General features: G+C 75.0%; 49 protein-coding genes and 1 tRNA gene. 36 read left to right on the plus strand and 14 right to left on the minus strand.

Features of this window, described 5'->3' with window-relative positions; translation table 11 throughout:
- From DQ238_RS22935 to DQ238_RS20315, 5 genes are all read left to right on the plus strand, one after another.
- Window positions 1–305 (plus strand): HNH endonuclease signature motif containing protein (locus DQ238_RS22935; RefSeq protein WP_199506481.1); only part of this gene is annotated, 305 nt, incomplete at its 5' end.
- 253 nt (window positions 306–558) lie between these two features.
- Window positions 559–1,839: a phosphopyruvate hydratase gene (eno, locus tag DQ238_RS20300; RefSeq protein WP_113783066.1), complete on the plus strand. Its 1,281-nt coding sequence runs from the start codon at window positions 559–561 to the stop codon at window positions 1,837–1,839.
- Window positions 1,840–1,852: 13 nt separating this feature from the next.
- On the plus strand, window positions 1,853–2,431 hold the full coding sequence (locus tag DQ238_RS20305) for a septum formation initiator family protein (protein WP_113783067.1): 579 nt from the start codon (window positions 1,853–1,855) through the stop codon (window positions 2,429–2,431).
- Complete coding sequence (locus tag DQ238_RS20310; RefSeq protein ID WP_199506482.1) at window positions 2,428–2,961, plus strand: DUF501 domain-containing protein; 534 nt, start codon at window positions 2,428–2,430, stop codon at window positions 2,959–2,961. The genes DQ238_RS20305 and DQ238_RS20310 overlap by 4 nt, the downstream gene beginning before the upstream one ends.
- Window positions 2,958–3,929: a Ppx/GppA phosphatase family protein gene (locus tag DQ238_RS20315; protein ID WP_113783068.1), complete on the plus strand. Its 972-nt coding sequence runs from the start codon at window positions 2,958–2,960 to the stop codon at window positions 3,927–3,929. The genes DQ238_RS20310 and DQ238_RS20315 overlap by 4 nt, the downstream gene beginning before the upstream one ends.
- Before the next feature lie 17 nt (window positions 3,930–3,946).
- On the opposite strand, the gene DQ238_RS20320 is transcribed toward DQ238_RS20315, so the two are convergent.
- Window positions 3,947–4,171 (minus strand): DUF4235 domain-containing protein, encoded by a 225-nt coding sequence (locus DQ238_RS20320; RefSeq protein ID WP_113783069.1) that lies wholly within the window; start codon window positions 4,169–4,171, stop codon window positions 3,947–3,949.
- A 143-nt stretch (window positions 4,172–4,314) separates the two neighbouring features.
- Between DQ238_RS20320 and DQ238_RS20325 the strand changes: the two genes are divergently transcribed.
- The 5 genes from DQ238_RS20325 (at window position 4,315) to DQ238_RS20345 (ending at window position 9,278) form a co-directional block, all read left to right on the plus strand.
- Window positions 4,315–5,073 (plus strand): uracil-DNA glycosylase, encoded by a 759-nt coding sequence (locus DQ238_RS20325; RefSeq protein WP_113783105.1) that lies wholly within the window; start codon window positions 4,315–4,317, stop codon window positions 5,071–5,073.
- A 9-nt stretch (window positions 5,074–5,082) separates the two neighbouring features.
- Entirely contained in the window at window positions 5,083–6,465 is a 1,383-nt protein-coding gene (locus tag DQ238_RS20330) for an NAD(P)/FAD-dependent oxidoreductase (RefSeq protein WP_113783070.1), read from the plus strand.
- 25 nt (window positions 6,466–6,490) lie between these two features.
- A tRNA-Leu gene (locus DQ238_RS20335) sits at window positions 6,491–6,564 on the plus strand.
- Window positions 6,565–6,681: 117 nt separating this feature from the next.
- On the plus strand, window positions 6,682–8,184 hold the full coding sequence (locus DQ238_RS20340; protein WP_113783071.1) for a M20/M25/M40 family metallo-hydrolase: 1,503 nt from the start codon (window positions 6,682–6,684) through the stop codon (window positions 8,182–8,184).
- A gap of 227 nt (window positions 8,185–8,411) precedes the next feature.
- Entirely contained in the window at window positions 8,412–9,278 is an 867-nt protein-coding gene (locus DQ238_RS20345) for a Bax inhibitor-1/YccA family protein (RefSeq protein WP_233496136.1), read from the plus strand.
- A gap of 79 nt (window positions 9,279–9,357) precedes the next feature.
- Here DQ238_RS20345 and DQ238_RS20350 read toward each other — a convergent pair whose 3' ends face one another.
- From DQ238_RS20350 to DQ238_RS20375, 6 genes are all read right to left on the minus strand, one after another.
- Entirely contained in the window at window positions 9,358–10,578 is a 1,221-nt protein-coding gene (locus DQ238_RS20350) for an acetyl-CoA C-acetyltransferase (protein ID WP_113783072.1), read from the minus strand.
- 103 nt (window positions 10,579–10,681) lie between these two features.
- Entirely contained in the window at window positions 10,682–11,713 is a 1,032-nt protein-coding gene (locus tag DQ238_RS20355; protein ID WP_113783073.1) for an SGNH/GDSL hydrolase family protein, read from the minus strand.
- Between the two features lie 107 nt (window positions 11,714–11,820).
- On the minus strand, window positions 11,821–12,639 hold the full coding sequence (locus tag DQ238_RS20360) for an alpha/beta fold hydrolase (protein WP_113783074.1): 819 nt from the start codon (window positions 12,637–12,639) through the stop codon (window positions 11,821–11,823).
- A gap of 30 nt (window positions 12,640–12,669) precedes the next feature.
- Window positions 12,670–13,122 carry a GNAT family N-acetyltransferase gene (locus tag DQ238_RS20365; RefSeq protein ID WP_233496137.1) on the minus strand — a complete coding sequence of 151 codons (453 nt, stop codon included), beginning with the start codon at window positions 13,120–13,122 and terminating at the stop codon, window positions 12,670–12,672.
- Window positions 13,123–13,247: 125 nt separating this feature from the next.
- A complete protein-coding gene (locus tag DQ238_RS20370; RefSeq protein WP_113783075.1) occupies window positions 13,248–15,260 on the minus strand; it encodes a VWA domain-containing protein in 2,013 nt (670 codons plus the stop codon).
- A 2-nt stretch (window positions 15,261–15,262) separates the two neighbouring features.
- The gene (locus DQ238_RS20375; protein ID WP_233496138.1) at window positions 15,263–16,717 is read right to left on the minus strand and encodes a sigma 54-interacting transcriptional regulator; all 1,455 of its coding nucleotides are present in this window, start codon (window positions 16,715–16,717) and stop codon (window positions 15,263–15,265) included.
- 72 nt (window positions 16,718–16,789) lie between these two features.
- Here DQ238_RS20375 and ilvA point away from each other — a divergent pair, with 72 nt between their 5' ends.
- The 4 genes from ilvA to DQ238_RS20395 all read left to right on the plus strand — a co-directional run bounded on the left by ilvA (window position 16,790) and on the right by DQ238_RS20395 (window position 22,174).
- Window positions 16,790–18,013 (plus strand): threonine ammonia-lyase, encoded by a 1,224-nt coding sequence (gene ilvA / locus DQ238_RS20380; protein ID WP_233496139.1) that lies wholly within the window; start codon window positions 16,790–16,792, stop codon window positions 18,011–18,013.
- A gap of 142 nt (window positions 18,014–18,155) precedes the next feature.
- On the plus strand, window positions 18,156–19,250 hold the full coding sequence (locus DQ238_RS20385; RefSeq protein WP_113783078.1) for an ATP-binding cassette domain-containing protein: 1,095 nt from the start codon (window positions 18,156–18,158) through the stop codon (window positions 19,248–19,250).
- A complete protein-coding gene (locus DQ238_RS20390) occupies window positions 19,247–20,053 on the plus strand; it encodes an ABC transporter permease (RefSeq protein ID WP_113783079.1) in 807 nt (268 codons plus the stop codon). Before DQ238_RS20385 ends, DQ238_RS20390 begins: the two co-directional genes overlap by 4 nt.
- Before the next feature lie 54 nt (window positions 20,054–20,107).
- Window positions 20,108–22,174 carry a M3 family metallopeptidase gene (locus DQ238_RS20395; RefSeq protein WP_113783080.1) on the plus strand — a complete coding sequence of 689 codons (2,067 nt, stop codon included), beginning with the start codon at window positions 20,108–20,110 and terminating at the stop codon, window positions 22,172–22,174.
- 77 nt (window positions 22,175–22,251) lie between these two features.
- Here DQ238_RS20395 and DQ238_RS20400 read toward each other — a convergent pair whose 3' ends face one another.
- A complete protein-coding gene (locus DQ238_RS20400) occupies window positions 22,252–22,578 on the minus strand; it encodes an RNHCP domain-containing protein (RefSeq protein WP_199506483.1) in 327 nt (108 codons plus the stop codon).
- A 13-nt stretch (window positions 22,579–22,591) separates the two neighbouring features.
- Window positions 22,592–23,095: a transcription elongation factor GreA gene (gene greA / locus DQ238_RS20405; protein WP_113783081.1), complete on the minus strand. Its 504-nt coding sequence runs from the start codon at window positions 23,093–23,095 to the stop codon at window positions 22,592–22,594.
- Between the two features lie 216 nt (window positions 23,096–23,311).
- Here greA and mca point away from each other — a divergent pair, with 216 nt between their 5' ends.
- From mca to DQ238_RS20435, 6 genes are all read left to right on the plus strand, one after another.
- The gene (gene mca / locus DQ238_RS20410) at window positions 23,312–24,199 is read left to right on the plus strand and encodes a mycothiol conjugate amidase Mca (RefSeq protein WP_113783082.1); all 888 of its coding nucleotides are present in this window, start codon (window positions 23,312–23,314) and stop codon (window positions 24,197–24,199) included.
- Complete coding sequence (locus DQ238_RS20415) at window positions 24,196–24,546, plus strand: hypothetical protein (protein ID WP_113783083.1); 351 nt, start codon at window positions 24,196–24,198, stop codon at window positions 24,544–24,546. Before mca ends, DQ238_RS20415 begins: the two co-directional genes overlap by 4 nt.
- A gap of 144 nt (window positions 24,547–24,690) precedes the next feature.
- Window positions 24,691–24,957 (plus strand): hypothetical protein, encoded by a 267-nt coding sequence (locus DQ238_RS20420; protein ID WP_199506484.1) that lies wholly within the window; start codon window positions 24,691–24,693, stop codon window positions 24,955–24,957.
- Window positions 24,958–24,966: 9 nt separating this feature from the next.
- A complete protein-coding gene (locus DQ238_RS20425; protein WP_113783084.1) occupies window positions 24,967–26,976 on the plus strand; it encodes a thioredoxin domain-containing protein in 2,010 nt (669 codons plus the stop codon).
- A gap of 58 nt (window positions 26,977–27,034) precedes the next feature.
- The gene (locus DQ238_RS20430) at window positions 27,035–27,649 is read left to right on the plus strand and encodes a hypothetical protein (protein ID WP_113783085.1); all 615 of its coding nucleotides are present in this window, start codon (window positions 27,035–27,037) and stop codon (window positions 27,647–27,649) included.
- A gap of 80 nt (window positions 27,650–27,729) precedes the next feature.
- Entirely contained in the window at window positions 27,730–28,980 is a 1,251-nt protein-coding gene (locus DQ238_RS20435; protein WP_113783086.1) for a geranylgeranyl reductase family protein, read from the plus strand.
- Window positions 28,981–29,079: 99 nt separating this feature from the next.
- On the opposite strand, the gene DQ238_RS20440 is transcribed toward DQ238_RS20435, so the two are convergent.
- The gene (locus tag DQ238_RS20440) at window positions 29,080–29,895 is read right to left on the minus strand and encodes a hemolysin III family protein (RefSeq protein ID WP_199506485.1); all 816 of its coding nucleotides are present in this window, start codon (window positions 29,893–29,895) and stop codon (window positions 29,080–29,082) included.
- A gap of 142 nt (window positions 29,896–30,037) precedes the next feature.
- Between DQ238_RS20440 and DQ238_RS20445 the strand changes: the two genes are divergently transcribed.
- The 4 genes from DQ238_RS20445 to DQ238_RS20460 all read left to right on the plus strand — a co-directional run bounded on the left by DQ238_RS20445 (window position 30,038) and on the right by DQ238_RS20460 (window position 33,767).
- Complete coding sequence (locus DQ238_RS20445; protein ID WP_113783110.1) at window positions 30,038–30,817, plus strand: isoprenyl transferase; 780 nt, start codon at window positions 30,038–30,040, stop codon at window positions 30,815–30,817.
- A gap of 13 nt (window positions 30,818–30,830) precedes the next feature.
- Complete coding sequence (locus tag DQ238_RS20450) at window positions 30,831–32,045, plus strand: DUF885 domain-containing protein (protein WP_113783111.1); 1,215 nt, start codon at window positions 30,831–30,833, stop codon at window positions 32,043–32,045.
- Window positions 32,046–32,225, plus strand: coding sequence for a hypothetical protein (locus DQ238_RS20455; protein WP_113783087.1), 180 nt, complete (start codon window positions 32,046–32,048; stop codon window positions 32,223–32,225).
- Window positions 32,226–32,471: 246 nt separating this feature from the next.
- Window positions 32,472–33,767 carry a PhoH family protein gene (locus DQ238_RS20460; RefSeq protein WP_113783088.1) on the plus strand — a complete coding sequence of 432 codons (1,296 nt, stop codon included), beginning with the start codon at window positions 32,472–32,474 and terminating at the stop codon, window positions 33,765–33,767.
- 82 nt (window positions 33,768–33,849) lie between these two features.
- Here the strand turns inward: DQ238_RS20460 and DQ238_RS20465 are convergent, their stop codons facing one another.
- Both DQ238_RS20465 and DQ238_RS20470 read right to left on the minus strand, forming a co-directional pair.
- On the minus strand, window positions 33,850–34,683 hold the full coding sequence (locus DQ238_RS20465; RefSeq protein WP_113783089.1) for a response regulator transcription factor: 834 nt from the start codon (window positions 34,681–34,683) through the stop codon (window positions 33,850–33,852).
- 153 nt (window positions 34,684–34,836) lie between these two features.
- Window positions 34,837–35,496, minus strand: coding sequence for a response regulator transcription factor (locus DQ238_RS20470; protein WP_233496140.1), 660 nt, complete (start codon window positions 35,494–35,496; stop codon window positions 34,837–34,839).
- Between the two features lie 576 nt (window positions 35,497–36,072).
- Here DQ238_RS20470 and DQ238_RS20475 point away from each other — a divergent pair.
- The 12 genes from DQ238_RS20475 to DQ238_RS20530 all read left to right on the plus strand — a co-directional run bounded on the left by DQ238_RS20475 (window position 36,073) and on the right by DQ238_RS20530 (window position 49,993).
- Window positions 36,073–36,399: a TcmI family type II polyketide cyclase gene (locus DQ238_RS20475; RefSeq protein ID WP_113783091.1), complete on the plus strand. Its 327-nt coding sequence runs from the start codon at window positions 36,073–36,075 to the stop codon at window positions 36,397–36,399.
- A 46-nt stretch (window positions 36,400–36,445) separates the two neighbouring features.
- Window positions 36,446–38,245 (plus strand): acetyl-CoA carboxylase carboxyltransferase subunit alpha, encoded by a 1,800-nt coding sequence (locus tag DQ238_RS20480; protein ID WP_233496141.1) that lies wholly within the window; start codon window positions 36,446–36,448, stop codon window positions 38,243–38,245.
- A gap of 3 nt (window positions 38,246–38,248) precedes the next feature.
- A complete protein-coding gene (locus DQ238_RS20485) occupies window positions 38,249–38,767 on the plus strand; it encodes a biotin/lipoyl-containing protein (protein WP_113783093.1) in 519 nt (172 codons plus the stop codon).
- Window positions 38,764–40,548: an acetyl-CoA carboxylase biotin carboxylase subunit gene (locus DQ238_RS20490; protein ID WP_113783094.1), complete on the plus strand. Its 1,785-nt coding sequence runs from the start codon at window positions 38,764–38,766 to the stop codon at window positions 40,546–40,548. The genes DQ238_RS20485 and DQ238_RS20490 overlap by 4 nt, the downstream gene beginning before the upstream one ends.
- 61 nt (window positions 40,549–40,609) lie before the next feature.
- Window positions 40,610–41,101 carry an SRPBCC family protein gene (locus DQ238_RS20495; RefSeq protein ID WP_113783095.1) on the plus strand — a complete coding sequence of 164 codons (492 nt, stop codon included), beginning with the start codon at window positions 40,610–40,612 and terminating at the stop codon, window positions 41,099–41,101.
- Window positions 41,098–42,060, plus strand: coding sequence for an ACP S-malonyltransferase (locus tag DQ238_RS20500; protein WP_113783096.1), 963 nt, complete (start codon window positions 41,098–41,100; stop codon window positions 42,058–42,060). The genes DQ238_RS20495 and DQ238_RS20500 overlap by 4 nt, the downstream gene beginning before the upstream one ends.
- 8 nt (window positions 42,061–42,068) lie before the next feature.
- Complete coding sequence (locus DQ238_RS20505; RefSeq protein ID WP_113783097.1) at window positions 42,069–42,503, plus strand: cupin domain-containing protein; 435 nt, start codon at window positions 42,069–42,071, stop codon at window positions 42,501–42,503.
- Window positions 42,504–42,582: 79 nt separating this feature from the next.
- Window positions 42,583–43,878: a beta-ketoacyl synthase gene (locus DQ238_RS20510; RefSeq protein WP_113783098.1), complete on the plus strand. Its 1,296-nt coding sequence runs from the start codon at window positions 42,583–42,585 to the stop codon at window positions 43,876–43,878.
- Window positions 43,875–45,317, plus strand: a complete 1,443-nt coding sequence (locus DQ238_RS20515) for a beta-ketoacyl synthase N-terminal-like domain-containing protein (RefSeq protein WP_233496142.1) — start codon at window positions 43,875–43,877, stop codon at window positions 45,315–45,317. The genes DQ238_RS20510 and DQ238_RS20515 overlap by 4 nt, the downstream gene beginning before the upstream one ends.
- Window positions 45,314–45,673, plus strand: a complete 360-nt coding sequence (locus tag DQ238_RS20520) for an antibiotic biosynthesis monooxygenase (protein WP_113783099.1) — start codon at window positions 45,314–45,316, stop codon at window positions 45,671–45,673. The genes DQ238_RS20515 and DQ238_RS20520 overlap by 4 nt, the downstream gene beginning before the upstream one ends.
- Window positions 45,670–48,588, plus strand: coding sequence for an FAD-dependent monooxygenase (locus tag DQ238_RS24290; RefSeq protein ID WP_113783100.1), 2,919 nt, complete (start codon window positions 45,670–45,672; stop codon window positions 48,586–48,588). The genes DQ238_RS20520 and DQ238_RS24290 overlap by 4 nt, the downstream gene beginning before the upstream one ends.
- A gap of 130 nt (window positions 48,589–48,718) precedes the next feature.
- Window positions 48,719–49,993, plus strand: coding sequence for a cytochrome P450 (locus DQ238_RS20530; protein WP_113783101.1), 1,275 nt, complete (start codon window positions 48,719–48,721; stop codon window positions 49,991–49,993).
- Between the two features lie 86 nt (window positions 49,994–50,079).
- Here the strand turns inward: DQ238_RS20530 and DQ238_RS20535 are convergent, their stop codons facing one another.
- Complete coding sequence (locus tag DQ238_RS20535) at window positions 50,080–50,298, minus strand: hypothetical protein (RefSeq protein WP_113783102.1); 219 nt, start codon at window positions 50,296–50,298, stop codon at window positions 50,080–50,082.
- On the minus strand, window positions 50,295–51,594 hold a 1,300-nt coding region (locus tag DQ238_RS20540; protein ID WP_233496143.1), incomplete at its 5' end, for a hypothetical protein. The genes DQ238_RS20535 and DQ238_RS20540, both read right to left, overlap by 4 nt.

Genomic DNA, 51,594 nt, shown 5'->3' on the forward strand with positions numbered 1-51,594 from the left:
ACGATGCCGAGGCCGAGCTGGACCGGTTCGTGCGGTTGCGCGACAAGCGCTGCCGATTCCCGGGCTGCCGAGCCCGTGCCCGCACCTGCGATCTGGACCACCGCCGCAGATGGCCCGAGGGCCCGACCTCGCACGACAACCTGTGCGCCCTGTGTGAGCACCATCACCGGCTCAAGCACCAGGCACCGGGCTGGCGGTTCGACGCGGCCGACGACGGCGGCCTGGCGGTCACCCTGCCCAACGGCCAGGTGTTGGTCAGCCACCCGCCCCGGTTCGGCACCGACCTCGACCTCCCGCCGTATTGATGTCGGTGGGACGACGCCGTGTGCCCGAGCGGCCGACCCGGGGACGTCCGCCGGGATGACAGGCGGCTTGGCGCGCCACGACGCCGTACGGCTCCAGTGGACGTGCTGGGCGAGTCGACCAGCTCTGGGAGGGCCACGTGGACGTGTGGTCGGTCGTGGTCGGTGCCGTGCCCCGGCGGTGGCCCTCGGCCTCACCGGCGCTGTGAGGCGGCGGGTGCCCGCTGATCGACCGGTTGCTGGCTAGGCTCCTCGCGTGCCCAGCATCGACGCCGTAGGCGCGCGGGAGATCCTCGACTCGCGCGGAAACCCCACCGTGGAGGTCGAGGTCGCCCTCGACGACGGGACGCTGGCCCGGGCCGCGGTGCCCAGTGGCGCATCCACCGGTGCCTTCGAGGCCGTGGAGCTGCGCGACGGAGGTGAGCGCTACGGCGGCAAGGGGGTGAGACAGGCCGTCGACAACGTCCTCGACGTCATCGGCCCCGAGCTGGTCGGCTATGACGCCACCGAGCAGCGGATGGTCGACCAGCGGCTGCTCGACCTCGACGGGACGCCGAACAAGGCGCGCCTCGGCGCGAACGCCATCCTCGGCGTGAGCCTCGCCGTGGCCAAGGCCGCCGCGGAGTCGACCGGGCTGCCGCTGTTCCGCTACGTCGGCGGCCCCTCAGCCCACCTGCTGCCGGTGCCGATGATGAACATCCTCAACGGTGGCGCCCACGCCGACAGCAACGTCGACGTGCAGGAGTTCATGATCGCCCCGATCGGGGGTGCCACCTATGCCGAGGCGCTGGCCATGGGCGCGCAGACCTACCACGCGCTCAGGTCGGTGCTCAAGGGCCGCGGCCTGGCCACCGGCCTCGGCGACGAGGGCGGCTTCGCCCCCGACCTGCCCAGCAACCGTGACGCGCTCGACCTGATCGTCGAGGCCGTGGAGAAGGCCGGCTTCACCCCCGGGAGCGACATCGGGCTGGCGCTGGACGTCGCGGCCACCGAGTTCCACTCCGACGGCGGCTACGACTTCGAGGGCCAGACCCGGTCGGCCGAGTACCTCATCGACTACTACCGCGAGCTGGTCGACGCCTATCCGATCGTCTCGATCGAGGACCCGCTGTCCGAGGAGGACTGGGACAGCTGGGTCGCGCTGACCGCCGCCCTCGGCGACCGGGTGCAGATCGTGGGGGACGACCTGTTCGTCACCAACCCGGCCCGGCTGGCCGACGGCATCGCCCGCGGGGCGGCCAACGCGCTGTTGGTCAAGGTCAACCAGATCGGCACGCTCACCGAGACCCTCGACGCGGTGAGCCTGGCGCACCGCAACGCCTACCGCTGCATGATGAGCCACCGCTCCGGCGAGACCGAGGACACCACGATCGCCGACCTCGCCGTCGCGACCGACTGCGGGCAGATCAAGACCGGCGCCCCCGCGCGCAGCGAGCGGGTCGCGAAGTACAACCAGCTGCTGCGCATCGAGGAGGAGCTGGACGACGCCGCCCGCTACGCCGGTGCGGCCGCCTTCCCGCGGTTGAGCAGCCGATGAGGTCCTCCCGCCGATGAGCGGTGCGCCTGGCCGCCGGGGCGGGGCGGGAGCCGCGGCTCCGGGACGACGACGTCCCACCGGGCGGCCGCTGTCGCACGCGGCGTCCCGTCCGGTACCGGCCGGCTCCCGGGCGGGTGCGGGCAGCCGGCCGGAGCCGCGTCGCGGCGTCCGCCGCTCGGCCCGGACGTCGGCGTCCGCGGGCTCGCCGCGCCGGTCGCTGGCCACCGGCCGCGGAGTGCTGCTGGTCGGGCTGGTGCTGTTGCTGGCGTTGACCCTCGCCGGGCCGGTCCGCCAGTTCCTCGCCGGCCGGGCCGAGCTCACCCGGCTGGCCGCCGAGGGGACGGCGCTCGACCAGCGGATCGCGGACCTGCAGACGCAGCTGGAACGCCAGGCCGACCCGGCGTACACCACGCGGCAGGCCCGGGAGCGGCTGACCTACGTGCTGCCCGGCGACCGGCTGGTCGTCGTGGTGGACGGCGAGGCGGTCGAGGGGGACGCCGGCACGGTGCCCGAGCCGGCGCCGGCCCAGCTGCCCTGGTACGAGGCCCTGCTGCACTCGGTCGCGGTGGCCGACGGGGAGCCCGGCCGGTGACCGAGCTCGCCAGCGCACCCGGGGAGCGCAGCAGGGACCCGGTCACACCCGAGGAGCGCGACGTCGTGGCCCGCCAGCTCGCCCGCTCCCCGCGTGCCCTGCGCGCCGTGGCGCACCGCTGTCCCTGCGGGCAGCCGGACGTGGTCCAGACCTCGCCGCGGTTGGAGGACGGCACCCCGTTCCCCACGCTGTACTACCTGACCTGCCCCCGGGCGTCGGCCGCGGCCAGCCGGCTGGAGTCGGCCGGCCGGATGCGGGAGTGGCAGGCGCAGCTGGGCACCGACCCGGAGCTCGCCGCGCGCCACCGCGCCGCGCACGAGGCCTACCTGGCCGAGCGCGACGCCCTCGGGGTGCTGCCCACGTGCACCACCGCCGGCGGCATGCCCGACCGGGTCAAGTGCCTGCACGCGCTGGCCGCCCATGCGCTGGCCGCGGGCCCGGGGGTCAACCCGATCGGCGACCGCGCGGTCGCCGAGATGGGGCAGTGGTGGGCGAACGGCCCGTGCGCCCTGCCGGAGGAGACCGCATGACCCGCGTCGCGGCGATCGACTGCGGCACCAACTCCCTCCGCCTGCTCGTCGCCGACGTGCCCCCCGAGGGGCCGCACCACGACCTGCTGCGCCGGATGGAGGTCGTCCGGCTCGGCCAGGGCGTCGACGCCACCGGCCGGCTGGCGCCGGAAGCCGTCGAGCGCACCCGGGTGGTGCTGGCCCAGTACGCCGCGCAGGCCCGCGAGCTCGGCGCGACCGCGGTGCGGATGGTCGCCACCAGCGCCAGCCGGGACGCGGCCAACCGCACCGACTTCGAGGACGTGGTGCTGACCACCCTCGGCCAGCTGCCCGACGTCGTCCCCGGCGACGAGGAGGCGCAGCTGTCCTTCCTCGGGGCCACCGCCTCGCTGGACGCCGCGGTCGCCGCCCACGGCCGGCCCGCTCCGCGGCCGCCGTACCTGGTCGTCGACATCGGCGGCGGGTCGACCGAGTTCGTCCTCGGCGACGCCGGCGGGGTGCAGGCCGCGCGGTCGGTCGACGTCGGCTGCGTCCGGCTCACCGAGCGGCACCTGCACGGCGACCCGCCGACCCCCGACGAGATCGGCCGGGCCGAGGCCGACATCCGGGCGGCGCTGGCCGACGTGGTCGCCACCGTCCCGGTCGGCGAGGCGGCCACGCTGGTCGGGCTGGCCGGCTCGGTGACCACGGTCGCCGCGCTCGCCCTGGACCTGCCCGCCTACGACCCGGTCGCCATCCACGGCTCGCGCATCCCGGTCTCCGCCGTCCGCGCGGTGACGGCGGGCCTGCTCACCGCCACCCGGCAGCGGCGCGCGGCATACCCTGTGATGCACCCGGGGCGGGTCGACGTCATCGGCGCCGGCTCGCTCCTGCTGCGGGTGGTCATGGACGCCTTCGCCGTCGACGACGTCGTGGTCAGCGAGCACGACATCCTCGACGGCATCGCGCTGCGGCTGGCCCGCGGCCCGGTCCGGGAGGGCCCTCGGTGAGCTCCGGCGGCGGCCGGTCAGCGAGCGGTGGGCGGCCGCCGCGCCCGGGCGGCGACCAGCCGGCCGGCCGCGACGACGACCCCGGACACCGCGGCCCAGGCCAGGGCCGCACCCCAGCCGACACCCGGCGCGGCGGAGTCCTCCGGCGGCGGGGTGCCGCGGACGGCGAACCCGGTGGGGACGGCGGACCCGGTGCCCGGCCGCCTCCGGGCGGACGACCGCCGCCCGTCCCTCCTGGTCACTCCGCGATCATGCCGCCCCGCGCCGCACCTGCGCGCGGCCGGGTGGTCTGCTGGTGCCCGTGAAGGACCCCGCTGCCCCCGACCACCCGCAGGCTCGCGGTGGGCCCCCGCAGCGGGGCCGCCCCGGCGATGCGGCCGGCCCGGTGACCCGCAGCCCCGCCGGCGTCGTCCGCTCGGCCCGGGGCGCCCGCGACCTGGCCGTCCTCGACACCCGGATCTCCGGCTGTCGCGCCTGCCCGCGCCTGGTGGCCTGGCGCGAGCAGGTGGCCCGGGTGAAGCGGGCCTCCTTCCGCGACGAGGACTACTGGGGCCGGCCGGTGCCCGGGCTGGGACCGGCCGACGCCCGGATCGCCGTCGTCGGGCTGGCCCCGGCGGCGCACGGCGGCAACCGGACCGGGCGGGTGTTCACCGGCGACCGCAGCGGCGACTGGATCTTCGCGGCGCTGTGGCGGGCGGGGCTGGCCAACCAGCCGACGTCCACCTGCGTCGGCGACGGGCTGGAGCTCACCGACGTGCGGATCGCCGCGGCCGTGCGCTGCGCCCCGCCGGCCAACGCACCCACCCCGGAGGAGCGCGACACCTGCTCGCCCTGGCTGGCCCGGGAGCTGGCCCTGCTGCCGCGGCTGCGGGTCGCCGTGGTGCTCGGCGGGTTCGGCTGGACGGCGCTCCTGCCCGTGCTGGCCGAGGCCGGGTACGCGCTGCCCCGTCCCCGGCCGGCGTTCGGGCACGGGGTGGAGGTCACCCTCGAGGGCCCGCGGGGACCGCTGACCCTGCTGGGCAGCTACCACGTCAGCCAGCAGAACACCTTCACCGGCAGGCTGACCGAACCGATGCTGGACGCCGTGCTGTCCCGGGCCACCGAGCTGGCCGAGAGCGTGCCGCAACCGGCCTCCCGCCTCTAGGCTCCCCCCATGGCGCAGCGACCCGTGGTCCTGGTCGTCGGTGGCGGCTACGTCGGCCTCTACACCGCCCTGCGGTTGCAGAAGCGGCTCTCCCGCGGCAAGGCGGAAGTCGTCGTCGTCGACCCGCAGCCGCACATGACCTACCAGCCGTTCCTCCCCGAGGCGGCGGCCGGCTCGGTGGAGCCGCGGCACGTGGTGGTGCCGCTGCGCCGCACGCTGCGGCACTGCCGGGTCATCACCGGCGCGGTGACCTCGCTCGACCACGCCGAGCGGCGGGCCAGCATCACCCCGATCGAGGGCACGCCCTTCGAGCTCGTCTACGACGTGCTGGTGATGGCGGCCGGCTCGGTGGCCCGCACCCTGCCCATCCCGGGGCTGGCCGAGCACGGCGTCGGGTTCAAGAGCGTCGGCGAGGCCATCTACCTGCGCAACCACGTGCTCGGCCGGCTCGACGCGGCCAGCTCCACCGACGACCCGCGGGTGCGCCGCCGGGCGCTGACGTTCACCTTCGTCGGTGGCGGCTACGCCGGGGTCGAGGCGTTCGCCGAGCTCGAGGACATGGCCCGCTACGCGATCACCCGCTACTACCCGCGGCTGTCACCGGCCGACATGCGCTGGGTGCTGGTCGAGGCGATGGGGCGGATCCTCCCGGAGGTCGACCTCGACATGGCCGCGTGGACGGTCAGGGAGCTCACCGCGCGGGGCATGGACGTCCGGCTCAACACCCGGCTGGAGTCGGTGACCGACGGCTGCGTGGTGCGCCTGTCCGACGGCGAGGAGTTCGCCAGCGACACCCTCGTCTGGACGGCCGGCACCAAGCCCAACCCGGTGCTCGCGCAGACCGACCTGCCGCTGGACGAGCGCGGCCGGGTGGTCTGCGAGACGACCCTGCAGGTGCGGGGGGTGCCCGACGCCTGGTCGGCCGGCGACCTGGCCGCCGTCCCCGACCTCACCAAGGACAGCCCCGGCGCCACCACCGCGCCCAACGCGCAGCACGCCGTCCGCCAGGCCAAGCGGCTGGCCGACAACATCGTGCTGGCGCTCGACGGCGGGGAGCCGGAGCCCTACCACCACGCGTACGCCGGGTCGGTCGCCAGCCTCGGCCTGCACAAGGGCGTCGCCCAGGTCTACGGCGTCAAGCTCAAGGGCTGGCCGGCCTGGTTCATGCACCGCACCTACCACGTCAGCCGGGTGCCGACCTTCAACCGCAAGGCGCGCGTGGTCGCCGACTGGACGCTGGCCGCGGTGTTCCGCCGGGAGGTCATCTCGCTCGGTCAGCTGCAGGACCCGCGCCGCGAGTTCGTCCAGGCGGCGAACACCGGGCGGGCCGGTCAGCTGCCGCCGCCGGTCCGCGAGGACCGGGTCCGGTCGGGGTCAGCGCAGGCGAGCTGACCGGAGGGGTCAGCGTCCCGCGAGCGCCCCCGTAGCCCAACCGGCAGAGGCAGGCCCCTTAAAAGGGTCCGAGTGTGGGTTCGAACCCCACCGGGGGCACCGGACCCCTAGTGCTCTCGACCGTGCGAAGTCAAGAGTTGACCTCGGGTGGGTCTCTCGTGAGGGTCGGGGCGGTGTCCCGCCCCGGAGCACCCCGGATCCCGAAGGGGGAGTTGCATGACCGCAGGAAAGCCGTCCCGCCGACCCCGGCTCCTCGCCGCCTCGGCCGCCGGCGCCATGGCGCTGGCGGGCACCGTGGTCACGGCCCTGCCGGCGGCGGCCGCGCCGCCCGGCTGCGACCACCGCACGAACGACACCGTCACCAAGCTCCTGCGCTGCGTGGACGCCGACGGCGTCACCGAGCACCTCAAGGCCCTCCAGCAGATCGCCGACGCCAACGGCGGCACCCGCGCCTCGGGCACCCCGGGCTTCGACGCCTCGGCCGACTACGTGCAGCAGCGGCTGGAGGCGGCCGGGTACACGGTCACCCGGCAGTCGTTCGACTTCCCCTTCTTCCAGCTCACCAGCGACTCCTTCGGGATCACCGCGCCCACCGCGCGGCAGCTGACCAGCGGCACGGACTACGCGACCATGTCCTACTCCGGCTCGGGCACGGTGACCGAGGCCCCGGTCGTGCCGGTCGACGTGGTCCTGCCCCCGCCGGCCGACCCCGCCGCGATCACCAGCGGGTGCGAGACGTCGGACTTCGCCGGCTTCCCGGCCGGAGCGGTGGCGCTCGTGCAGCGCGGCACCTGCTCCTTCGCGGTCAAGGTGGCCAATGCCCAGGCCGCCGGCGCAGTGGCGGCGGTCGTCTTCAACAGCGGCCAGACCGACGTCGCCGGGGAGGACCGCACCGTGCTGCTGCAGGGCACCCTCGGCGAGCCCGGCGCCACCATCCCGGCCGTCGGGACCACGTTCGCCCTGGGCCAGGAGCTCAGCGCGCCCGGCACCCGGGTGAGCCTGTCGGTCGACGCGCTCAGCGAGGTGCGGCAGACCGCGAACGTGCTCGCCGAGCTGCCCGGCCGCACCGCCGAGGTCGTCCAGGTCGGGGCGCACCTCGACTCGGTGCCCGAGGGGCCGGGCATCAACGACAACGGCAGCGGCAGCGCGGCCGTCCTGGAGGTCGCCGAGGCCTTGGAGAAGGCGCAGCTGGAGCGCACCGTCCGCTTCTCCTGGTGGGGTGCGGAGGAGTCGGGGCTGCTCGGGTCCACCCACTACGTGGAGTCGCTGACGCCCGAGGAGGTCGGCCGGATCACGGCCTACCTGAACTTCGACATGGTCGCCTCGCCGAACTACGCCCGGTTCATCTACGACGGCGACGGCTCCACGTTCCCGGCCCCCGAGGGCTACGTGACCGACCGGTCCGCGGCGATCGAGACCCTGTTCGAGGAGTTCTACGACTCCCAGGGCCTGACCTACGAGGACACCGCCTTCGACGGCCGCAGCGACTACCAGGCGTTCTCCGGCGCCGGCGTCCCCTCGGGCGGGCTGTTCACCGGGGCCGAGGACGTCAAGACCCCCGAGCAGGCCGCCCGCTACGGCGGGACGGCGGGGGAGGCGTTCGACCCCTGCTACCACCAGGCGTGCGACGACATCGGCAACGTCGACAGCGAGGTGCTCGACCAGAACGTCGACGCCATCGGCTACGCCACGCTGACCCTGGCCGCCGCCGGGCAGTGAGCAGCCGGGACGGCGGGGCCCGCGGGGTGCCCGCCGGCCGACCCGGCGTCCGTCGCGGGGTCGATGGTCGCTGCCGCCGGCCCCGCGACGCGTCCGCACCACCCCTGCGGGGGTCTCCGCCGGCGTCCAGGAACGCCCGGGCCGCTCCAGGCGTTGACCGGGACGAGTGGGGTGCAGGACCGTAGACCCCACTGATCGACTCAGCACCGCTCGGTCACCTCGAGGAGATGACGATGCCCAGCCACAACCCGGTCTTCGGCCGGGGATTCGCGAACGCGGGCGCCGGCAACGGCCAGCAGCGCACCCCGTGGGGCGGCGCGCCGCAGTACGGCTACGGCGGCCCCCAGTACGGCGCGCCGCAGTACGGGACGCAGGACCCGTACGCCGCGCCGTCGCCGTACGCGCAGTCGCCGTACGCGCCGACGACGACCCGCTACATGACCATGGACGACGTCGTCCAGAAGACGGGCCTGTCGTTCCTGGTGACCGTCCTGGCCGCCGCCGCCGTCTGGGCGATGCCCGGTCAGGCCGCCTGGGGTCTGGCGCTGCCCGCCGTCCTGGTGGCCTTCGTGCTCGGCCTGGTGATCTCGTTCAAGCAGATCGCCAACCCGGTGGCCACGCTGGCCTACGGCGCCCTCTACGGTGTCGCGCTCGGCGCCATCAGCGAGGCGTTCAACAGCGTCTACCCCGGCATCGTGGTGCAGGCGCTGATCGGCACGTTCGGCGTCTTCGCCGGCATGCTGGTCGTCTACAAGACCGGCGCCATCCGGGTCACCCCGAAGCTGACCCGCTGGGTCATCGGCGTGATGTTCGGCGCGCTCGCCCTGCTGCTGGTCAACTTCCTGGTCGGCATCTTCGCAGGCGGTGACCCGCTGGGCCTGCGCTCCGGTGGTCCGGTCGCGATCGGCTTCAGCCTGCTGATGATCGGCGTGGCGGCCTTCTCGCTGCTGCTCGACTTCGACATGGCCGACGAGGCGATCCGCCGCGGCGCCCCGGCGAAGTTCGCTTGGTACATCGCCTTCGGTCTGCTCGTGACCGTCGTCTGGCTGTACCTGGAGATCCTGCGGCTGCTGTCCTACTTCCAGGACAACTGAGGCAGCACGTACCGCGTGGCAGTGGCCCGGTCCCCGTGGGGGCCGGGCCACTGGCCTGTCCGGGCGGGAGCCGGGGGCGTCAGGACAGGCGCTCCAGGACCATCGCCATGCCCATCCCGCCGCCGACGCACATCGTCTCCAGGCCGAAGGTGGCGTCCCGGGTCTGCAGGCCGTTGAGCAGTGTCCCGGTGATGCGGGCGCCGGTCATGCCGAAGGGGTGGCCGACCGCGATCGCCCCGCCGTGCACGTTGAGCCGGTCGATGTCGATGCCCAGGTCGCGGTAGCTGGGGATGACCTGCGCGGCGAAGGCCTCGTTGATCTCGACCAGGTCGATGTCGCCGATGCTCATCCCGGCCCGCTGTAGCGCGAGCTTGGAGGCCTCCACCGGGCCGTAGCCCATGATCTCCGGCGACAGGCCGGTGACCGCGGTGGAGACGATGCGGGCCAGCGGGGTCAGCCCCAGGTCGCGGGCCTTGGTGTCGCTCATGACCACGACCGCGGCGGCGCCGTCGTTGAGCGGGCAGGCGTTGCCGGCGGTGACCCGGCCGTCGGGGCGGAACACCGGCTTGAGGGCGGAGATGCCCTCCATCGTGGTGCCCGGCCGCGGGCCGTCGTCCGTGCTGACCACGGTGCCGTCGGGCGTGGTGACCGGGGTGATCTCCCGCGCCCAGAAGCCGTCGGCGATGGCCTGCTCGGCCAGGTTCTGGCTGCGGACGGCGAACTCGTCCATCTCCTGCCGCGAGACGTCCTTGAGCAGCGCCAGGTTCTCGGCGGTCTGCCCCATCGCGATGTAGATGTCGGGGACCTCGCCGGCCTCGCGCGGGTCGGTCCAGGTGTCCGCGCCGCTCTCGGCGGTCTTGGCCACCCGGGCCTGAGCGTCGGCGAACACCGGGTTCTGGGTGTCGGGGTGGGAGTCGCTGTTGCCCTTCACGAACCGGGACACCATCTCCACGCCGGCGGAGACGAACACGTCGCCCTCGCCGGCCTTGATCGCGTGCATGGCCATGCGGGTGGTCTGCAGCGAGGAGGAGCAGTAGCGGGTGACCGTCGTCCCGGGCAGGTGGTCGAAGCCGAGCAGGACGCTGACCACCCGGCCCATGTTGTAGCCCTGCTCGCCGCCGGGCAGGCCGCAGCCGAGGATCAGGTCGTCGATGTCGGTCGGGTCGAGCGCGGGCACCTCGTCCAGTGCCGCGCGGACGATGGTGGCGGTGAGGTCGTCGGGGCGCAGGTCCTTCAGCGAGCCCTTGAACGCGCGGCCGATGGGCGAGCGCGCGGTCGCGACGATGACGGCTTCGGGCATGGGTCCTCCACGATGAGGGGATCCGACGACGGTTCGCCGGACGTCGGGTCACCCCCGAACCTACTCCCCGGTAACGCGGGTGGGGCCCAGGCGCCGCGGACCGTCAGCCGACGGGTTCGGAGGCGGCCCGTTCGGCCTGGTCGGGGGTCGGGATGTCCGGGGGACGGCGCCGGCGCAGCCGCGCCCACGGGCCCCGGGGACCGGTCTCCGAGCCGCGCACCTCGGTCGCCTGGACCTCGGTACCGGTCCGGCCGGCGGCCTGCGCGGCGGCCCGGGCGACCGGGCGGACCGTGTCGCGCCGCAGGTTGCGCAGCCCCCGGTCGGCGGCGGCCGGCCACACGCCGATCGCGTCGGCGATCGAGGGCAGCAGGACGGCGGCCGCCGCGGCGTACCCGGCCGCGCTCGGGTGGAACTCGTCGACGCTGAACAGGCCCCGGTCCTCGGCGAAGGTGGGCCCGAGGACCGAGCCGAGCGACACGGTGCGCCCGCCGGCCTCGACGACCGCGATCGTCTGGGCCGCGGCCAGCTGCCGGCTCCAGCGGCGGGCCAGCCAGCGCAGCGGCCGGCCGATCGGGCGGACGGTGCCCAGGTCGGGGCAGGTGCCGACGACGACCTGCGTCCCGGCCTCCACCAGCCGGCGGACGGCGTCGCGCAGGTGGCGCACCGAGGTCGCGGGGCGGGTCCGGCTGGTGACGTCGTTGGCGCCGATCATGATCAACGCGATGTCCGGGCGCTCGCGCAGCGCCTGGTCCACCTGCCTGTCGAGCTCCCGCGACTGGGCGCCGGAGACCGCGAGCCGCACCAGCCGCACCGGCCGCTCCGCCAGCTCGGCCAGCGCCGCGGCGAGCAGCACGCCCGGTGTCTGCGCGGCGCGCTCGACGCCGAGGCCGACCGCGGTGGAGTCGCCGAGGACCGCGAAGCGGATCGGCGTGCTGCGCCCCTTCTTCGACGACTGGCCGTACACGCCGTCGCCGGAGGGAGGAACGGCCTCGACGGTGCGCGACTCCACCCGTCGCCGGGCCGAGCGCGCCTGCTGGCGGAGCAGGGTGACCATGCCGGCCCCGGCCAGGCCCAGCCCGCCGCCGCCGTAGGCGGCCCCCGCGGCCAGCCGCCACGCCCTCCTCGCTCGAGTCACCGCCGCCCGCGTCTCCTTCAGCCGAGAGGACCTGCTGTCCAGGAGGCTAGTCGGCGCCTGGCGTCGTCCCGTGACGGAATCCCTCGCACGGGGTCCCCCCGCACGGGTCAGCTGCGCCCACCCGCCGCCGCGGACGGACCGTCAGCCTCCAGGTACCCGGCGAGGCGGGCGGCGAGGTCGGCTGCCCGCCAGCGGTGGTCGCCGCCAGGCACCTCGGCCCGCTCGGCACGGGGCAGGGCCCGGACGATCGAGTCGGCGGCGTCGACCATGAACGGGAAGGCCGACCTCCCCAGCAGCACCGCGGTCGGCGCGGTGACCGGCGCCCACAGCTGCGCCCGCGGCGCCGACTGGGTCCAGGCCAGCGCCTCGGCGTCGGCCTCGAGGGCCGGGGCCATCCGCTCGAACAGCGGCCACTGCGGGCCGGTGCGCATCGCCTCGAACCACTCCGGCGGCATGCCCTCCATGTACAGCTGCCACGTGCCCTCCCGGTCGCCGGCGGCCACCCGCTCCCGGACGGCGGCCAGGTACTCCGCGCCGTCGGTGCCGCTCTCCTCGCCGAGGGGGACCTCCCACAGCAGGAGCCGCTGCACGCCGGGTAGCTCGGCGGCCGCGGCGAGGGCGATCGCACCACCCGACGAACTGCCGTAGAGCCACGCCCGCCCGCCGACGAGGTCGAGCAGCGCCCGGACGGCGGCCACCTCCCCGGCCAGCGTGAACGGCGGCTCACCGCCGCTGTCGCCGCGACCGGGGCGGTCGTGGTGGACGACGTCGAAGCCGCGGCCGGCCAGCTCGGTCACCAGCTCCCGGGTGTCGGGGTCGACCGCCCGGAACTGACCCGCCCCGCCGATCAGCACCAGCGGCTGGCCGCTGCCCTCCCGGTCGTAGGCGATGCGGATCCCGCTGCGCGTCTGCACGTACTGCGTCATGCACGGTCAGACCCCACCCGGCGGCCGGACTCAGCGCCCGGGCAGCTCCACCAGCATGCCGAGGTGCGGACCGATCCCCGGCTTGTCGTAGGGGCCGGTGACCACGGTGAACCCCGTCCGCTCGTAGAAGCCGACGGCGACCTCGCGGGCGTCGCACCACACGAGGTCCCCGCCGCGGGCGGCGACCAGCGCCAGCCCGGCGTCGACCAGGGCCCGGCCGGCGCCGGTGCCCCGCGCCGCCGGGTCGGTCGCCATCCCGCGCAGCTGCCAGGGGGCGCGGGCGGCGTGCCACGGGCACGGCGCCGGGGCCAGGCGGACCACCCCGACGACCGCGCCGTCCGGGGTGCGGGCGGCGAGGTGCACGGTCGCGGGGTCGTCGTCGCCGGCCATGCCCGCCGGCCCGCCGCCGCGCAGGACCGCGCTGCGCAGCGGCAGGACGACGCCGACCGGCACCTCCTCGACGGTCAGCGCGGTGCTGCTCACCCCGCCCAGTCTCCCCGACCCGCCCCCGGCAGACGCCGGAGGTGGCCCCGTCCCGGCCCTCCGCAGGGTCCCCGGCCCCCTCCTGGTGTGCCCCGAGCTCGCGAGGGCTCGAGGAGCGGGCCGCTTCAGCGGGCGCGTCGTCCCCTACGGGTGCGGAGGTAGTCGGCGACCACGTACTCGCCGAGCCGCTCGCTGTCCGGGGTGAACACCCGGCCCCCGGCGCGCTGGGTGATGTCGTGGACGAAGTGCACCAGCCCCGGCTCGGGGTCGAGCGCGAAGACGTTCAGGATCGCGCCGGAGCGGGCCACCCGCTCCACCTCGGCGACGGTGCGGGTGATCGTCTCGGGCATCGGCGGCCAGCAGAAGAACGGCGTCCCGTCGTCCTCCAGGTGCGCGGTGGGCTCGCCGTCGGTGACCACCAGGACCACCGGCTCGGCGTCCTTGTGCCGGGCGAGGAACCGGCGGGCCAGGATCAGCCCGTGCTGCAGGTTGGTGCCCTGCAGCGTGTCCACCGACAGCTCGGCGAGGGTCTCCGGCCGCAGCACCTGCGCGGTGGAGGAGAAGCCGATGATCTGGATCGCGTCCTGCGGGAAGCGGGTGGTCACCAGCGAGTGCAGCGCCATCGCCGTCGACTTGGCCGCGCCCCAGGTGCCGCGCAGCGCCATCGAGTAGGAGAGGTCGACCAGCAGCGCGACCGCGGCGCCGGTGCGCCGCTCGGTCTCCACGACCTCGAAGTCCTCGACGGCGATGCGCACGGCCCGGTCGTGCTCGTGCGCTGGGGCGGTGGGGTGGGCCCGACGACGCGGCTCGTGCGCGGTGCGCAGGACGGCGTTCCTCACCGTCCGGACGACGTCCAGCGGCTGCTCGTCGCCGAACCGCCACTCCCGGGAGCTGCCGGTCAGCTCGCCGGCGGCCCCGGCGTCGGCCACGTCGTGCTCGCCGCGGCCGGTGGCGTCGAGCTTGGCGAACACGCGGCGCAGCGCGGTCGCCCCGAGCCGGCGGACCGCCTTGGGGGAGAGCTCCAGCTTGCCGTCGGAGCGGTTGAGGTAGCCCTGCCGCTCCAGCTCGCGCTCCAGCTGGCGCAGCGCGGCGAGGTCGTCGACGGCGGGGCGGCCCAGCGCCCGCTCGAGCAGCTCCTCGTCGACGTCGGCCAGCGAGGCGCCGGCGTAGCCCTGGGACAGCTGGTTGGACAGCGCCTCCAGGTCGGCGAGCTCGGCGACGGCGGACGTCGCGTCGCCCAGGCCGAGCCCCTGCTCACCGTCGGGCACCTGCCCGCGCTGCCCCCACGGCAGGTCGGGCCGGGCCTGGCGCAGGGCGTCCTGCAGGTGCGCCATCTCGCTGGCCAGGCCCATGTCGGCCATGGCCTGCGCCATGAGGTCGGCCAGCTCGGCCCGCTGCTCGGGGGAGAGGCCGGCCATCATCCGCTCCTGCGCGGCGGCGCGGCGGGCCAGGGAGTCGATCAGCTCCTCGACCGACTGCGGGTCGTCCGGGAAGAACTGGCCGTGCTGCTCCATGAACTGCCGGAACTGCTCGTCGGTGTCCTCACCGCGGTTGTGCGCGTCGATGAGCGCCGAGAGGTCGGCGACCATGTCCTTGACCGCCTGCAGATCGCCCTCGGAGGCGTTCTGCAGCGCCTGCTTCATCGAGGCGAAGGAGCTGTCGAGCACCTCGCGGCGCAGCAGGTCCTGGATCTGCTCGTAGGCAGCCCGGCCTTCCGCGGAGCGCCAGTCGTAGTCCTTCAGCGCCCGGACGGCGCCCGCGGTGTCCTCCGGCAGCGCGTCGAGCTCGGCCTCCGCCAGGCGCGCCGCGTCGTCCGGGTCGGGGAAGAGCTCCCGCCGCTCGGCCTGCACGGCCTGGTCGAGCAGCTCGCGGACCTCCTGCAGCGTGCCGTCCATCCGTCCGGCCTGGCGCGCCTGCCGCAGCCGCTCGCGCACCGACCGGCGCAGCTCGTCCAGGCCGCGGCGGCCGTCCATGCCGCGGCGCAGCAGCTCGCGCATCGCCTCGCGCACGCCGCTGCCGCCGAGCACGGAGTCGCCGATCTCGTCGACGGCGCTGCCCAGGTCGTAGGGCGGGGCCAGCGGGTCGGGCCCACCGTGCCACCGCGAGTACCGGTGGCCGCGGCCTCTCCTGGACACCACGGTCAGGCCCCGTAGACGGTGCGCTGGCCGTCGGTGTCCTTGGCCAGCCGGCGGGTGAGGTAGAGCCCCTCCAGGGCGAACTCCACCGCGGCGGCGGCCTGCTCGGCCGACTGCTCGCCCTCCGGCACGCCGAGGCGGCCCAGGAGCTCGGCCAGCCGCGGGATGGTGCCCAGCTGGCCGAGCAGCGCCGCCCCCGGCACCAGCTCGCCGGACTCGACGGTCTCCCCGCCGGTGAAGTGCTCCTGCAGCCCGGTGAGGTCCAGCCCGGCGCAGCGGGCGCGGAAGGTCTGCGCCGTGGCCTGGCGCAGCAGGTGCTCGAGGATCTCCAGCTCCCGCTCGTCGTCGGGGTCGCTGCCTGCGTCGGCGAACTCGACCTTGCCGCGGCTGGCCGGGACGACGCTGGGCAGGTCGACCACCCGCGCGACCGGCCGGGTCTCCCCGGCGACGGCGGCCCGGCGGACGGCGGAGGCGGCGACGGTCTCCAGCCCGGCGATGGCGAAGCGGGCGCTGACGCCGGAGCGCTGGTCGACGTGGCTGGACTCGCGCACCAGCCGGGTGAACCGGGCGACGATCTCGGCCAGGTGCTCGGGGATCAGCGGCTGGCCCAGGGCGCCGTCCCCCAGCCAACCGGTGTGCGCCTCCTGGTGCAGCAGCCGGATCTCGTCGGCCAGCTCGATCGGGTAGTGGGTGCGCACCTCGGCGCCGAAGCGGTCCTTGAGCGGGGTGATGATCCGGCCGCGGTTGGTGTAGTCCTCGGGGTTGGCGCTGGCCACCAGCAGCAGGTCCAGCGGCAGCCGCACCCGGTACCCGCGGATCTGGATGTCGCGCTCCTCGAGCACGTTGAGCAGCGCGACCTGGATGCGCTCGGCGAGGTCGGGCAGCTCGTTGACGCTGAAGACGCCGCGGTTGGTGCGCGGCACCAGGCCGTAGTGGACGGTCTCCGGGTCGCCGAGGGTGCGGCCTTCGGCGACCTTGATCGGGTCGACGTCGCCGATCAGGTCGCCGACGCTGGTGTCCGGGGTGGCCAGCTTCTCGCCGAACCGGTCGCCGCGGTGCAGCCAGCCGACCGGGGTCGCGTCGCCGAACTCGGCGATCTGCCGGTGCGCCCACACGCTGATCGGGTGCAGCGGGTGCTCGTTGAGCTCGCTGCCGGCCAGCACCGGCGTCCACTCGTCGAGCAGGCCGACCAGCGTGCGGATCAGCCGGGTCTTGCCCTGGCCGCGCTCGCCGAGCAGGACCAGGTCGTGCCCGGCGATCAGGGCGCGCTCGACCTCGGGGACCACGGTGTCCTCGAAGCCCACGATGCCGGGCAGGCTGGGCTCGCCGGCGGCCAGGCGGGCGAGCAGGTTGGCGCGGATCTCGGCCTTGACCGGCCGGAAGGTGGCCCCGCTGGCGCGGAGCTCGCCCAGGGTCGTGGGGGCGGGGGGAGCGGAGGCAGGAGCGCCGGGGTCCGTCACCCCAGCCACGGTACGACGCCCACCTGCGTCCGGTCACTGCCCCGGCCCCCGCTGCCTGCGAGGATCGGAAGCGTGTCCGCTCGTGAGGTGTCCCTCGTCAGCGGTGCGGACGTCGAGGCCGCGGCCGCGCTGCTCGACGGCGTCGTCCGCCGCACCCCGCTGGAGCACTCCCGCGCGCTGGCCGAGCAGGTGGGCGGGCCGGTGTGGCTCAAGTGCGAGAACCTGCAGCGCACCGGCTCGTTCAAGATCCGCGGCGCGTACACCCGGCTGGCCCGGCTGACCGGCGAGGAGCGGGCCCGCGGCGTCGTCGCGGCGAGCGCCGGCAACCACGCGCAGGGCGTCGCGCTGGCCGCGCGGATGCTGGGCATCCGGGCGACGGTGTTCATGCCCGAGACCGCGCCGCTGCCCAAGGTGGCGGCCACCCGCGGCTACGGCGCGGACGCCCGGCTGGTGGGGCACACGCTCACCGAGGCCCTCGCCGCGGCCGTCGAGCACGCCGAGCGCACCGGCGCGGTGTTCATCCACCCGTTCGACCACCTCGACGTGATCGCCGGGCAGGGCACCGTCGGGCTCGAGGTGCTCGACCAGTGCCCCGACGTGGCCACCGTCGTCGTCTGCACCGGCGGAGGCGGGCTGGTCTCCGGGGTCGCCGCGGCGGTGAAGACCCGCCGTCCGGAGGTGCGGGTGGTCGCCGTGCAGGCCGCGGCCGCCGCCGCGTTCCCCGGGTCGCTGGCCGCCGGCCGCCCGGTGGCGCTGGAGGGCATGGCGACGATGGCCGACGGCATCGCCGTCGGCGCGCCCGGCGAGCTGACCCTCGCGCACGTCCGCGACCTGGTCGACGAGGTGCGCACGGTCAGCGAGGAGGACCTCTCGCAGGCCCTGCTGTTCTGCCTGGAGCGGGCCAAGCTCGTCGTCGAGCCGGCCGGGGCAGCGGCGGTCGCGGCCGTGCTGGCCGACCCGGGGGCCTTCGCGCCGCCGGTGGTGGCGGTCGTCTCCGGCGGCAACATCGACCCGGTCCTGATGCTCAAGGTGGTCCAGCACGGCATGGCCGCGGCCGGTCGCTACCTGCGGCTGCGGCTGCGGGTGCCCGACCGGCCCGGGTCGCTGGCGGCGGTGCTCACCGAGCTGGCCGACGTCGGGGCCAACGTGCTGGAGGTCGAGCACGAGCGGACGGCGACCCGGCTGGACCTCGGCGAGGTGGAGGTCTTCGTCGTCCTGGAGACCCGCGGACCCGAGCACGCCGAGGAGGTGCTGGCCCGGCTGGCCCGGGCCGGGTACGCGGTGGACGCGGGCTGAAGAAGGACCCCCTCCTCCCCACCCCTCGCAGACTCGGGGCGGGACCCGGGAGGGGGCCGGTGGATCAGCCGGGAGCGAACGCGGCCCGTGGAGGCCGAAAAGCAGTCGGGAAGTGTCGGCACCGGCGCCTAGTTTCCCTGTCATGACCGACGCGATCGTCGTCGAGGGGCTCGTGAAGCGCTTCGGCGGCACCACCGCCCTCGACGGGGTGGACCTGACCGTGGCCGAGGGCTCCGTCCTCGGGCTGCTCGGCCCCAACGGCGCGGGCAAGACGACGGTGGTGCGCATCCTCACCACCCTGTTGCGCGCCGACGCGGGGCGGGCGGAGGTGGTGGGCCTCGACGTGGTGCGCGACGCGGACGCGGTGCGGGCGTCGATCGGTCTGACCGGCCAGTACGCCGCCGTCGACGAGTACCTCACCGGCGCCGAGAACCTGGAGATGGTCGGCCGGCTCTACCGGCTGGGCCGCCGGGAGGCGCGGGCGCGGGCCGGGCAGCTGCTGGAGCGCTTCGACCTGACCGGCGCGGCCGACCGGCCGGCCAAGACCTACTCCGGCGGCATGCGCCGGCGACTCGACATCGCCGCCTCGCTGATCGCGCGGCCGCGGGTGCTCTTCCTCGACGAGCCGACCACCGGACTCGACCCGCGCAGCCGGCTGGGGATGTGGGACTTCATCGCCGACCTCGCCGACGGCGGGACGACGATCCTGCTCACCACCCAGTACCTGGAGGAGGCCGACCGGCTGGCCGACCGGATGGTGGTCATCGACCGGGGGAGGGTCATCGCCCGCGGCACCGCCGACGAGCTCAAGGCCCAGGTCGGCGGCCAGCGGCTGGAGCTGACCGCCACCCGCGGCGAGGTGCTGCCCGCGATCGCCGAGCGGCTGCGGCCGCTGGCGGTCGAGGAGCCGCACGTCGACGAGCAGGCCCGGCGGCTGAGCCTGCCGGTGAGCGGGGGCGTGGAGGTGCTGGCCGAGGCGCTGCGCCGGCTGGACGGCCACATCGCCGACGTCTTCGACATGGGGCTGCGCCGCCCCGACCTCGACGACGTGTTCCTGACCCTCACCGGCCACGCCGCCGACGACGGTGCCACCGACAGCGGTGCCACCGACAGCGGTGCCACCGACAGCGGTGCCACCGACAGCGGTGCCACCGACGGCGGGGGCACCGAGGACGCGGCGACCACGAGCCGCGACACGCCACCGGCCGAGCCGGTCCCCACCGGAGGTGCCCGATGAGCTCGTTGGCCGCCACGCTGTCCGACAGCGTGGTCATCACCAAGCGCAACCTCATCAAGGTCAAGCGCGTACCCGACCTGATCGTCTTCGCGACCCTGTCGCCGATCATGTTCGTGCTGCTGTTCCGCTACGTCTTCGGCGGCGCGATCCTGCTGCCCGACGGCATCAGCTACGCGGAGTTCCTGCTGCCCGGGATCTTCGCGCAGACGGTCGTCTTCGGGAGCACGATCACCGGCGCCAGCCTCGCCGACGACCTGCAGAAGGGGCTGATCGACCGGTTCCGGTCGCTACCGATGTCCCGCTCGGCGGTGCTGGTCGGGCGGACCCTGGCCGACCTCGGGCTCAACGTCATCTCCGTCGTGGTGATGGCGCTGACCGGCCTGGTCGTCGGCTGGCGGATCCACTCGTCGGTCGGCGAGGCGGTCGGCGGGTTCCTCGTGCTGTTGCTGTTCGCCTTCTCGTTCTCCTGGCTGATGGCGATGGTCGGGCTGCTGGTGCGCACTCCAGAGGTGGTCAACAACGCCAGCTTCATCGTGATCTTCCCGCTGACCTTCGTGGCCAACACGTTCGTCCCGCTGGAGACGTTCCCGACGGTGTTGCGGGTCTTCGCGGAGTGGAACCCGGTGTCCGCGGTGGTGCAGGCTGCCCGTGAGCTGTTCGGCAACACCGTGCCCGGCGCCCCGGTCGCCGACGTGTGGTCGCTGCAGCACCCGGTGCTCTACTCGGTGATCTGGACGGCGGTCATCCTGGTGGTGTTCGTGCCGCTGGCGGTGCGGCTCTACCAGCGCACGGCCACGCGGTGAGCGCGTGACACCGCGGTCCGGCAGGACCGCGGTGTCACGGCAGGATGGACGGCGATGAGCACCGTCCCCACCGCCCCGTCCGCCGACAACCCGCTGCTCGCGCCGTCCCCGCTGCCGTTGCAGCTGCCGCCCTTCGCGGCCATCACCGTCGAGCACTGCCGCGAAGCGCTGATCGCCGGGATGGCCGAGCAGCGGGCCGAGGTCGCCGCGATCGTCGGATCGGACGAGTCGCCGACCTTCGAGAACACCGTCGTCGCCCTGGAGCGCTCGGGCCGGCTGTACCGCCGGGCCGCCGCGGTGTTCCACAACCTCGCCTCCTCGGTGGCCACCGACCGGCTCCGGGAGGTCGAGCGGGAGCTGGCACCGCTGGAGGCGGCCCACGCCGACGCGCTGCGGCTGGACCCGGCCCTGCTCGCCCGCATCGACGCCGTCCACGCGGCCCGACACGACGTCGGCCTCGACGCCGAGGCGGTGCGGCTGGTGGAGCGCTACCACCTCGACTTCGTCCTCTCCGGTGCGCGGCTCGACGACGCCGGCCGCGCCCGCCTGACCGAGCTGAACCGGGAGCTCGCGGAGCTGTCGACGACGTTCGGGCAGAACCTGCAGCTGGCCACCGAGGCCGCGGCGGTCGTCGTCTCCGACCCCGCCGCGCTCGACGGGCTCGGCGCGCAGGAGGTCGCCGCGGCGGCCGGGGTGGCCGCCGACCGCGGGGTCGACGGCTACCTGATCCCGCTGCTGTTGCCCACCGGCCAGCCGGTGCTGGCCAAGCTGCGCGACCGCGACCTGCGCCGCCGGGTGTTCGAGGCCTCGGTCACCCGCGCGTCGGCCGGCGCGCACGACAACGGCCCGGTCGCCGTCCGCATCGCCCGGCTGCGCGCCGAGCGTGCCCGGCTGCTCGGTTTCGCCACCCACGCCGACCTGGTGGTCGCCGACCAGACCGCGGGCAGCACCGAGGCGGTCGACGCGATGCTCGCCTCGATGGTCGGACCGTCCCTGGCCAACGCGCAGGCCGAGGCGGCCGCGCTCGCCGAGGTCGCCGCGCGGGACGGCGTCACCGACCTCGCCCCCTGGGACTGGGCCTTCTACAGCGAACGGGTGCGCGCCGAGCGGTACTCGGTCGACGCCACGGCGCTGCGGCCGTGGTTCGAGCTGGACCGGGTGCTGGTCCACGGCGTCTTCGCCGCCGCGGAGCGGCTCTACGGGTACCGGTTCACCCCGCGGCCGGACCTCGTCGGCTACCACCCCGACGTGCGGGTCTGGGAGGTCACCGGCGCGGCGGGGGAGACGATCGGGCTCTACCTCGGCGACTACGTCGCGCGGGAGGGCAAGCGCGGCGGGGCGTGGATGAGCTCGTTCGTCACCCAGTCCCGGCTGCTGGGCACCCGGCCGGTGGTGGTGAACGACCTCAACGTCACCCGCGGCGCCGACGGGCAACCCACGCTGCTCACCCTCGACGAGGTCAACACGCTGTTCCACGAGTTCGGTCACGCCCTGCACGGGCTCGCCTCGGCGGTCACCTACCCGCGGTTCGCCGGCACCGCCGTCCCGCGGGACTTCGTCGAGTACCCGAGCCAGGTCAACGAGATGTGGGCGCTGCAGCCGGAGGTGCTGGCCGGCTACGCCCGCCACGTCGACACCGGCGAGCCGCTGCCGGCCGCCGTCGTCGAGGCGATCGAGGCCGCCCGGCTGTGGGGCGAGGGGTTCGCCACGCTGGAGTACCTGGCGGCCACCCTGCTCGACCAGGCCTGGCACCGGATCACCCCGGACACCGAGATCGGCGACCCGGTCGAGTTCGAGCGGGCCGCCCTGGAGGCCGCCGGCGTCGCCTACGACCTGGTGCCGCCGCGCTACCGGACGACGTACTTCCAGCACGTCTTCGCCGGGGGCTACGCGGCCGGCTACTACTCCTACATCTGGTCGGAGGTGCTCGACGCCGACACCGAGCAGTGGTTCGAGGAGAACGGCGGCCTGCGCCGGGAGAACGGCGACGTCTTCCGGGAGCGGCTGCTGTCGGTCGGCGGGTCGGTCGACCCGCTGGCGGCCTTCCGCGCCGTCCGCGGCCGGGACGCCGACCCCACGCCGCTGCTGCGGAGGCGAGGATTGCTGCCCAGCTCACCGTGATCATCGGCGGGTGGCTGCCTGACCCGCCGAGAGGAGCAGCCCCCCGCCGAAGGTCGACACGGGGAGAGGTCAGGCCTCTACAACCAGGGCAGCGAGAGGACGACGTCGAGGTCGTCGGGGCCGTCACCCTCGCGGACCAGCCGGTTGGGCTGGCGGTGGCCGCACGCCGTGCAGCGGTGGACCACCTGCCAGCCCTTGCCGGACTTCTCCACGAGGCCGATCGGCGCCATCGGCGCCCGGCACCCGCTTGCCCGGTCACCGGGCAGCTCGTCGACGTGCAACGACCACAGGCACGCCGGGCAGTGGTTGCGGTAGTGCCCGTCGGTGGTGGCCGGCACGGCCGAGGCGCAGTGCACGCAGACGAACCCGGTGTTCTCCGCCCGCCGCGAGCGGGCGGGGCTCACGCGGGGACCCCGGTCAGGCGACGTAGGGCTCGACGGCGACGACGTCGACGGTGATGTCGCGGCCGCCCGGGGCCTGGTAGGTGACGGTCGTCCCGGGCGCGGCGCCCATGATGGCCGACCCGAGGGCCGACTCGGGGGAGTAGACCTGCAGGTCGGTGGTGCCGGCGATCTCCCGCGAGCCGAGGAGGAACTTCTCGGTCTCGTCGTCGCCCTGGAACCGGATGGTGATGACGGTGCCGGTGGCTGCGTGGGCCGCCGTCGTCGGCGCGTCGCCGACCCGGGCCTTGCGCAGCAGGTCCTCCAGCTGGCGGATGCGGGCCTCCTGCTTGCCCTGCTCCTCCTTGGCGGCGTGGTAGCCGCCGTTCTCGCGGAGGTCGCCCTCCTCGCGGCGGGCGTTGATCTCGGCGGCCATGGCCGGACGGCCCGCCACCAGCTGGTCGAGCTCGGCCCTCAGCCGGTCGTGGGCCTCCTGGGTCAGCCAGACGCCCTGGTTCTGCTCGTCAGTGGAGGTGGACACGAGGGAGCTCCTGAAATGTCGGTGGCCGCTCCCCGTGCGGGGAACGGCCGCGTTCAGAACCGCCAACGTAACACCGTCGTCGGGGGACGTGTTCCGCCCCGGCCCGGCGCCGGAGACGCGGAACGCCAGGCTGTCGTGGCATGACGAGCGCCACGTCCCCCGCTCGGAGGCCGCGACGGGCGGCGGGGCACGGGCGCGACAGGGGACAATGGTCCGGTGAGCGAAGCAGACCCGTTGCGCCTGCTCGCGGTGCACGCCCATCCCGACGACGAGTCGAGCAAGGGCGCCGCGACGATGGCCAAGTACGTCGCGGAGGGCGTCCGCGTCATGGTGGCGACCTGCACCGGCGGTGAGCGGGGTTCGGTGCTCAACCCGGCGCTCGACCGCCCCGACGTGTGGGAGCGGCTGCCCGAGATCCGCCGGGAGGAGATGGCCCGCGCCCGCGAGATCCTCGACGTCGAGCAGGAGTTCCTGGGCTTCGTCGACTCCGGCCTGCCCGAGGGCGACCCGCTGCCGCCGCTGCCCGAGGGCTGCTTCGCGCTGGTGCCCACCGAGGAAGCCGCCGCCCCCCTGGTCGAGCTGATCCGCCGGTTCAAGCCGCACGTCATCACGACCTACGACGAGCGCGGCGGCTATCCGCACCCCGACCACGTCAAGACCCACGAGGTCTCGGTGCACGCCTTCGAGGCCGCCGGCGACCCCGACCGCTACCCCGAGCTGGGCGAGCCCTGGCAGCCGCTCAAGCTCTATTACCACATGAGCTTCACGCTGCCCCGCACGCGGGCGCTGCACGAGGCGATCCTCGCCTCGGGAGCGGAGTCCCCGTACGCCGAGTGGCTGGAGAACTGGGACCCGGAGCGGGACACGTCCCACCGGGTGACCACGAAGGTGCCCTGCGCCGAGTACTTCGCCGTGCGGGACGCCGCCCTGATCGCGCACGCCACGCAGATCGACCCCCACGGCCGCTGGTTCGCCTGTCCGCTGGAGGTGCAGCAGCAGGTGTGGCCGACCGAGGACTACGAGCTGGCCCGCTCGGTCGTCGACTCGCCGGTGCCCGAGGACGACCTGTTCGCCGGCGTCCGCAGCGAGGTGACCGTGCGGTGACCGCCGCCACCGTGCTCGCCGCGGCCGGCGACCAGCTGCCCGAGGACGTCGGCAAGGCGGGCCCCATCGGCCTGCTGCTCATGGTGCTGCTGCTCATCGCGGTGGCGCTGCTGGTCAAGTCGATGTCGCGGCACCTCAAGCGGCTGCCCCGCAGCTTCGACCCCGAGGACGCCGAGCCTCGGGTCGTCGTCCCCGACACCCCGGCCGAGTTGGTCGAGCCCCGCCCCGCGCCGGGGCAGGAGCTGCTCGACACCCTCCGCCGCGCCCCCCGGGCGATCGAGGGGCCACGCCGCGACGGCGACGGCGACGGCGACGGTCGAGCGGCCGCTCCCCGGCCGGAGGACTGAGCCACCACAACGCCGACCACGATGGCTGGTCGGTCCCCGGATCGCCCTCATCGGGGCGGCGTTCTCACGTCGGGTGAGGAGCGCGCGCCGCGGACGTCCGAGCAGCCGACGCCCGCGCCCGGCTTCGGCGGGGTCGGCAGCCGGTTGCTCGAGTTCGCCGAGAAGGTCGTCTACGCCGGCATCGCCCTGCCGCTCATCGCGGCGGCGTGCATCCTGCTCGTCCGCGCCGCGTGGACGGGCTGGCTAGTGTTCGGCGACTTCTCGCAGACGGACTTCTCGCAGACGATGGTGCTGGCGCTGCTCGACGTCCTGCTGCTCGGGCTCACGTCCTGGCTGCTGCGACGCAAGGAGCGCGAGCCGGACGAAGGCAAGCGGAGCGACCCGGGGCGTGCTGGGGGGACCGCCGGGTAGGCAGGGTGCGTGCCCAACCGACTCGCCACCGCCACCAGCCCCTACCTGCTGCAGCACGCGGACAACCCCGTGGACTGGCGGGAGTGGGGGCAGGATGCCTTCGCCGAGGCCCGCGAGCGCGACGTCCCGGTGCTGGTCTCGGTCGGCTACGCCGCCTGCCACTGGTGCCACGTGATGGCCCACGAGTCCTTCGAGGACGAGGTCACCGCCGCGCAGATGAACGCCGACTTCGTCTGCGTGAAGGTCGACCGCGAGGAGCGGCCGGACGTCGACAGCGTCTACATGACCGCGACCCAGGCGCTGACCGGCCAGGGCGGTTGGCCGATGACGGTCTTCACGACCCCGGACGGCAGGCCGTTCTACTGCGGCACCTACTTCCCGCCGCGGCCGGCGTCCGGCATGCCCGCCTTCCGCCAGGTGCTCGCGGCGGTCAGCGACGCCTGGCGAACCCGGCGGGACGAGCTGGAAGCCGCGAGCTCCCGCATCGCGCAGGGCATCTCCTCGCGGCTGGACCTCGGCGCGCCCACCCCGCTGTCGCCCGAGGTGCTCGACGCGGCCGTGACCGCGCTGGTCGGGAGCTACGACGAGCGCTGGGGCGGCTTCGGGGGCGCGCCGAAGTTCCCGCCGTCCATGGTGCTGGAGTTCCTGCTCCGCCACGCCGCCCGCACCGGGGACGGCGAAGCGCTGCGGACGGCCCGCGGCACGCTCGAGGCGATGGCCCGCGGCGGCATCCACGACCAGCTCGCCGGCGGCTTCGCCCGCTACTCGGTCGACGCGCAGTGGGTGGTGCCGCACTTCGAGAAGATGCTCTACGACAACGCCCTGCTGCTGCGCGGATACTTGCACCTGTGGCGGGCCACCGGCGACGAGTGGGCCCGCCGGGTCGCCGACGCGACCGCCGCCTTCCTCGTCCGCGACCTCGGCACGCCCGAGGGCGGCTTCGCCTCCGCGCTCGACGCCGACACCGAGGGCGTCGAGGGGCTCACCTACGTCTGGACGCCGGCCCAGCTGGTCGAGGTCCTCGGGGAGGACGACGGCCGCTGGGCCGCCGAGGTGTTCGCGGTGACCGTCGACGGGACGTTCGAGCACGGCACCTCGACGCTGCAGCTGCTGCACGACCCCGACGACCCCGCCCGGTTCGCGTCGGTCCGCGAGCGGCTGGCCGCGGCCCGGGCGCGCCGTCCGCAGCCGGCCCGGGACGACAAGGTGGTCACCGCCTGGAACGGGCTGGCGATCGCCGCCCTGGCCGAGCACGGCGTGCTCACCGGGGACGACGGGTCGGTGACCGCCGCCCGCCGGGCCGCGGAGCTGGTCGCGTCGACGCACTGGGTGGACGGACGGCTGCGCCGGGCGTCGCGGGACGGCGTCGCGGGCGCTCCGGCCGGCGTGCTCGAGGACTACGGCGACCTCGCCGAGGGGCTCCTGGCGCTGCACCAGGCCACCGGCGAGGGCCGCTGGCTGGAGCTCGCCGGCGACCTGCTCGACGTCGTGGCCGAGCAGTTCGTGGACTCCGCCAGCACCCCACCCACCTGGCACGACACCGCCGCCGACGGCGAGACGCTCGTGCACCGGCCGTTCGACCCCACCGACGGCCCCACCCCGGCCGGCGTCGCGGCCGCCGCCGGTGCCGCCGTCACCTACGCGGGCCTGGCCGGCTCGCCGCGGCACCGCGAGCTGGGCGAGGCGGCGGTCGGGTCGCTGGCGCGGCTGGTGGCGCAGGCGCCCCGGGCGGCCGGCTGGGCCGCTGCGGTCGGGGAGGCGCTGCTCGCCGGCCCGCTCGAGGTGGCGGTGAGCGGGCCGGCCGGGGCGGAGCGTGACGCGCTGGCGACCGTCGCCCGGACGTCGACCAGCCCGGGTGCCGTGGTCGTGGTGGGGGAGCCGGACGCGCCCGGCGTCCCGCTGCTCGCCGACCGGCCGCTCGTGGGCGGCAAGCCGGCGGCCTACGTGTGCCGCGGGTTCGTCTGCTCCGCGCCGGTCACCGACGTGTCCGCTCTGAGCGCAGCGCTCGACCCTTCCTGAGGACGCCGCGACGACTTACCGTGTAAGTGTGTAATCAACACACGCTGAGGAGGCCGTCGTGCACGGACACCACCGTTTTCCCGATCCGCCCTTCGCCGGCATGCGAGGCGGGTTCCGCTCGGGCTTCCGGGGGCGTGGCCCCGGCGGCCGCGGCCGCGGACCCGACGCGCCGCCCCCGGTCGAGCGCGCCGAGGTCGCCGGCTGGTTCGCCGGCCGGCTGCCCGACGACTGGTTCACCGGCCCGGTGGACCTGGCCACCGACCGCGACGAGATCACCGTCGTCGGCACCCTGCCCGAGCCCGAGGCGGGGGAGGGCGACCCGGCCGCGGCGCGGGCGGGCCGCATCGCCCGCTTCCGCGAGGACACCCGCGAGCAGCGCATGGCCATCGCCGACGCCGCGCAGGCCCGCTACGGCCGCTCGGTGGCCTGGGGGGCGGCCTGCGACGACGTCCGCGAGCTGTTCACCAACCTGTCGGTGCCGGTGATGACCCGGCTGCGCCAGCCCGAGCGGCTGGTGCTCGACACGCTCGTCGACGCCGGGGTGGCCCGCTCGCGCTCCGAGGCGCTGGTGTGGGCGGTCCGGCTGGTCGGGCAGCACACGCAGGACTGGCTGACCGAGCTGCGCGAGGCCATGGCCTCGGTCGAGGAGGTGCGCGGCCGGGGGCCGCAGTAGGAGGACGAGGTCCTCCTGCTCGTCGTGGAGGCCCCCGGCCCCCACTCCTCGGCCCGACACGACCGGGGACACTGAAGGGCGTGCCAGCCAGCGCCGCCGTCCCGACCGCCACCGAGGTGCTCGTGGTCGGCGCCGGGCCGGCCGGTGCGGCCGCCGCGGCCTGGGCCTCCCGGGCCGGCCACGACGTGGTGCTCGCCGACGCCGCGGTCTTCCCGCGGGACAAGACCTGCGGGGACGGGCTGACCCCGCGGGCGGTCGCCGAGCTCGACCTGCTCGGCCTGGGGAACTGGGCGCGCGCCCGGGCTCGCAACCGCGGGCTGCGCGCGGCCGGCTTCGGGCAGGTCTGGGAGCTGCCCTGGCCGGGCGGGGAGTTCCCCGACCACGGCAGCGCGGTACCGCGCACGGAGCTCGACGCCCGCATCCGGGCAGCCGCGCTGGCCGACGGCGCCGTCCCGCTGGAGAGCGCCCGCGCGGTCGACGTCGAGCGGGACGGCTACCGGGTGGCCGGGGTGGTCTTCGAGGTCGGTGAGGAGACGGTCACCGTCGCCTGCCGGCGGCTGGTCGTGGCCGACGGGGTGCGGTCCCCGCTGGGCCGGGTGCTCGGTCGCGAGTGGCACCGGGACACCGCCTACGGCGTCGCCGCCCGCGGGTACGTGCGCTCGCAGCGGGCCGACGACGAGTGGATCTCCTCGCACCTGGAGCTGCGCGGCGCCGAGGGCGAGCTGCTGTCGGGCTACGGCTGGGTCTTCCCCCTGGGGGCGGCATCGGGGCAGGTGAACATCGGCGTCGGCACGCTGGCCACCGCCCGCCGTCCCGCCGGGGTGCAGCTCAAGGCGCTGCTGGAGACCTACGCCGACGCCCGCCGGGAGGACTGGCGGCTCGACGGGCCGGTGGAGGCGCCGGCATCGGCGCTGTTGCCGATGGGTGGCGCGGTCACCGGCGTCGCCGGGCGCAACTGGGCGCTGGTCGGGGACGCCGCCGGGTGCGTCAACCCGCTCAACGGCGAGGGCATCGACTACGGCCTGGAGACCGGGCGCACCGTCGTCGGGCTGTTCGGCGAGGACGACTGGTCGCGGGCCTGGCCGGCCGAGCTGCGGCGGCACTACGGCGAGGCGTTCTCCATCGCCCGCCGGCTCGCCGGGCTGCTCACCGTGCCCCGGTTCCTGCCCGCCGCGGGCCCGGTCGGCATGCGCTCGCGGGCGCTGATGACCGTCGCGCTGCGGGTGATGGGCAACCTGGTCACCGACGCCGACCGCGACGTCGTGGCCCGCGCCTGGCGCGCGGCCGGCCGGCTGTCCACCCGCCTCGACCAGCGCCCCCCGTTCACCTGATCGAGCGCTCCCGGCCGAATCCCACCCCCGGGTATGGGAAGCGATACCTGCGTCCTGCCGCCCATGACGCAGGTATCGCTTCCCATGCCCGGGGGACCGTCAGCCGACGAAGGGGCTGTTGTACATCGCGAAGTAGACGGCGGTGTAGTGGCAGATCGCCGCCACGACCGTCAGCGCGTGGAAGACCTCGTGGTAGCCGAAGACGCCGGGCACCGGGTTGGGCCACTTGATCGCGTAGGCCACCCCGCCGAGGGTGTAGAGCAACCCGCCGACGGCGAGCAGCACCAGCGAGGTGACCCCGGCGATGTGCAGGATGTCGGTGAGCACGAAGACGGCCACCCAGCCGAGCCCGATGTAGAGGGGTACGCCGACCCAGCGCGGGGCCGTCGGCCAGGTCAGCTTGAGGAAGACGCCGGCCAGGGCGCCGGCCCACACGGTGGCGAGCACCCAGTAGCCGGTCGGCTGGTCCACGGCCAGCAGCGAGAACGGCGTGTACGTGCCGGCGATGAACAGGAAGATCATCGAGTGGTCGAGCCGCTTCATGAGCTTCCAGCCGCGCGGTGACCAGCGACGGCGGTGGTAGAGCGCGCTGATCCCGAACAGGCCGCAGATCGTGGCGCAGTAGACGGCGACGGAGAACCCGGCGCGGGCGCCGAGCACCGAGGCCAGCGGGATGAGCACCGCTCCGGCGACGATGGCGCCGAAGAAGGCGAACAGGTGCAGCCAGCCGCGCATCCGCGGGCGGGTGTCGGGGTGGTCCCAGTCGTCGTCGGCGAAGTCCTCGGCGGTCCAGGTCCGCTCGACCCGCCCGCCCTCCTCGAGGACGGCGGCCACCGCCTGCTGGAGGGGTGCCTCGATCTCGGCGCCGTCCGCCTCGATCCGCACGGGTCCACGGCCGTCGGGGGAGACGCTCATGCGCCGAGGCTACGTACGCGCTGCTGGGGGTGCACCGGGACGCGGATGTGACCCGGGCAGCTCGTCTCGGGTGGCCCCCTGCAGGGCCCCGTCGCGAGCCTGCGAGCGGCGGGGGGCAGGGGGTCCTTCTAGGGTGACGGCCGTGGGGGTGCGTCAGTGGACTCGCGACGTCCTCACCCAGCTGTACGAGCGCCGGCTGGCCCGGGCGCTGGAGGGCGCCGACATCCCGCGCCACGTCGGGGTGATCGTCGACGGCAACCGGCGGTGGGCGCGCTCGATCGGCCTCGAGGACCCCAACGCCGGTCACCGGCGCGGCGCGGACAAGATCGCCGGGTTCCTCGGCTGGTGCGACGAGGCCGGCGTCGAGGTGGTCACGCTCTTCCTGCTCTCCACCGACAACCTGTCCCGGCCCGAACCCGAGCTGGTCCCGCTGCTGCGGATCATCGAGGGCGTCGCCGGCGACCTCGCCGCCCCCGGCCGGCGCTGGCAGCTGCGCCCGGTGGGAGCCCTGGAGCTGCTGCCGGCCGAGACGGTCGCCGTCCTCAAGCAGGCGGAGGAGGCCACCCGCGACCGCCCGGGCGCCACCGTGAACCTCGCCGTCGGCTACGGCGGACGGCGGGAGATCGCCGACGCCGTCCGGTCGCTGCTGGCCGAGCACGCCGAGCGGGGGACGACGCTGGACGAGCTGGTCTGCGTGCTCGACGTCGAGCACATCGCCGAGCACCTCTACACCCGCGGCCAGCCCGACCCCGACCTGGTGATCCGCACCAGCGGGGAGCAGCGGCTGTCGGGCTTCCTGCTCTGGCAGACCGCGCACTCGGAGTTCCACTTCACCGACGTCTACTGGCCCGACTTCCGCCGCGTCGACTTCCTGCGCGCGCTGCGTGCCTACGCGGCGCGGCACCGGCGGTTCGGCGGCTGACAGACTGCTGCTCATGCCGGCCTCCCCCGACCTGCCCCTGGAGTACGTGCGCCTGGGGCTGCGATTCGACCGGCTGGAGCCCGGCTTCGTCGACGCCTACACCGGTGACCAGCGGATGCGGGCGGAGGTCGACAGCGAGCCGGCCCCCACCCCGCAGGGCCTGCGCGACCGGGCCCGGGGGCTGCTGCGCGAGCTGGACGCCGCCGACCTGCCCGCCGACCGCACCGCGTTCCTCCGCGGCCAGCTCACCGGCCTGGAGTGCAGCGCCCGGAAGATGAGCGGCGAGCCGGTGACCTTCCTCGACGAGGTGGCGAGCTACTTCCAGGTCGACCTCACCCTCGGCGACCCGGCCGCCTACGCCGCCGCGCACGCCGAGCTCGACGCGCTGCTGCCCGGCCGCGGTCCGCTGGCCGAGCGCTACGCCGCGCACCGTCGCCGGGAGGAGTGCCCGCCGCAGCGGCTGGCCGAGGCCGTGGACGCGCTCTCCAGCGCGCTGCGCGACCGGGTGCACGTCGAGTACGGGCTGCCCGAGGTGGAGACCGTCCGGTACGAGGTGGTCACCGACCAGCCCTGGTCGGGGTTCAACTACTACGAGGGCGACTACCGCTCCCGGGTGGCGATCAACGCCGACCTGCCGCACCGGCTGGCGCAGCTGCCGCACCTGGTGGCCCACGAGGCCTACCCGGGCCACCACACCGAGCACTGCCGCAAGGAGCAGGGGCTGGTCGAGCGGGCCGCCCGCCTGGAGCACACGGTGTTCCTCGTCAACACCCCCGAGTGCCTCATGGCCGAGGGGCTGGCCGACCTCGGCGTGCAGGCCGCGATCGGGGAGGGCTGGGGGCCGTGGGCGGCCGAGGTCCTCGGCGACCTCGGCCTGCACCTCGACGGCTCCCTCGCCGAGCGGATCGCCGCCGCGGCCGCACCGCTGAACCGGGTGCGTCAGGACGCCGCCGTCCTCCTGCACGACCGGGCCGCCGACGCCGACGAGGTGGCCGCCTACATCCAGCGCTGGTCGCTGGTCGGCCCCGACCGGGCCCGCCAGCAGCTGCGCTTCCTCACCCACCCGCTGTGGCGGGCCTACATCACCACCTACGTGGAGGGCTTCGACCTGCTCTCGCGCTGGCTGGACGCGCGCCCGGCCGGGCAGCCGGTCGCCGACCGGTTCGTCCGGCTGCTCGACGAGCCCCTCACCCCGGCCGCCGTGGCCGGCGAGCTGCAGGCCGCCTGAGTGGTGACGCGGCACGGCCCCGAGGAGGCCCGCGACCTGGGCCTGTGGACGGCCGGGTGGCTGGCCGTGCTGCTGGTCGCCGGCATCTGGTGGATCGGCGACCTGCGGCTGCAGTGGCCGGTGCTGCTCGTGCCGCTCGTCTGGGCGCTGGTCGCCGTCCGGCCGCGTCGTCGCCGCTGAGCCCTCGGGGGCGCTGGGTCGGCTGGGGCGGCTGGTACCCCGATGGAGGGACACGCCCGCCGGCCGTCACCTCCCTGTCACCTCCCGGGCCTACCGTCCGCGGTGGAGGACGAGCTCACCTCGTCGTCCACGGGAGGCCCGGTTGGTGCTGACGATCTCGTCGACCAGGGGGCCGGTGCCCGGCTCCCGCGCCGGGGCCCGGTCACCTTCGAGCCGGGGCGCGGCGCGCCCCACGGGAGTCGACACGTGAACACTCGCCGCACGTTCGTCCTCGACACCTCCGTCCTGCTGTCCGACCCCGCGGCGCCGCTGCGCCTGGGCGACTCCGACGTGGTCCTCCCCCTCGTCGTCATCGGGGAGCTCGAGGACAAGCGCAACCACCCCGAGCTGGGCTGGTTCGCCCGCCAGGCGCTGCGTCTGCTCGACGACCTGCGGGTCGCCCACGGCCGGCTCGACGCGCCGGTGCCCGTGGGCGAGGACGGCGGGACGCTGCACGTCGAGCTGAACCACAGCGACCCGTCGGTGCTGCCGGCCGGCTTCCGCAACGACAGCAACGACAGCCGGATCATGGGGGTGGCGTTGCACCTGCGTGCCGAGGGGCGCGACGTCTGCCTGGTCACCAAGGACGTCCCCCTCCGGGTGAAGGCCGCATCGGTCGGCCTGGAGACCGACGAGTACCGCGCGCTGGACGCCGTCGACGCCGGGTGGACCGGCATGGCCGAGCTGTCCCTGGACGACGGCGAGCTGTCGGCCCTCTACGACGACGGCACGGTGTTCGTGCCCGACGCCGCCGAGTTGCCGACGCACACCGGGCTGGTGCTGCTCTCCGGGCGCGGCTCGGCGCTGGGGCGGGTGACCCCCGACAAGCAGGTGCGGCTGGTGCGCGGCGACCGGGAGGCCTTCGGGCTGCACGGTCGCTCGGCCGAGCAGCGGGTGGCCCTCGACCTGCTGCTCGACCCGGACATCGGCATCGTCTCGCTCGGTGGGCGGGCCGGCACCGGCAAGTCGGCGCTGGCGCTGTGCGCCGGGCTGGAGTCGGTGATGGAGCGGCGGGCGCACCGGAAGGTCGTCATCTTCCGGCCGCTGTACGCCGTCGGCGGCCAGGAGCTCGGCTACCTACCCGGCAGCGAGGGCGACAAGATGTCGCCCTGGGCGCAGGCGGTCTACGACACCCTCGGGGCGCTGGTCTCCACCGACGTGCTCGACGAGATCGCCTCGCGCGACCTGATCGAGGTGCTGCCGCTGACCCACATCCGCGGCCGGTCGCTGCACGACTCGTTCGTCATCGTCGACGAGGCGCAGTCCCTGGAGCGCGGGGTGCTGCTCACCGTGCTGTCCCGGCTGGGGTCGGGCTCGCGGGTGGTGCTCACCCACGACGTCGCCCAGCGGGACAACCTCCGGGTCGGCCGGCACGACGGCGTCACCGCGGTGATCGAGGCGCTCAAGGGCCACCCGTTGTTCGCGCACGTGACCCTCACCCGCTCCGAGCGCTCGCCGATCGCCGCCCTGGTGACCGAGATGCTGGAGGACCTCCCGATCTGAACCAGGTGACGGACTGGAACGGCCCCCTTGCCGGGTCCCGCGCCGAGCCTGCGAGGCGTGGGGGGCAAGGGGGTCCTTTCGTTCAGGAGGTGGCCAGCTCGTCGCGGTTGACCAGGATGGCCAGCTGGGTGCGGGTCCGGACCTCGAGCCGGCGCAGCACGGCGGTGAGGTGGCTCTTCACCGTGGCCTGGCTCAGGAACAGCCGGCGGGCGATCTCGTCGTTGCTCAACCCCTGGGCGACCAGCACCGCGACGTCGCGCTGCCGGCCGGTGAGCCGGTCGAGCGGGCCGCTGCCGGCCGGCGCCGCACCGTCCCGGACGGAGTCGTCGCTCAGGTAGCGCACCAGGCGGCCGGCCACGGCGGCGTCGAGGGCGGCCTCGTCGCGGGCCAGGGCCCGGACCGCGTCGACCAGGCGCTGGGCGGCCAGCCGGCGGGACAGGTAGCCGCGGACGCCGGCCCGCAGCACCTTGACCAGCTCGGGATCGGGCGGAGCGGCGACGTCGGCGAGGACCAGCACCGCGGTGCCGCGCTGCGAGAGCTCCCGCACCAGCGGGAGGCCACCCTCGACCAGCGCCTGGCGCACCACCACGATCTGGACGGAGTCGTGGTCGGCGGCGGCGATCGCCGCCGGGAGGTCGTGCACCTCGCCGACGACGGCGAGGTCCGGTTGCGCGTCCAGGACCACCCGCAGCCCCAGGCGGTACAGCTCCTGGTCCTCGCAGAGCAGAATCCGGACCAGGCTCACCAGGGGGCGCGCCGGGAGCGGATGGGGGGCCGGCCGGCCCCCTCCCCGGGGTTCGGGCACCCGCAGCGGGCTGCCCCCGGCGGCGGGCCCGGGCGGGCGGTCGTCCACGTGCGCCCGCCCGGCGGGGCGCGCGCCGGCGGGCTGGGGGACGACGACGCCGTAGCGGCTCATGGGCTCACCCCGAGCTCTCCGCCGCGGACCCCGACGGCGCCGGTGGCTGGGCGCCGGGTCGGGATCGCGGCTTCGGGTCGAATAGTGCACGAGACGTTACCGGTTCCGGCGGGTGACCGCCGGTGAGCGCACACACACGGGCACCGGAGGTGTTCACACGGTCATCGGCGGGGCGGGTCCGACCCTGGGGGGCGGCCGCCCGCCCGGCCGGCCCCGGTTGACGTGGATGGCCAGCTGCGTCCGGTCGCGCAGCCCCAGGCGGCGCAGGACCACCGTGATGTGGCCCTTGACGGTGGCCTGGGACAGGTGCAGGGACGCGGCGATCTCCGAGTTGGTCAGCCCCTGGGCGACCAGGGCGGCCACCGCCTGCTGCCGCGCGGTCAGCCGGGTCTCCGGAGTCGGCCGCTCGCCGGTCGCCGGCACCGTCGGCTCGTCGAGGTTGTTGAGCAGGTGCTCGTCCAGCCGCGTCTCGCCGCGGACCACCGCCCGCACGGCCTCCACCAGGCGGGCCGGGCTCACGCTGCGCACGTAGAAGCCGCAGGCGCCGGCGGTCAGGGCGGCGACGAGGTCCGCGCGGGTGCCCGTCTCGCTGAGCAGGATGACCTTCACCCCGCCGGTGCTCAGCTCCCGGACCAGCTGCAGGGCGCCGTTCCCCGGCGTGTCGTGCCCGACCAGGGCCACGTGGGGGACGTGCTCGTCGGCCAGCGCCAGCGCACGGGAGGAGTCGGGGGCCTCGGCCACGAGGACGAGGTCGGGCGCCGAGCGCAGCACGGTGCGCAGCCCGAACCGGAACACCTCGGAGTCGTCGCACACCAAGACCCGGGCCGCAGCGCCGGACGGCAGGTCCTCGGCTGCAGGGTCAGGGCCCCGTACCTCCGCCATGTGCTCAGCTCCTGCTCCGGATCCCCCACTCCGGCACGGGGTCCACGTGCCGGCGTCCCAGACGGCCCGGAGAAGACCGGTCGCCCCGTCGGGGCGGGAGGTGTGGCGTGGCGCTCGGTTCGTCGGTCCCGCTCCAGGTCCCCGAAAAGTAGGTGATGCACGACCTGGGCGCCACCTGCTCGGGAACCGCTCCCCCTCGGTCCCGCCCGACTTCATACCCGGGTAGGGGGCCGACCCGCCCCGGGGCAGGTCGGCCCGCCCGCAAAGTCGGACGGAGCACCGCCCCGCGTCGGGTCCCGCACCGCAGGTGCGCACGACCCGCACCTCTCGTCTCAGCGGGTCCCCGGCCCGCCCCCACCCCGCGGTCGTGGATGCGGAACGGGACCTGTGACGGATTACGGCGTCGCTGTAGCCGCTCTAACGTTTGCCTCGTCTTAACCCGGCGCCCTCACAGCTTCCTCCCTGCCGGCTCACAGTTCGACGGACGCACGACGAGGAGGACCTCCGGTGCACCAGACCATGATCATCGCCAAGATGGCGCCGTCGTCCGCAGCGGACGTCGCCGAGATCTTCGGCCGCTCCGACGCGACGTCGATGCCCCACGAGATCGGCGTCGTCCGCCGCACGCTCTGGCAGTTCCACGAGCTCTACGTGCACCTCATCGACTTCGACCGCCCGGCGGCGGAGGCGATGCGGATCGCCCAGTCGCTGCCCGCGTTCCGCGCGGTCAGCGACGACCTGCGGCCCCACATCGAGGCCTACGACCCCAACTGGAAGTCGCCTCAAGACGCGATGGCGCGCCGGTTCTACCACTGGACCTCGTCGCCCGAGTGAGGGCCGCCCGCCCCGTCGGGGGCGGGCGAGGGGGAGAGGGGGAGTCGTGACACAGACGCCTGTGTCCCGGACAGCGACACCGCCGCCGGCGCGAGCGGCGCGCACCGAACGCAGCACGCCGCCGTCGGGGGAACGGTCCGGGTGGACCTCGTGCCCCGGCTGCGGCTGGCTGCTCTACCGCAAACGGCTCGACCGCAACCTGCAGGTCTGCCCGGAGTGCGACCACCACCTGCGCATGGACGCCCGGGCACGCATCGACCTGCTCGCCGACACCGGCAGCTTCGCCGAGCAGGACTTCACCGCGCTGTCCCCCGACCCGCTGTCTTTCACCGACCTGCGGGCCTACCCCGGCCGGCTGGACGACGCCTCGCGCCGTTCCCAGGAGTCCGAGGCGGTGGTCGTCGGCACGGCCCGCATCGGCGGCCACGACGTCGTCCTCGCCGTCATGGAGTTCGGGTTCCTCGGCGGCAGCATGGGCATCGAGGTGGGCCGGCGCGTCTGCGGAGCGGCCGAGCTGGCGCTGGAGCGGGGACTCCCGCTGCTCACCGTCTGCGCCAGCGGCGGCGCGCGGATGCAGGAGGGCGTCTTCTCGCTGTTCCAGATGGCCCGGACCAGCCAGGCCTTCGCCCGCCTGCGCGAGGCCGGTCAGCTGTCGGTGTGCCTGCTCACCGACCCTACCTACGGCGGGGTGTCGGCCTCCTTCGCCACCCTGGGGTCCGTCGTGGTCGCCGAGCGGGGCGCGCACGTGGGCTTCGCCGGGCCGCGGGTGGTGCAGGAGACCATCCGCGCCGAGCTGCCCGCCGGCTTCCAGACCGCCGAGTTCCTGCTCGAGCACGGGCTGGTGGACCGCGTGGAGAGCCGCGCCGAGGTGCGTCCCCTGCTCATCCGGCTGCTCGCCCTGCACAGCAGCGCCTCCTCCGACGCCGACCGGTCCGGCCTCTTCGGCGGCGCGGCCCGACCGGGGCCGCGGCGGTCGGACGACGGACCGGACGCGGCCGCTCCGGTGCACGAGGACCCGTGGGTGGTCGTGCAGGAGGCCCGCTGCGCCGAGCGGCCGACGACGCTGGACTACCTGCACTCCGCCTTCGACGACTTCGTCGAGCTCCACGGCGACCGGGCCTTTGCCGACGACCCGGCCGTCGTCGGCGGCCTGGCCTCGATCGAGGGCCGCACGGTCGTCGTCATCGGCCACCAGAAGGGCCGCACCGTCCGCGAGCGGGTGACCCGCAACTTCGGCATGCCGCACCCCGAGGGCTACCGCAAGGCGCAGCGGCTGATGGACCACGCCGAGGCCTTCTCGCTGCCCGTCGTCACCCTCGTCGACACGCCGGGTGCGCACCCCGGGCCGGAGGCGGAGGAGCGGGGCCAGGCGCACGCGATCGCCGGCATCATCATGCGCAGCAGCCGGCTGCGCGTCCCGGTCGTCGCCGTGGTGACCGGCGAGGGGGGCAGCGGTGGCGCGCTGGCGCTGTGCACCTCCGACCGCCTCCTGGTCATGGAGAACGCCTTCCTGTCCGTGATCAGCCCCGAGGGGTGCGCCGCCATCCTGTGGCGGACCGCGACGGAGGCGCCGACCGCCGCCCGGGCCATGCGCCTGGGTGCGGCGCACCTGCTGGAGACCGGGATCGCCACCTCCGTGGTCCGGGAGCCCGCGGGCGGTGCGCAGGCCGACCCCGTCGCGGCGGCCGACCGGCTCCGGGAGGCGCTGGTCCGCGAGCTCGACGACCTCGCCGGTAGCGACCCCGACACCCTCCTCGCCGCCCGCAGCCGCCGGTTGTCCGGGATCGGCGGGGCCGAGGCGCACGCCGGGACGGGCCCGCAGCCCGCCCCCCGGACCCAGGACTGAGCCATGACCCCTGTCGAGCTGCCCCCCACCACGGGCAACGGCACCTCCCCGGGCCACCTCCCCACCACCGAGGAGACCGCCCAGGAGCTGCGTCGGGAGGTGGTGGAGCTCGCCCGCACCCTCCCCGGCGACCTGCGCCGGCTCACCGTCCGCAGCGGCTCGTGCGCCATCGAGGTGGAGTGGGGCGGCGGCGCCGGCGGCCCCGCCCCGGCCCGCGGCGAGGCGGCGGCGGAGTCGGTCGTGGCGGAGGGGACGACGGCGCTCGCCGGCGCCACCGCCGTCCGCGCCCCGCTGGTGGGGACGTTCTACGTGGCGCCGTCCCCGGGCGCCGACCCCTTCGTCCGCGTCGGTGACCAGGTCGAGGCCGGCCAGACCCTCGGGATCGTCGAGGCGATGAAGCTGATGAACCCGATCCTGGCCGACCAGGCCGGCGTCGTCGCCGAGATCCTCGTCGGCGACACGGAGTCGGTCGAGTACGACCAGACGCTGATGCTGCTGCTGCCTCCGGGGGCCGCGCCGTGATCTCCAAGCTGCTCATCGCCAACCGCGGGGAGATCGCCGTCCGCGTCGCCCGGGCCTGCCGCGAGCTCGGCATCGAGGTCGTGGCCGTGTACTCGACCTCGGACCGCGACTCCGCCGTCGTGGCGATGGCCGACGAGGCCGTGCACATCGGCTCCTCCGCCCCGCGCTGCAGCTACCTGCACGTGCCGAACATCGTCGAGGCCGCGCTGCGCACCGGGGCCGACGCGGTGCACCCCGGCTACGGGTTCCTCTCCGAGGACCCCGACTTCGCCGAGATCTGCGAGGCCGAGGGGCTGACCTTCGTCGGGCCGCCGCCGGCCGTCATGCAGCAGATGGGCAACAAGGCGACCGCGCGGCGGCTCATGGCCGACGCCGGCCTGCCGCTGCTGCCCGGCGTCGTCGAGCCGGTCCGCACGGTCGAGGAGGGTCGGCTGATCGCCGACGGCATCGGCTACCCGGTGATCATCAAGGCGGCCGCCGGCGGGGGCGGGCGGGGCATGACCGTCGTCCACACCGCCGAGGACTTCGCCGAGGCGTTCACCGGCACGCGCGCGGTGGCCCGGGCGGTCTTCCGGGACCCGACGGTGTACATCGAGCGCTACCTCCCGCGCGCCCGGCACGTCGAGGTGCAGATCCTCTGCGACGCCCACGGCAACGGCGTCCACCTCGGCCAGCGGGACTGCTCGCTGCAGCGGCGGCACCAGAAGCTGCTCGAGGAGGGCCCGCCGGCGCACCTGTCACCCGAGCAGCAGGCCGCCCTGGGCGCGGTCGCCGTCCAGGGCGCGCTCTCGGTGGGCTACGTCGGCGCCGGGACGATGGAGTTCCTCGTCGACGGCGCCGGGTCGGCGTACTTCATGGAGGTCAACGCCCGGATCCAGGTGGAGCACCCGGTCACCGAGCTGCTCACCGGGGTCGACCTCGTCCGTGAGCAGCTGCTGGTCGCCGGCGGGCGGCCGCTGCGCCTGCGCCAGGAGGACGTCGTCCTGCGCGGCGCGGCCATCGAGTGCCGGATCAACGCGGAGGACCCGGTCCGCGGGTTCGCGCCCGCACCCGGCCGGCTCGACGTGCTGCGCGTCCCCGACGGGCCCTGGACCCGCTTCGACTCCGGCTACCGCCAGGGCGACGAGGTCAGCCCCCACTACGACTCGCTGCTCGGCAAGCTCGTCGTCTGGGCGCCGGACCGGGCCCAGGCCATCCGGCGGATGGACCGCGCGCTGGCGGAGACGCGGGTCGACGGCCCCGGCGTGCACACCACCATCGCGCTGCACCGGGCCCTCCTGCGCGACCCCGACGTCCGGGCCGACCGCCACGACGTCCAGTTCCTCGACCGGCACCTGCCCGAGCTGCTCGACCGGGCCGCGGCCCTGGCCGCGGACCCGTCGGCGGTGCTGCCCCCGGACGACCCGGACCCCCTCGACGTCCCGGCCGGACCGGAGCAGACCGCCTCCCTGCACCTGCACACCGTCACCGACGCAACCGACGCAACCGATGGAAGGAAGCCCCCCGTGCCCGCCACCACCTTCACCCTCGACGACCTGATGGGCCTGCTCACCGAGAAGGCCGGCCTCCCCGCCACCTCGCACACCAGCGACCCGGACGCCAAGTTCGAGGACGTGGGCCTGGACTCGCTGGCCTTCCTCTCCATGCAGACCGAGCTGCAGGAGCGCTACGGCGTCGAGATGCCCGACGACAAGCCCGACCACTACACGTTCGGCGAGATCGTCGAGGTCGTGTCGTCGCAGCTGAACCAGGCCGAGCCGGCCCCGGCCGAGGCCTCCTGACCGGCACGGCGACCCGCCCGCACCCGCGCCGACCCACCACGAGCGACCCGGAGGGACCCCGATGACCCAGGCCACCCCGCAGGAGAGCCAGACCGTCGGCCACACCGACAACTCGATCGTCATCGACGCCGACATCGACTTCGTGTGGCGCATGACCAACGACCTGCAGAACTGGCCGGACCTGTTCACCGAGTACGCCTCGGTGGACATCCTCGACCACACCGGCGACACCTACCGCTTCCGGCTCACCATGCACCCGGACGAGAACGGCAAGGTGTGGAGCTGGGTGTCCGAGCGCACCCTCGACGAGGCGGCGCACCGGGTCGTGGCCCGCCGGGTCGAGCCCGGTCCGTTCGAGTTCATGGACATCGAGTGGACCTACGCGCCCGAGGGCGACGGCACCCGGATGCGCTGGGTGCAGGACTTCCGGATGCGCCCGGAGGCCCCCGTCGACACCGCCGGCATGACCCAGCGCATCAACGCCAACAGCAAGGTGCAGATGGCGGTCATCCGGGACAAGGTCCAGGACGCCGCCCAGAGGGCCCGGACGTGACCGTCGCGCCGCCACGCGGGGCCGCCGTCGTCTTCCCGGGCCAGGGGACGCCGCGCCCCGGCACGGCCGACCCGTGGCTCTCGGACGCCGCCTCCCGCGAGGTGCTCACCGAGGCCTCCGACCTGGTCGGCCGGGACGTCGCCGCGTGGTGGCGCGACCCGTTGAACCTGCACGACCCCGCCGCGGCGCAGCTGGCCGTGCTGGTCACCGGGGTGGCCGGGTTCCGCAGCCTGGCCGCCCGGGGTCTGGCGGCGGTCGGCGTCGCCGGGCACAGCCTGGGGGAGTACGCCGCCCTGGTGGCGGCCGGCGCCCTCGAGTTCGGCCCCGTGCTCGAGCTCGTGCACTGGCGGGCCGAGCTCATGGCGCTGACCCCCCGGCCGTCGTGCGCCGGCATGGCGGCGGTCGTCGGGCCGGACGCCGGCGCCGTGGCGCGCTCGGTCGTCGAGGACGTCGCCGGCGGCGGGGTGCTCGTGGTCGCCACCGTCAACGGCCCCGAGCAGGTGGTGCTCTCCGGCGGCTGCGCGGAGCTGGACCGGGCCCGGCCGGCGGTCGAGGCGGCCGGCCTGCGCTGGGTGCGCCTGCACCTGGCCGGCGCGTTCCACTCCCCCTTCATGCAACCGGTCGCCGCCCACCTGCAGGAGGCGCTGTCCGACCTGGCCTGGTCGGTCCCGGCGATCCCGGTGGTGCCCAACGTGGACGGCCGGCCCACGCGCGACCCCGAGCGGCTGGCGCTGTGCCTGCGCGAGCACCTGCTGGCGCCGGTGCAGTGGGAGGCGACCTCGCGCGCGCTCGCCGAGCTCGGCGCCACCGCGGTCCTCGAGGTCGGCGCCACCCCCACGTTGGGACCCCTCGTCCGGCAGGTCCTGCCCGACCTGCCGGTCTACCTCGTCCCCGACCCCGACTCGATGGACCCGCTCAGCCCTCCCGAGCCCGCGCTCGCGGGCACGAGCCCAGCCTGAGGAGAGACATGACCACCATCCAGCACGCGCCGTCGGTGGTGCACATCGGTCCCACCGTGTACCGCGACAGCACCCCGCCCAACCGCCGCCGGGGCGGGGACATCCGCACCCTGCTCTCCCCGGCCAGCGTCGGGGCGACGGCCGGCTTCATGGGCACGCTCACCCTGCAGCCGGGCGAGATCGTGACCGAGCACTGGCACCCGTACTCGGAGGAGTTCCTCTACTGCGTGTCGGGCGACATCCTCATCACGCTCGACGGCGAGGAGCGCCGCATGGTCGCCGAGTCGGCGGTGCACGTCCCCATCGGCGTGCGCCACCGCCTGGTCAACGACACCGACACGCCGGCGTTCTTCGTGTTCTGCCTCGGCCCGCTGGCCCCGCGCCCGGAGCTCGGCCACGTCGACACCGAGCCCTCGCCGGGGGCCACCGGCGCGGCGCAGTGAGCGCCGCGATGACGACGCGCTCGCGGGCATCGCAGGGAGCGCCAGCGACCGAGGAGCAGAACGAGTGCGGAGTCGAGCAGTGAGTGCCGACGGGCGCCGCGTCGTCGTCACCGGCATCGGGGTCGTCGCCCCCGGCTCGATCGGCCGCGAAGGCTTCTGGGACATGATCACCGCCGGGCGCACGGCGACCCGGCGGATCACGTTCTTCGACCCCAGCCGGTTCCGCTCCCAGGTGGCCGCGGAGGTCGACTTCGACCCCCGCGCGCTGGGCCTGACCGCGCACGAGGTCCACCGCAACGACCGGTTCGTGCAGTTCGCGATGGTCGCCGCGGACGAGGCGGTCGCCGACAGCGGGCTGCGCTTCGGGGTGGGCGGCGCGCCGGACGCGCCCGAGCCCGAGCGGGTCGGGGTCACCCTGGGCAGCGCCGTCGGCGCCACCATGCGGCTGGAGAACGAGTACGTCAACGTCAGCGACGCGGGCACCCACTGGCTGGTGGACCCGCGCTACGCCTCGCGGTTCCTGCACCAGGCGCTGGTGCCCAGCTGCGGCGCGACGGAGCTGGCGGTGCGCTTCCGGGCGCAGGCGCCGGCGACGGTGGTGTCCACCGGCTGCACGTCGGGCATCGACGCGGTCGGCTACGGCAGCCAGCTGATCGAGGACGGCGACGCCGACGTGGTGATCGCCGGGGCCAGCGACGCCCCCATCTCGCCGATCTCGATGGCCTGCTTCGACACCATCCGCGCGACCACCGCGAACAACGCCGACCCCGAGCACGCCTCCAAGCCCTTCGACGCCCGCCGCGACGGCTTCGTCATGGGGGAGGGCGCTGCGGTGATGGTCCTCGAGGAGCTCGAGCACGCCCGGGCCCGGGACGCCGAGATCTACTGCGAGGTCACCGGCTACGCCAACCGCTGCAACGCCTTCCACATGACCGGGCTGCGCCCGGACGGCGTGGAGATGGCCGAGGCGCTGGACCAGGCGCTCCGGCAGGGGCGGATCGACGCCGAGGAGGTCGGCTACGTCAACGCCCACGGGTCGGGGACCAAGCAGAACGACCGGCACGAGACCGCCGCGGTGAAGCTGAGCCTGGGGGAGGCCGCCTACAAGGTGCCGATGAGCTCGCTGAAGTCGATGGTCGGTCACTCCCTGGGTGCGATCGGCTCGATCGAGATCGCGGCCACCGCGCTGGCCGTGCAGCGCCAGGTGGTGCCGCCCACGGCGAACTACGAGGAGCCCGACCCCGAGTGCGACCTGGACTACGTGCCCAAGACCGCGCGCGAGTCGAAGGTCGACGTCGCCGTCTCGGTGGGCAGCGGGTTCGGCGGCTTCCAGTCGGCGATCGTGCTCGCCAAGCCCGATCGGAGGGCATCGTGACCGAGCTGGCGAGGTCGGGCAGCGAGTCGGTGACCGAGCTGGCGAGGTCGGGCAGCGAGTCGGTGACCGAGCTGGCGAGGTCGCGCAGCGAGTCGGTGACCGAGCCGACCGTGCTCAGTGAGGAGGGGGTCGCCAGCGAGGTGGTCGGCGGTCACCGCGAGACCGCGCCCACGGGTCGGGCCATCCTCGCCGGCCGGGGCGGGCGGACGACCCGGCTGCTGGTCACCGGCATCGGCGTCGTCGCGCCCAGCGGCATCGGGGTCGAGGAGCACTGGCGGTCCCTGCTGCGCGGCGAGCTGTCCGTGCGGCCGATCGAGGGATTCGACGCCTCGGTCTACGGGGTCACCATCGCCGGGCAGGTGCGCGGCTTCGTGCCCGAGGAGCACGTCGACGCGCGGCTGCTGGTGCAGACCGACCGCTGGACGTGGATGTCGCTGGCCGCGGCCACGCTCGCCGCGGAGGACGCCGGCTACATCCCGCCGGAGGAGGCCTACGCCACCTCGGTGTTCCTCGCCGCGGGCTCCGGTGGCAACGAGTTCAGCCAGCACGAGATCCAGGGGCTGTGGGCCAAGGGGCCCAAGGCGGTGGGCGCCTACCAGTCGATCGCCTGGTTCTACGCGGCCAGCACCGGGCAGATCTCCATCCGCGACGGGTGGAAGGGCCCGTCCGGCGTCGTGGTCAGCGAGAGCGCCGGCGGGCTGGACAGCATCGGCTGGGCCCGCCGGGTGGCCCGCCGCGGCACCCCCGCGGTGCTGGTCGGCGGCACCGAGGCCGGGATCTGCCCCTACGCGCTGCTGTGCCAGGTCACCAGCGGCCGGCTGTCCACCGCGTCGCGCCCGGAGGACGGCTACAAGCCCTTCGACCGGCGGGCCAACGGGCACACGATCGGCGAGGGCGGCGCCATCCTGTTGGTCGAGGAGGCCGACGCCGCCCGGGCCCGCGGCGCGCAGAAGGTGTGGGGCGAGGTCGTCGGCTACGGCGCGACGCACGACGCCCACCACCACGAGGACCCCGCGCCCGACGCCACGCAGTACGCGCGGGCCATCCGGCTCTCGCTGGCCGACGCCGGGATCGGCCCGGACGACGTCGACCTGGTCATCGCCGACGGCGCGGGCGTCCCCGAGTTGGACCGGCTGGAGGCCGAGGCCGTCACGTCGGTGTTCGGCGAGCGCGGCGTCCCGGTGACCGCCCCGTCGAGCTGGACCGGGCGGCTCATGGCCGGCGGGTCGGCGCTCAACGTCGCGACCGCGCTGCTGGCCATCCGGGACGGCGTGGTCCCCGGGGTGGGCAACCTCGACGACCCGGTCGAGGAGTACGGCCTGGACCTGGTGCGCGAGACGCGCGAGCAGGACGTCGGGGTCGTCGTCGTCCTGGCCCGGGGGTTCGGGGGGTTCAACAGCGCCCTGGTGCTGCGCCGGTACCCGGAGGAGGCGGCATGACCGCGCCGGCGACCGGGTCGGGGGGCCGGGCCGCGGTGCGGACGATCCTGCGGATGCGCACCCGCGAGGGCTGCGAGGCGCAGTTCGAGGCGGCCTGGCGCACGGCGGCCGCGGAGATCAGCCGGGTGCCCGGCAACCTCCAGCAGGAGCTGATCCGGGACGCGGACGATCCGCGCACCTTCCTGATCACCAGTGACTGGACCGACCGGGCCGCGGTCGACGGGTTCGGCCGCAGCAGTGCCCGCGAGATGCTCACCGAGGCGCTGCGCGACCTGCGCGAGGACGCGGCCCGCAACACCTACGAGGTGCTCGCGGTCGTCCCGGGCAGACAGGGCCCGGAGGAGGGGGCCGCATGACGGCGGCGCCTGGGGCCGGCGGCCGGGCGGCCGTGCGGACGTTGCTGCGGGTGCGGGCACGGGAGGGCTGCGAGGCGCAGTTCGAGGCGGCCTGGCGCACGGCGGCCGCGGAGATCAGCCGGGTGCCGGGCAACCTGCGCCAGGAGCTGATGCGCGACGAGGGCGACCCGCGCTGGTTCGCCGTCGTCAGCGACTGGACCGACCGGGCGTCGGTGGACGCCTTCGGGCGCAGTGCCGCCCGGGAACGGCTTGACGAGGCGCTGCGCGACCTGCGCGAGGACGCCTCCCGCTCGACCTTCACCGTGCTGGCGACGGTGGAGGCCGAGCGGTCCCGGCCGGTGCGCATCGACTTCTCCACCAGCGTCAAGCCGGGCGAGCAGGAGGCCTTCGAGCGCGCGTACACCACGGTCGCCCAGCGGATCGGCGACGCGCGCGGGTACGTGCGCGAGGAGCTGCTGCGCGACGCCGGCGGCCTGCGCTACCACATCTTCGCGGAGTGGGAGTCCGAGGACGACTTCGTGCAGTGGGTCGAGGACCCGTCCCACATGGCGGCCGGCGCTCCGCTGGCCCGGTGGCACTCGGTCGAGTTCCGGCGCGAGGTGCTCGAGATCCGCCAGCGGCCCGACGCGGACGCCGACTTCCCGCCGCTGCCCTCACCCGGCGGGGACGTCGAGGTGGAGCGGGTGCGCATCGACACCGCCGTCGCCGTCGAGCCCTGGGAGGCCGACGCCTTCGAGCTCGCCTACGCAGCCGCCGCGCAGCTGGCCCGCAGCGTCCCCGGCCACGCCCGCGAGGAGCTGCTGCGCGAACCCGACGGACGGCGCTACCACGTCGTCGCCGAGTGGGACTCCGAGCAGCGCTTCACCGACTGGGCGGCGGAGCCGGCGAACTGGGCCGCCGGGCCGCTGGGCCGGTGGCTGGCGCGCGGCGAGGACCGCAGGGTCTTCGCGCTGCGCGCACGACCGGTGCCGCCGTCGGCGGCCGCCGGCGCCGGGGCGGGGACGCTGCCCGGGCCCGCACACCAGCCGGCCGCCGTCGTCCCCGAGGGCGTGCCGGTGACGCCCGAGCCGGACCTGGAGGCGGTGGCCGGGCAGCCGGTGTCGGTGCCCGAGGAGGAGCTCGTGGAGCCGGCCGCCGTCATCGAGCCGGTCCCCGTCGGCACGGTGCCCAGCGCCACCGTGCAGGAGTTCGTCGAGAAGCCGGACGACGGGCACCGGCCGGCGGTTCCCGTCCCCTCGTCGCCGGCCGACGTGTCCGTGCGGCCCGGGCGCGCTCCCGACGTCCTCGTCGTCGGCGCCGGCCCGGCCGGCATGACGCACGCCATCGAGCTGGCCCGCCGCGGCGTCGCCGTCCGGGTGGTGGACAAGCGCCCGCAGATGTCCACCCAGGCGGACAAGGCGATCGGCATCCACTGCCGGACCATGGAGATCTGGGAGGAGCAGGGCATCGTCAAGGAGGCGATGGACGCCGGCATCTGGCTGTACGGCCAGACGGTGTTCGTCAACGGCCGCCAGACCCACCAGGTCGACTGGGCCGGCCTCGACGAGCTGCCCTACGCCCACCTGGGCCTGCCACAGTACGAGACCGAGCGCCTCCTGCTCGGCAGGCTGACCTCCCTCGGCGTCGACGTCGAGCGGGGGGTCGAGCTGGTCGGGTTCAGCCAGGACGACGACGGCGTCACCGCGCAGCTGCGGTCCGCCTCGGGCGAGGTGGAGACCACCCGGGCGCAGTACCTGGTCGGCTGCGACGGCGCGCACAGCGTCGTCCGCTCGGGGCTCGGGCTGTCCTTCGAGGGCGGGCTGTCGATGTTCCCGCAGCTGTTCATGCTCGGCGACGTCGACGTGGACTGGGACCTGCCGGCCGGCCACCTGGTGCGCTTCGTGCGCATCGAGGACGACGGCGCGTTCACCGGGATGCTGGTCTGCGTGCCGCTCAAGGGCCGCAACCGCTACCGGGTCGCGACCCTCGCCCCCGAGGAGCTGCAGAGGTCGATCGGCTCCGGCGTCGTGTCGGCCGGGTTCTGGAAGGAGTACCAGCCGCCGACGCTGGCCGACATCCAGGCCGCGATCGACGACCTGGGCCCGCCCGGGACGACCGCGAGCAACCTGCGCTGGTCGTCGATCTTCCGGATCAAGCACGGCATCGTCGACGCCTACCGGCGGGGGCGGGTGTTCGTCGCCGGCGACGCGGCGCACCTGCACCCCCCGGCCGGCGGGCAGGGCATGAACACCGGGATCCAGGACGCCTGGAACCTCGGCTGGAAGCTCGCCCTCGCCGTCCGCGGGCTGGCCGCCCCGGGGCTGCTGGACAGCTACGAGGCCGAGCGCCGTCCGGCCGGGAAGATGATCGTCGACCGGGCCGTGGCCATCGCGTTCACCGACGAGATGGACATGGAGGACGAGAAGGCGCAGTTCCTGCTCGAGATGCAGATGACGATGAACTACGCCGGCAGCCCGCTGGTCGGGGAGGCCGCCGACGGCGAGGCGTTTCCCGGCGGTCCGGAGCCGGGTCACCGGGCGCCCGACGTCCACGGCCTGCGGCGCTTCGGGGTCGCGCACGGGCTGCGCCTGTTCGACCTGACCCGCGGACCGCGCGCGACGCTGCTGTTCTCCGCCGACGCCGGCGTGGGGGAGGAGGAGCTGCTCGACCTGGAGAAGCTGGCCGGCACCGTCCGCGAGCGGGCGCGGGGCGAGGTCGACGTCTACCTGGTCGCGAGCCCGTCGCTGTCCCTGCCGCTGCTGGTCGACCTCCCGGTGGTCCGCGACGTCGACGGCGGCTTCCGGGCGGCCTACGGGCTGACCGGGGCGCGCACGGCGGCCTACCTCGTCCGGCCCGACGGCCACGTCGGCTTCCGCTCCCGCCCAGTGTCGGAGACCGAGCTCTGCGACCACCTGGCCGGGGTCTATGCGTCCTGAGGACAGAGCGTCCCGAGGCAGAGCGTCCCGAGGCAGAGCGTCCTGAGGGCTCCCGCCCGGCCCGGGAGGCGGCGCCCTCACCCACCGAGCCGGAGGCGGTCCCCGCCCGAACCCCACCCCTGGAGACACCATGACCCAGACCCAGTCCCGGACCTCGACCGAGACCCAGGCCGACCCGATCCCCGGCGGTGAGATCTACACCCCCGAGTTCCGCGCCGACCCCTACCCGACCTACGCCCGGCTGCGCGCCGAGAGCCCGGTGGTGCGGGTGCGCACGCCGCGCTTCGACTCCTACCTGGTCACCCGGTTCGACGACGCCCGGGCGGCGCTGTCCGACCCGCGGCTGTCCAAGGACCTCTACCGCGCGGGCGACACCTACCTGCAGGTGTTCGGGGAGAAGGCCCGGCAGATCAACACGAACATGCTCAACTCCGACCCGCCGGAGCACACCCGGCTGCGCCGGCTGGTGACCCAGGCGTTCACGCCCCGGCGCATCGAGGCCATGCGTCCCCGGATCGAGGAGATCGTCGAGGGGCTGCTGGACCGGATGGCGCCGCGGGGTCGCACCGAGTTCGTCGACGAGTTCGCCCTGCGGCTGCCGCTGGCCGTCATCGGCGACCTGCTCGGGATCCCCGAGGAGGACCACGAGGAGATCCTGGCCGGCACCCAGGTCATCCGGACCGTCGGCACCGGCGGGCGCAGCCCCCAGGAGGACCGGGCGGCGATCGGGCAGGCCCAGGAGCGGCTGCACGCCTACTTCACGGGCCTGGTGGCGGCCAAGCGTCGCGAGCCCGGCGAGGACCTGGTGAGCGCGCTGATCGCCGCCCGCGACGGGGACGGCCGGCTGTCGGAGGCGGAACTGGTCTCCACCTGCTTCCTGCTGCTGTTCGCCGGCTACCAGACCACCTCGGACTTCCTGGGCAACGCCGTGGTGGCGCTGCTGACCCACCCGGAGGAGATGGCCGAGCTGCTGGACGACCCCGACCTGGTGCCCGACGCCGTGGAGGAGCTGCTGCGCTTCGACGGCTCCGTGCCGGTGTCGAGCTTCCGGTTCGCCACCGAGGACCTCGAGCTCGGCGGCGTACCGATCCCCGCGGGCTCGATCGTCACGGTGGTGCTCAGCTCGGCCAACCACGACCCGGAGTTCCTGCCGGACGCCGACGACCTGGACCTCAGCCGCGGCGCCACCCACCACATGTCCTTCGGGCACGGCATCCACAAGTGCCTGGGCACCGCCCTGGCGCGGATGGAGGCGACCACGGCGCTGCGCCGCATCCTCGTGCGGCTGCCCGACCTCGAGCTCGACGTCCCGGTCGAGGACCTGATGTGGCTCCCGGCCGCGTCGGCGTTCCGGGGGCTGCTGGAACTGCCGTTGCGCTTCACCCCGCAGCCGGCGACGACCTGAGAGAGGACCCCTCTGCGAGCCCCTCGGTGGCCCCGTCCCGGGTCCCGCCCCGAGCTGGCGAGGGGTGGGGAGGACGGGGTCCTCTTTCAGGCCGCCGGGTCGTCGTCCGCGGGGGAGTCGGCCGGGGGACGGCGGGGGGTGGCCGCCCAGCGCAGCAGCGCGACGGCGGCCCACCCGGCGGCCAGGCACCAGGGCAGCCGGGCGACGACGTCCTCGGGGCCGAGGTCGCCGCGCAGGCCCAGGGCCAGGACGGGCAGGGCGAGCACGAACCCGACCGCGAGCACGTCCCAGCGCAGCGGGCTCATGCCCCGGGGCTCTCCAGCCGCTCGCACAGCAGCGAGGCCCAGCGGTGGGCGGTCGCCCGCGCGCCGTCGAGCAGGGCCACCGGCGTGGTGGTGCGGACGAGGACCGCGGCCGGGTCGGCGGTGAGGTCGGTGTCCTGCACGACGAGCGCGTCCACGCGGGGCAGCGCGTCGAGCCACGGGCCGACGTCCTCGGGTTTGCGGGTGGCCTCGACCACGGCCCAGACGCCGGCGGGGGCGAACACCGCCACCATCTGCTCCAGCCAGGCACCCCCGCCGGCCCGCAGCGGGACGTCGACCGCCACGATCGTCAGCGTGCTCGACCGGTCGGCCTGCTGCTTGCGCTCCAGGGCGGTGTCGATGCCGGTGATCGGGTTGCCGCGCGGGGCCAGGGCGGCCAGGTCGCCGCGGGAGGCCCAGTGCAGCTGCTCGCCGTCCAGCCGCAGCGACGCGGCCAGCGACCGGGCGGCGGCGAGGGTCTCGACGCCGGGGCCCGCCACGAGCAGCACCTCGCCCGGCCCGGCGGGCAGCGGGGGAGCAGCCGGGAGGCCGGCGGCGAGCGCGCGGGTGAGCGCCGCGTACGTGCCCAGCCGGGCCACCTCGGCGGTGAACTCCTCGCCGAGCAGCCACTCCGGCACGCCGAGCTCCAGCAGCCGGCAGACGAGCGCCTCCTCCGCCGCCTCGGCCACCGGCCCGGCGACCTCGCGGGCCGACGGCCGCTCGCGCACCGAGGTCACGACCACGGGGTCGCGGCGGCGCCAGGCGGCGGCGCGCTTGTCCACCAGGCGGGTCACCGTGGCCAGCCGCGCGTCGGCGGGCCGGTCGCAGACGCGGGCCACCTGCTGACCCGGGACCGCCGGGGGACGGCGGGTCGCCGACGGCACCGGCGGCCGCGACAGCAGCGGGGGGACGGCGAGCGCGGTGCCGGGCGCGGGCGGGGGCAGCAGGGACAGCGGCGGCAGGACCGTGGTGGCATCGGCGGGGGCGGGGTCGCTTGCGGTCGGGGCGAGCACCTCGGCCACCACCTCCCACCCGTCGGCCTCGACGGTCGCGTCGACCCAGACCGGGATCTCCGCGGTGTGCGCCTCGGCGAGGTCGTCGGCCACGTCGGCCGGCCCGGCCGCGACCGCCGGCCGCCCGGAGGAGCCGGCCAGCACGCCGCGCAGCAGCTGGGTCAGGGCGGCGTCGGAGGTGTCGCGGGCCAGGGCGGCGCGCAGCACCTCGGCGATCGCCTCCTCCCGCGAGGTGATCGGCCCGGTGCCGAGGTCGGGCTCGTGCACCCAGTCGGGCACCGGCGCC

Source organism: Geodermatophilus sp. TF02-6, assembly GCF_003319115.1.
In the GTDB taxonomy this organism is placed as follows: Bacteria; Actinomycetota; Actinomycetes; order Mycobacteriales; family Geodermatophilaceae; genus Geodermatophilus.

Coding starts and splice junctions, on each gene's coding strand:
- DQ238_RS20305 (WP_113783067.1), top strand. CDS start 1,853: ATGAGCGGTGCGCCTGGCCGCCGGGGCGGGGCGGGAGCCGCGGCTCCG.
- DQ238_RS20315 (WP_113783068.1), top strand. CDS start 2,958: ATGACCCGCGTCGCGGCGATCGACTGCGGCACCAACTCCCTCCGCCTG.
- DQ238_RS20330 (WP_113783070.1), top strand. CDS start 5,083: ATGGCGCAGCGACCCGTGGTCCTGGTCGTCGGTGGCGGCTACGTCGGC.
- DQ238_RS20340 (WP_113783071.1), top strand. CDS start 6,682: ATGACCGCAGGAAAGCCGTCCCGCCGACCCCGGCTCCTCGCCGCCTCG.
- DQ238_RS20345 (WP_233496136.1), top strand. CDS start 8,412: ATGACGATGCCCAGCCACAACCCGGTCTTCGGCCGGGGATTCGCGAAC.
- DQ238_RS20350 (WP_113783072.1), bottom strand. CDS start 10,578: ATGCCCGAAGCCGTCATCGTCGCGACCGCGCGCTCGCCCATCGGCCGC.
- DQ238_RS20360 (WP_113783074.1), bottom strand. CDS start 12,639: ATGACGCAGTACGTGCAGACGCGCAGCGGGATCCGCATCGCCTACGAC.
- DQ238_RS20385 (WP_113783078.1), top strand. CDS start 18,156: ATGACCGACGCGATCGTCGTCGAGGGGCTCGTGAAGCGCTTCGGCGGC.
- DQ238_RS20390 (WP_113783079.1), top strand. CDS start 19,247: ATGAGCTCGTTGGCCGCCACGCTGTCCGACAGCGTGGTCATCACCAAG.
- DQ238_RS20395 (WP_113783080.1), top strand. CDS start 20,108: ATGAGCACCGTCCCCACCGCCCCGTCCGCCGACAACCCGCTGCTCGCG.
- DQ238_RS20440 (WP_199506485.1), bottom strand. CDS start 29,895: ATGAGCGTCTCCCCCGACGGCCGTGGACCCGTGCGGATCGAGGCGGAC.
- DQ238_RS20450 (WP_113783111.1), top strand. CDS start 30,831: ATGCCGGCCTCCCCCGACCTGCCCCTGGAGTACGTGCGCCTGGGGCTG.
- DQ238_RS20465 (WP_113783089.1), bottom strand. CDS start 34,683: ATGAGCCGCTACGGCGTCGTCGTCCCCCAGCCCGCCGGCGCGCGCCCC.
- DQ238_RS20485 (WP_113783093.1), top strand. CDS start 38,249: ATGACCCCTGTCGAGCTGCCCCCCACCACGGGCAACGGCACCTCCCCG.
- DQ238_RS20495 (WP_113783095.1), top strand. CDS start 40,610: ATGACCCAGGCCACCCCGCAGGAGAGCCAGACCGTCGGCCACACCGAC.
- DQ238_RS20505 (WP_113783097.1), top strand. CDS start 42,069: ATGACCACCATCCAGCACGCGCCGTCGGTGGTGCACATCGGTCCCACC.
- DQ238_RS20520 (WP_113783099.1), top strand. CDS start 45,314: ATGACCGCGCCGGCGACCGGGTCGGGGGGCCGGGCCGCGGTGCGGACG.
- DQ238_RS24290 (WP_113783100.1), top strand. CDS start 45,670: ATGACGGCGGCGCCTGGGGCCGGCGGCCGGGCGGCCGTGCGGACGTTG.
- DQ238_RS20530 (WP_113783101.1), top strand. CDS start 48,719: ATGACCCAGACCCAGTCCCGGACCTCGACCGAGACCCAGGCCGACCCG.
- DQ238_RS20535 (WP_113783102.1), bottom strand. CDS start 50,298: ATGAGCCCGCTGCGCTGGGACGTGCTCGCGGTCGGGTTCGTGCTCGCC.